At 44.8% G+C, this 57,671-nt stretch carries 50 protein-coding genes, 1 tRNA gene, 2 rRNA genes and 1 other RNA gene (1 of these 54 running past the window's edge); 8 read left to right on the top strand and 46 right to left on the bottom strand.

The window, feature by feature from the left end:
- The 6 genes from Q8N16_03320 to Q8N16_03295 form a co-directional block, all read left to right on the top strand.
- Nucleotides 1–83, top strand: the final stretch of a protein-coding gene (locus Q8N16_03320; protein ID MDP3093769.1) for a tRNA guanosine(34) transglycosylase Tgt. Its footprint begins 1,051 nt before the window's first position; 83 of the gene's 1,134 nt are visible here — the last part of the coding sequence; the start codon falls outside the window, past its left edge; the stop codon is at nt 81–83.
- A gap of 62 nt (nt 84–145) precedes the next feature.
- On the top strand, nt 146–982 hold the full coding sequence (locus Q8N16_03315; protein ID MDP3093768.1) for a hypothetical protein: 837 nt from the start codon (nt 146–148) through the stop codon (nt 980–982).
- Nucleotides 979–1,347 (top strand): diacylglycerol kinase family protein, encoded by a 369-nt coding sequence (locus tag Q8N16_03310; protein MDP3093767.1) that lies wholly within the window; start codon nt 979–981, stop codon nt 1,345–1,347. Before Q8N16_03315 ends, Q8N16_03310 begins: the two co-directional genes overlap by 4 nt.
- Before the next feature lie 4 nt (nt 1,348–1,351).
- Nucleotides 1,352–2,515 (top strand): replication-associated recombination protein A, encoded by a 1,164-nt coding sequence (locus Q8N16_03305; protein ID MDP3093766.1) that lies wholly within the window; start codon nt 1,352–1,354, stop codon nt 2,513–2,515.
- Nucleotides 2,516–2,585: 70 nt separating this feature from the next.
- Nucleotides 2,586–3,191 (top strand): DNA-3-methyladenine glycosylase, encoded by a 606-nt coding sequence (locus Q8N16_03300; protein MDP3093765.1) that lies wholly within the window; start codon nt 2,586–2,588, stop codon nt 3,189–3,191.
- Between the two features lie 52 nt (nt 3,192–3,243).
- Nucleotides 3,244–3,717, top strand: a complete 474-nt coding sequence (locus tag Q8N16_03295; protein ID MDP3093764.1) for a YbaK/EbsC family protein — start codon at nt 3,244–3,246, stop codon at nt 3,715–3,717.
- Between the two features lie 175 nt (nt 3,718–3,892).
- Here the strand turns inward: Q8N16_03295 and Q8N16_03290 are convergent, their stop codons facing one another.
- The 11 genes from Q8N16_03290 to Q8N16_03240 all read right to left on the bottom strand — a co-directional run bounded on the left by Q8N16_03290 (nt 3,893) and on the right by Q8N16_03240 (nt 11,989).
- Nucleotides 3,893–4,615: a DNA alkylation repair protein gene (locus tag Q8N16_03290; protein MDP3093763.1), complete on the bottom strand. Its 723-nt coding sequence runs from the start codon at nt 4,613–4,615 to the stop codon at nt 3,893–3,895.
- Nucleotides 4,602–5,048 (bottom strand): NUDIX domain-containing protein, encoded by a 447-nt coding sequence (locus Q8N16_03285; protein MDP3093762.1) that lies wholly within the window; start codon nt 5,046–5,048, stop codon nt 4,602–4,604. Before Q8N16_03285 ends, Q8N16_03290 begins: the two co-directional genes overlap by 14 nt.
- 5 nt (nt 5,049–5,053) lie before the next feature.
- Nucleotides 5,054–5,566, bottom strand: a complete 513-nt coding sequence (locus Q8N16_03280) for a nitroreductase family protein (protein ID MDP3093761.1) — start codon at nt 5,564–5,566, stop codon at nt 5,054–5,056.
- Nucleotides 5,567–5,575: 9 nt separating this feature from the next.
- On the bottom strand, nt 5,576–5,935 hold the full coding sequence (locus tag Q8N16_03275) for an HPF/RaiA family ribosome-associated protein (GenBank protein ID MDP3093760.1): 360 nt from the start codon (nt 5,933–5,935) through the stop codon (nt 5,576–5,578).
- 54 nt (nt 5,936–5,989) lie between these two features.
- Complete coding sequence (locus Q8N16_03270) at nt 5,990–7,033, bottom strand: hypothetical protein (GenBank protein ID MDP3093759.1); 1,044 nt, start codon at nt 7,031–7,033, stop codon at nt 5,990–5,992.
- 64 nt (nt 7,034–7,097) lie between these two features.
- A complete protein-coding gene (cyaB, locus tag Q8N16_03265; GenBank protein ID MDP3093758.1) occupies nt 7,098–7,673 on the bottom strand; it encodes a class IV adenylate cyclase in 576 nt (191 codons plus the stop codon).
- A complete protein-coding gene (locus Q8N16_03260; protein MDP3093757.1) occupies nt 7,666–8,649 on the bottom strand; it encodes an ABC transporter ATP-binding protein in 984 nt (327 codons plus the stop codon). The genes cyaB and Q8N16_03260 overlap by 8 nt, the downstream gene beginning before the upstream one ends.
- A gap of 71 nt (nt 8,650–8,720) precedes the next feature.
- Nucleotides 8,721–9,536 carry an ABC-2 family transporter protein gene (locus Q8N16_03255; GenBank protein ID MDP3093756.1) on the bottom strand — a complete coding sequence of 272 codons (816 nt, stop codon included), beginning with the start codon at nt 9,534–9,536 and terminating at the stop codon, nt 8,721–8,723.
- A gap of 5 nt (nt 9,537–9,541) precedes the next feature.
- A complete protein-coding gene (locus Q8N16_03250) occupies nt 9,542–10,333 on the bottom strand; it encodes an ABC-2 family transporter protein (protein ID MDP3093755.1) in 792 nt (263 codons plus the stop codon).
- A gap of 19 nt (nt 10,334–10,352) precedes the next feature.
- Nucleotides 10,353–11,141 carry an ABC-2 family transporter protein gene (locus tag Q8N16_03245; GenBank protein ID MDP3093754.1) on the bottom strand — a complete coding sequence of 263 codons (789 nt, stop codon included), beginning with the start codon at nt 11,139–11,141 and terminating at the stop codon, nt 10,353–10,355.
- A gap of 38 nt (nt 11,142–11,179) precedes the next feature.
- Nucleotides 11,180–11,989 (bottom strand): ABC-2 family transporter protein, encoded by an 810-nt coding sequence (locus Q8N16_03240; GenBank protein ID MDP3093753.1) that lies wholly within the window; start codon nt 11,987–11,989, stop codon nt 11,180–11,182.
- Between the two features lie 143 nt (nt 11,990–12,132).
- Here Q8N16_03240 and Q8N16_03235 point away from each other — a divergent pair, with 143 nt between their 5' ends.
- Nucleotides 12,133–12,783 (top strand): NUDIX hydrolase, encoded by a 651-nt coding sequence (locus tag Q8N16_03235; GenBank protein MDP3093752.1) that lies wholly within the window; start codon nt 12,133–12,135, stop codon nt 12,781–12,783.
- Nucleotides 12,784–12,786: 3 nt separating this feature from the next.
- Here the strand turns inward: Q8N16_03235 and Q8N16_03230 are convergent, their stop codons facing one another.
- From Q8N16_03230 to murJ, 5 genes are all read right to left on the bottom strand, one after another.
- Nucleotides 12,787–13,707 carry an NUDIX domain-containing protein gene (locus Q8N16_03230; GenBank protein MDP3093751.1) on the bottom strand — a complete coding sequence of 307 codons (921 nt, stop codon included), beginning with the start codon at nt 13,705–13,707 and terminating at the stop codon, nt 12,787–12,789.
- Nucleotides 13,708–13,723: 16 nt separating this feature from the next.
- Nucleotides 13,724–13,794: transfer RNA gene (locus Q8N16_03225), tRNA-Gly, on the bottom strand.
- Between the two features lie 61 nt (nt 13,795–13,855).
- Entirely contained in the window at nt 13,856–14,254 is a 399-nt protein-coding gene (locus tag Q8N16_03220; GenBank protein ID MDP3093750.1) for a septum formation initiator family protein, read from the bottom strand.
- 298 nt (nt 14,255–14,552) lie between these two features.
- Complete coding sequence (lepA, locus tag Q8N16_03215; GenBank protein MDP3093749.1) at nt 14,553–16,346, bottom strand: translation elongation factor 4; 1,794 nt, start codon at nt 16,344–16,346, stop codon at nt 14,553–14,555.
- 27 nt (nt 16,347–16,373) lie between these two features.
- Nucleotides 16,374–17,759 carry a murein biosynthesis integral membrane protein MurJ gene (gene murJ, locus Q8N16_03210; protein ID MDP3093748.1) on the bottom strand — a complete coding sequence of 462 codons (1,386 nt, stop codon included), beginning with the start codon at nt 17,757–17,759 and terminating at the stop codon, nt 16,374–16,376.
- 63 nt (nt 17,760–17,822) lie between these two features.
- On the opposite strand from murJ, the gene rnpB reads away from it, so the two are divergent.
- An RNA gene (gene rnpB / locus Q8N16_03205) (RNase P RNA component class A) lies at nt 17,823–18,271 on the top strand.
- Between the two features lie 48 nt (nt 18,272–18,319).
- Here the strand turns inward: rnpB and Q8N16_03200 are convergent.
- The 30 genes from Q8N16_03200 to Q8N16_03055 form a co-directional block, all read right to left on the bottom strand.
- On the bottom strand, nt 18,320–19,438 hold the full coding sequence (locus Q8N16_03200) for an aminotransferase class I/II-fold pyridoxal phosphate-dependent enzyme (protein MDP3093747.1): 1,119 nt from the start codon (nt 19,436–19,438) through the stop codon (nt 18,320–18,322).
- Between the two features lie 84 nt (nt 19,439–19,522).
- Nucleotides 19,523–20,518 carry a hypothetical protein gene (locus Q8N16_03195; protein MDP3093746.1) on the bottom strand — a complete coding sequence of 332 codons (996 nt, stop codon included), beginning with the start codon at nt 20,516–20,518 and terminating at the stop codon, nt 19,523–19,525.
- Nucleotides 20,519–20,520: 2 nt separating this feature from the next.
- Nucleotides 20,521–21,591, bottom strand: a complete 1,071-nt coding sequence (locus tag Q8N16_03190) for a hypothetical protein (GenBank protein MDP3093745.1) — start codon at nt 21,589–21,591, stop codon at nt 20,521–20,523.
- A gap of 192 nt (nt 21,592–21,783) precedes the next feature.
- Complete coding sequence (locus tag Q8N16_03185; protein MDP3093744.1) at nt 21,784–22,104, bottom strand: YerC/YecD family TrpR-related protein; 321 nt, start codon at nt 22,102–22,104, stop codon at nt 21,784–21,786.
- Nucleotides 22,105–22,324: 220 nt separating this feature from the next.
- Entirely contained in the window at nt 22,325–23,002 is a 678-nt protein-coding gene (locus tag Q8N16_03180) for a class I SAM-dependent methyltransferase (GenBank protein ID MDP3093743.1), read from the bottom strand.
- A gap of 10 nt (nt 23,003–23,012) precedes the next feature.
- Nucleotides 23,013–23,459 (bottom strand): ribonuclease HI family protein, encoded by a 447-nt coding sequence (locus tag Q8N16_03175; protein MDP3093742.1) that lies wholly within the window; start codon nt 23,457–23,459, stop codon nt 23,013–23,015.
- A gap of 6 nt (nt 23,460–23,465) precedes the next feature.
- Nucleotides 23,466–24,638, bottom strand: a complete 1,173-nt coding sequence (locus Q8N16_03170; protein MDP3093741.1) for a DHH family phosphoesterase — start codon at nt 24,636–24,638, stop codon at nt 23,466–23,468.
- Between the two features lie 3 nt (nt 24,639–24,641).
- Nucleotides 24,642–25,682 (bottom strand): phosphoglycerate kinase, encoded by a 1,041-nt coding sequence (gene pgk / locus Q8N16_03165; protein ID MDP3093740.1) that lies wholly within the window; start codon nt 25,680–25,682, stop codon nt 24,642–24,644.
- An 18-nt stretch (nt 25,683–25,700) separates the two neighbouring features.
- The gene (locus Q8N16_03160) at nt 25,701–27,350 is read right to left on the bottom strand and encodes a type IV secretion system DNA-binding domain-containing protein (protein ID MDP3093739.1); all 1,650 of its coding nucleotides are present in this window, start codon (nt 27,348–27,350) and stop codon (nt 25,701–25,703) included.
- 5 nt (nt 27,351–27,355) lie between these two features.
- The gene (locus Q8N16_03155) at nt 27,356–28,696 is read right to left on the bottom strand and encodes a hypothetical protein (protein ID MDP3093738.1); all 1,341 of its coding nucleotides are present in this window, start codon (nt 28,694–28,696) and stop codon (nt 27,356–27,358) included.
- Nucleotides 28,697–28,738: 42 nt separating this feature from the next.
- The gene (locus tag Q8N16_03150; protein ID MDP3093737.1) at nt 28,739–29,818 is read right to left on the bottom strand and encodes a sigma factor-like helix-turn-helix DNA-binding protein; all 1,080 of its coding nucleotides are present in this window, start codon (nt 29,816–29,818) and stop codon (nt 28,739–28,741) included.
- 32 nt (nt 29,819–29,850) lie between these two features.
- Nucleotides 29,851–30,747, bottom strand: coding sequence for a protein translocase subunit SecF (gene secF / locus Q8N16_03145; protein MDP3093736.1), 897 nt, complete (start codon nt 30,745–30,747; stop codon nt 29,851–29,853).
- Between the two features lie 188 nt (nt 30,748–30,935).
- Nucleotides 30,936–32,387 carry a protein translocase subunit SecD gene (secD, locus tag Q8N16_03140; GenBank protein MDP3093735.1) on the bottom strand — a complete coding sequence of 484 codons (1,452 nt, stop codon included), beginning with the start codon at nt 32,385–32,387 and terminating at the stop codon, nt 30,936–30,938.
- A 114-nt stretch (nt 32,388–32,501) separates the two neighbouring features.
- Nucleotides 32,502–32,610: ribosomal RNA gene (gene rrf, locus Q8N16_03135) — 5S ribosomal RNA — on the bottom strand.
- 403 nt (nt 32,611–33,013) lie between these two features.
- Entirely contained in the window at nt 33,014–33,505 is a 492-nt protein-coding gene (locus Q8N16_03130; GenBank protein MDP3093734.1) for an LAGLIDADG family homing endonuclease, read from the bottom strand.
- Nucleotides 33,506–34,267: 762 nt separating this feature from the next.
- Complete coding sequence (locus Q8N16_03125) at nt 34,268–34,846, bottom strand: LAGLIDADG endonuclease (protein MDP3093733.1); 579 nt, start codon at nt 34,844–34,846, stop codon at nt 34,268–34,270.
- Nucleotides 34,847–34,900: 54 nt separating this feature from the next.
- Nucleotides 34,901–37,828, bottom strand: a 23S ribosomal RNA gene (locus tag Q8N16_03120).
- Nucleotides 37,829–38,232: 404 nt separating this feature from the next.
- Nucleotides 38,233–38,913: a hypothetical protein gene (locus Q8N16_03115; GenBank protein ID MDP3093732.1), complete on the bottom strand. Its 681-nt coding sequence runs from the start codon at nt 38,911–38,913 to the stop codon at nt 38,233–38,235.
- Between the two features lie 107 nt (nt 38,914–39,020).
- Complete coding sequence (locus Q8N16_03110; protein MDP3093731.1) at nt 39,021–39,683, bottom strand: hypothetical protein; 663 nt, start codon at nt 39,681–39,683, stop codon at nt 39,021–39,023.
- Nucleotides 39,684–39,780: 97 nt separating this feature from the next.
- Nucleotides 39,781–40,647, bottom strand: coding sequence for an agmatinase (speB, locus tag Q8N16_03105; GenBank protein ID MDP3093730.1), 867 nt, complete (start codon nt 40,645–40,647; stop codon nt 39,781–39,783).
- A gap of 12 nt (nt 40,648–40,659) precedes the next feature.
- Nucleotides 40,660–41,748, bottom strand: coding sequence for a deoxyhypusine synthase family protein (locus tag Q8N16_03100; GenBank protein MDP3093729.1), 1,089 nt, complete (start codon nt 41,746–41,748; stop codon nt 40,660–40,662).
- 26 nt (nt 41,749–41,774) lie between these two features.
- A complete protein-coding gene (locus tag Q8N16_03095; protein ID MDP3093728.1) occupies nt 41,775–42,215 on the bottom strand; it encodes an S-adenosylmethionine decarboxylase in 441 nt (146 codons plus the stop codon).
- Nucleotides 42,216–42,558: 343 nt separating this feature from the next.
- Nucleotides 42,559–43,593: a UDP-N-acetylmuramate dehydrogenase gene (murB, locus tag Q8N16_03090; GenBank protein ID MDP3093727.1), complete on the bottom strand. Its 1,035-nt coding sequence runs from the start codon at nt 43,591–43,593 to the stop codon at nt 42,559–42,561.
- A 172-nt stretch (nt 43,594–43,765) separates the two neighbouring features.
- Entirely contained in the window at nt 43,766–44,347 is a 582-nt protein-coding gene (locus tag Q8N16_03085; protein MDP3093726.1) for a hypothetical protein, read from the bottom strand.
- A 197-nt stretch (nt 44,348–44,544) separates the two neighbouring features.
- Nucleotides 44,545–46,221 (bottom strand): peptidoglycan-binding domain-containing protein, encoded by a 1,677-nt coding sequence (locus Q8N16_03080; GenBank protein MDP3093725.1) that lies wholly within the window; start codon nt 46,219–46,221, stop codon nt 44,545–44,547.
- Between the two features lie 53 nt (nt 46,222–46,274).
- A complete protein-coding gene (locus tag Q8N16_03075) occupies nt 46,275–46,931 on the bottom strand; it encodes a hypothetical protein (GenBank protein ID MDP3093724.1) in 657 nt (218 codons plus the stop codon).
- A gap of 121 nt (nt 46,932–47,052) precedes the next feature.
- Nucleotides 47,053–54,780, bottom strand: a complete 7,728-nt coding sequence (locus Q8N16_03070; protein MDP3093723.1) for an Ig-like domain-containing protein — start codon at nt 54,778–54,780, stop codon at nt 47,053–47,055.
- 273 nt (nt 54,781–55,053) lie between these two features.
- Complete coding sequence (locus Q8N16_03065) at nt 55,054–55,476, bottom strand: GxxExxY protein (GenBank protein ID MDP3093722.1); 423 nt, start codon at nt 55,474–55,476, stop codon at nt 55,054–55,056.
- Nucleotides 55,477–55,594: 118 nt separating this feature from the next.
- Nucleotides 55,595–56,515, bottom strand: a complete 921-nt coding sequence (locus Q8N16_03060; GenBank protein ID MDP3093721.1) for a peptidoglycan-binding domain-containing protein — start codon at nt 56,513–56,515, stop codon at nt 55,595–55,597.
- Between the two features lie 40 nt (nt 56,516–56,555).
- Nucleotides 56,556–57,671: hypothetical protein (locus Q8N16_03055; protein ID MDP3093720.1), on the bottom strand; the 1,116-nt coding region annotated here is incomplete at its 5' end.

The raw sequence follows: 57,671 nt of genomic DNA, 5'->3' as shown, positions 1-57,671 counted from the left end.
CCCTTGCCTGGCGCCTGGCCACCATCCATAACCTGAGAGTTTATTCCAGACTGATCCAATTGTTGAGAAAACGTATCGGATAAAAATAGTGTAACGAGGGAGAGAGAGATTACGCGCCATAATAAATTTCCGTAATAAGATTGCCATGGCTGAATTAATACGAAATGAACTCGTTAAAAGAATCTCGGTGGCCAAAAAATATCGGCCGGTTTATCTGAAAACCGTTGAAAGAATTGTTTCAGTTTGCGCTGCCAAATACCCCGAAAAACAAGTTGAACAAAAGGCGCGCAATCTTTTGCACCAAATTTGGAGCGTTTATTTCCCAATCCGGCCTGATTTTAAAAAATTATTGAAAAAACTTAAAGAAAACGCCAAAAATATGAGAGGCGTTGGAGGTCCGACCTCCCACGTTTTAAACTCTCAAAAAATTAAAGAAGCGGTTTCGCCCCTGTTAAAACTTCAGTCTTCCACTAAAGAAAGGATTCCCGTTTTAGATGATTTCTATAAAGAGATTTTTAAGGTCACCGGCCAGCCTAAAACAATTATTGATCTTGGCTGCGGCTTGAATCCTTTATCTTGGCCATGGATGAATCTGCCCGAAAACTGCCATTATCTTGGCTTTGATATTGATAAAGAGCAGAACGACTTTCTAAACAATGTCTTCAAACTTGCCGGCCCCAAACGATTTCGAGCAAAACTAGGCGACATATTGGTTGATAGATCGCCGCGGGCCGACGTCATTTTCCTGTTAAAACTCCTGCCCTTATTAGAACACCAACAAAAAGGTATTTCTCTTGATATTCTAAAAAGAATGCCTGCCAAGTTTTTGGTCGTTTCTTTTCCAACAAAAACTATCTCTGGCAGACAAAAAGGCATGATTGACTTTTATTCAAAACAATTCCAGGATCTAATTAGAAACGAACCCTGGGAAACCGAAAAAATCCTTTTCCCAACTGAATTGGTATTTGTCATCAAAAAATGAGCAAAAAACATTCACTCTCAAAAAGCTTTGCCTATGCTTTCGAAGGATTGGGCGCCGCCTTCAAGAACCAACCCAACTTTAGGATTCAGGCGGTTATAGCTATTCTCTCTTTGTTTCTAGCAACAGCTCTAAAACTTTCTTGGCTGGAAATGAGCATCCTCATTTTAACCGCCAGCACCGTCCTGATTCTCGAACTAATTAATACAGCCCTGGAAGCCCTAGTGGATTTAGTCAGCGAAGAAATAAAACCTAAAGCAAAAATAGCCAAGGATGTTTCAGCGGCAGCAGTTCTGTTATCCGCCATCTTGTCTGTAGTTGTGGGAATCTTTCTTTTTCTGCCAAAACTCTTTAAATTATGGTCATAAAAACATGGATAACGCCCCTTTAGCTGACAAAGTAAGGCCGAAAACCCTGAATCAAATTATTGGCCAAGAACATTTGATTGGACCGAATAAACCTTTGCGGCTGGTAATTGAAACCGGCCGGCTTTTTTCAATGATTTTCTGGGGGCCGCCGGGTTCAGGCAAAACCACCTTGGCGCGAATTATTGCCAGTCAGACTAAAGCTCATTTCGTTGGATATTCAGCCGTGGTTGCCAAGAAAAGCGATGTCTTAAGGGTCGTTGAGGAAGCCAGGGAACGGTTAAAACTAAACCAACAAACCATCCTTTTCATTGACGAAATTCACCGCTTTAACAAAGCCCAGCAAGACGCTTTCTTGCCCTATGTCGAAGACGGCACTATTATCCTCATCGGCGCCACCACGGAAAACCCGAGCTTTACCGTTATTAGTCCCCTGCTTTCAAGATGCCGGGTTTTTGTCTTGAACGAATTAAGCGAAAAAGATCTGGCAAAAATTGTTAATACCGGCGCTAAAGAATTAAAGGTTAAGCTTTCGCCCGACGCCCGCGACTTTATCGTTAGATTTGCCAACGGCGACGCCAGACAGGCATTGAATCTTTTGGAGGCTGGCGTCCGGCTTTACAAGAACCCGACCTTAGACAACCTAAAGAACGCGTTACAGAGCAAGTTTTTAAGGTATGACCGGGCTGGCGAAGAGCATTACAACACCATTTCCGCGCTCATTAAATCAATGCGCGCTTCCAACCCCGACGCCGCCTTGTATTATCTGGCACGGTTGGTGGATTCAGGTGAAGATCCGCTTTTCATTGCCCGGCGAATGGTTATTTTCTCTTCCGAAGACGTAGGCTGTGCCCAGCCAACCGCTTTAGTCGTTGCCAACGAAGTTTTCAGAGCCTGCCAAGAAATCGGCTATCCGGAATGCGCCATTAACCTGGCTCACGGAGTCGTGTATTTGTGTCAGGCGAAAAAAGACCGCAGCTCTTACAACGGCCTTTTTGCGGCTATGGAAGACGTAAAAAAATACGGCAACCTACCCATTCCTTTAAAATTAAGGAATCCGGAAACCAAGCTGATGAAAAGCTTAGGTTACGGCAAGGGCTACGAAAAATACGACCCGGGCAACCTCCTACCCGACCAGCTCAAAAACAAAAAATATTACCTTAAACCATGATCCTTGTTAACATTGCGTACGCAATGTTAACGAGGATTTAAACTGAAGATAAAGTTGAGAATAAAAAATAATGAACAAAATAAAAATTGGAAAAGTGAGCGCTTGTCTGAGAAAGGATCCGGTCATGAGGAAACTGATTGGAAAACACGTCCTTCCAGAGCTTGAACTAAAAAAGAATCTCTTTGCCGCCCTGACTTATGAAATAATCGGTCAACAATTATCGGGAAAAGTCGCTAGAGTCATCTACAAAAGATTTCTCGATCTTTTCGGAGGAAAGCTTCCAAAACCAAAGCAGGTCCTAAAAATCAGCGATAAAAAATTAAGGAGCTGCGGCTGTTCCTGGGCAAAAGTCAAATACCTCAAATCATTGGCTGAATGCATAGAAAACAACCAACTCAACCTTAAGTCCCTCCACAAACTTCCCGATGAAGAGGTCTACGAGCAGCTTTTGAAAGTTAAGGGCATTGGCCCATGGACCGCAGAAATGTTTATGATTTTTACGCTCCACCGGCCAGATGTTTTTTCTGTCGGCGATCTGGGACTGAGAACTGCTGTTTCTCGCCTTTATGGTGTACGACGGGATAATTTAAAGAAAATTGAAGAAATTTCCAAAAGATGGCAGCCTTTTCGCAGTTTCGCCTGCCGCTATCTCTGGAAAAGTCTTAATAAAGAATAGTTAAATAAATACTCGTTAACGCTGCCATAGCAGTTTTAACGAACTTTTTAAAATGATTGAAACTAGCCCGGTTTTTGAGAAAATAAAAAAACTGCTTGATGAAAATGGCATCGCTTACCAGCTTTTTGAACACGAGCCGGTTTATACTTCAGAACAAGCCGCCCAAATCAGAAATACTAAAATGTGCCAGGGCGCTAAAGCGATTATCTTCAAAGCAGATGATAAGCCCGTTTTAATTGTTGTCCCGGGCGACCGGCGCGTTGATACTAAGATCTTCAAAAAACTCTACTATATCAAAGATCTGCGGCTTTTGACCGCAGATGAAGTGAAAGAATTAACCGGCCTGGAAATCGGCGCTATTCCTCCTTTTGGCAGCGCTATAAATCTGAAAATCTATTGCGACCAAGCAGTTTTTGAAAACGAAGAGATTGTTTTCAACGCCGGCGCCCACACCAAATCAGTCAAAATGAAATCAAAAGATTTCGAAATCCTAGAAAAACCGGCCATTGGCCATTTCTGCGTTTAAATAGGAAATCCCCCAAAAAGATTTTTAACTCATTCACCAGTTTTTTAAATTTACGAAATTTACACGATCGCCTGAATTTCGTAAGACTATGTTTTTCTCCTATCTTTCCCGAATAAATTATGACGATAAACCTACGATCGTGAGTTTATCGTAAGTTTAATTTTTAGGGTCTAAATCATTTTCTACCGGTTTCAAGTTTACGCAAAGTTTCACGGACGGCGATCTTGGGCAGACCGCCCTGATTTTTCTTCAAGTAAGCGGCGACTTCCTTTTTGTGATGTTTTGTTAAACTCCGCAGCAGCCAAGAAATCGCTTTGGTGATTAAAACACGCTTTTCGCTTTTTAGCTTCTCAATATTAGCAAAGGTCATTTTGGCTAACCTCGGATCAGCTGACTCCCTTGTCGATTTTGTTAATAAGACCAAAGAGGCGCGGCGTTTATGAATATTTTTATCTTGGAAAAACTTTTCCAAAAGCGCTTTCCACTCCGGCCAGCGATTTAAAATCAATTCTGCCCCGAAATTCGCCTGGCACAAAGAATCAACCTCGCACCAACCGCAGGTAAGGTTCAACCATTTATCCAAAAGCCAAATGTCCATTTGCTTTTTGAAATCAGGTGAAAACTCTAAAAGTTTCCCAGCTGTTACTACCTCTTCAAAGGACTTGCCTGCGTACAAAGAATTGAGCAATAAAACGAACTCTCTCGTAGAAAGTCCCTTGTGGGCTTTTAGGAAATTCTTGGCGGTTTTTTCTTTGTCAGCTGTCCTTACCGAATAGCAGATTTTGTCTGTGCCGACATACCTTTTCTCAAAATCGCGATTAGCTTGAGTTGTCTTTTTAAGGTTCTTTTTCAGCTCCCGTAGAATCTCTGAATGGTATTTGTTTTTAATCTTTCCCATACAGTTGCTTTTTGACTTTCTTCACAAACTCAACGCTGCCTATGGGAAAACCTTTCCCTTTGATAACTTTATCAATTTTCATCTTTAACATCCCCTTGCCCTCTTTTATCTTAACCTTGCTCAAATCTCTATTTACCGGCGAAAGGAATATCCAACATTTAGCCTTCTGGCCGAGAGAACAAACTGTTTTCCTTTTCAAAGGTATCAACTTATAGGAAAAAATCCCAAAAAAATCAAGTTTTTTGGGGACAAATTCTAGTTCTTCCTTTAGTTCTCTCTTAAGAGCCTGTTTTGGTGTTTCCCGTTTCTCAATTCTTCCGCCCCAAAAACCGTATTTCTCACCGGTTTTAGAAACGTCTTTTCCCCTTTCTTGTACAAAGACATTCCCCTCCTTATCATAGAAAACAACAATAGCAACCTTTATTTCCGGCATTGCTTTTACCATTTATCGTAATGGATTTTTTTAATATCAACCTCGCTATCATTATGTTCTTCCGGGGATTCAACCGGATAACCCAAGGGCATCAGGCAAAGAATTCTTATATCTTTGGAGATATTAAGGATTTTCCTCACATATTCTTCAGCGCCTTGCCGGCCATCTGGGTTTTTAGGATCTCTGATCTGAACAAAACAGGTTCCCAGTCCCTGATTAACAGTCTCAAGATAAATGTTCGCGGCGGCAATACCGCAGTTTTCAATCCAGAAAGAATCTTCTTTAGAACAAAGGACAAGAACAACCGGCGCTTCCTTAGCAAAACCCGACCAAGGAGTGGCTTGAGAAAGTTTTTCCTTGGCATCTTTGTCTTTGACAACAATAAACTCCCAAGAACGGCGGTTATGGGCCGTAGGAGAAAACATGGCCGCCTTTAAAATCTCGTCCAGTTTTTCCTTTTCCACCTCTTTTGGCAAATATTCCCTGACACTCCGCCTTTTTCTAATGACTTCTAACATATAACTTGGTTATCCTATTTTCTTCTTGCGCCTTATAAATTCCATTTTCTTCTCTTTGGTCTTCCTGAGGATGAGCTCGATATCGTCTTTAACCTCCTCTATGGCCGCTCCTAAGTCATAATTAGTTGAAGTAGCCCTCAAGTTTTTGCCCGGCCAGCGGATGTTGCACTCGGCGTACCAAACCAGGCCCTGTCGGTGATGGCGGGTCACCTTGCCGATCTCAACCCAGGCATGGACCGCCTCTCCCAGTTCTTTTTTCCCGAAATGAGCCGGGACAGCCAATTTATCAAGAAAGCCCAGCCTTTGCCCAATATAGCTTTTAAGATCTTGGTTGGGCTGAATATTGGTATATTTAATGTGAATTTCCATTGTTCAATTATATCCAGTAGGCTAATTAACCTAAGTTAATTATAGCAGATATATTCATAATCTGATGAGTTTTTCCAGCCAAGGGATATTCTGATTCCGCCTCTGCCACCAGATATTTTCCCAAACATAGTGAATAGCCAAGTTTTTCCATTTGCCCCACCTGTTAAAATGCTTGAGCATCTTTTCTACTGGCACTAGTTCCTTTTCCCAGTCCTTGTTAAAAAAGATCTTATTATAAATCTTCTGCTCCCAGGGAGAAATATGCTTTAAAAAATCCCATTGGTGAAAAGCGTCAAACATAATATAGCCAGCAGAAGCCGGACCAATACCATAAAGAGAAATCAGGGCTTTTTCCTGTTCTTCCACAGAAGCGCGTCTTAGTTTAAATTCATCAAAACGAAGATTACCATTTTTACACGATCGTGTGTTTTTCGTAGCATCTTGTTCGAGAAAAGTCTGTCTGGAGAAAACGAACGCCTGCGAAACTTTGATCAAAGATTTTGCCCGATAGCCCATCTTTAAATCTCTTAATTTTTGTTCACTGGCTCCAGCCAAGACTTTTGGCTCCCAAAAACACCACAGTTTTTGCCCAGCAAACTCCAGCAAAGTCCCGTAGTTCTCAAAAAGGGCTTGCATCATAGAAACCGAACGACGGACAGTGGCGTTTTGTAAAACAATGTCAATAATCAAATACTCATATAGAGATCCGGCGTGCATGGGCCGCAAGCCCCGGAATTTTTTAATAATTGGATTTAAAAGCGGGTCTTTGCCGGCGTCTTTATAAAAACCCGATAAATCCAGGTTTAAATTATAACGCCAAATCACCTCGTTTTTAACCGAGTCAATGAATTCTGGTGATAGTTTCTTTTGAGAATAAATAGCAACTTTAACTTTTGGGTTCTTTGCCGTGCCGGCATTCTCAAAGACCACGCCCAATCTCTCCCCCCGAAAAAGCATTGTCTGCCACCTTTTACCGCCGTGCTCGGCCCATTTCATGTCGTTTGATGGAAAATGCGCCGGCTTGAAAAAAGTTGAATCAAAATGAAAAGGCCTCGTCGGAACGATGTCGTGAACTGCTCTATGAATAAGTTTTGTCATAAAGAATCAACTACTTCCACCTCTTTTTCCTTAACTAAAAAACAAAGGGTGGCTTGTTTCATTTTTATACTTCTTTATATTTAGCTTCTTCAGGAAAAAGCAGAAGATAAGGATAACCCATATAATTAATCATAATTTTGCCACAACCCACCTCTTTCAGAAAACAGATCATCCTTTCCGTAGTTTTTCCAGGGTCAGCGTTCTCGTCTCCGCCTTTATATTCAATTTCCACAAAATTACCTAAATTTTTTACCGAATCTAGAGCAATCTCAAAATCTTTATAAAGCCAAATCTTCCTCGTCTTATCAACAGTAATAAGCGACCTAAAATTAAGCGCTTCGAGGGCCTTTTTAAGCTGACTCAAGTCCTTGATCTCGGTTTCGTACTCGTCGCAATAAAAGGATTTTTCTCCTTCGTAATGCCAATTTTTGTATGTGAAAGAATAACTACCATTGCTTTCTCTTAATCGCAACCATTCGGCTATCGGCCTAACGACGGTAAAATCTCTATGGGCTGGAGTAAAATATTCGTCAACTTGGCGCGTTTCAAACTTAAAAACAGCGTTTTCTTTCAAAAACGCCAGTAAGGATTCGCTCTTTTCGATATTCACTTGAATTTCAATTTCAATACTTTTAGGCATAATCCTTGCCCGTAAAAAGCTCTCTGATAATGTCTTCAATGGCCGGCTCTTCAATTGATAAATCTGCTACCGGCAATTGCTCTAAAGCCCGGGCAGTCATGCCGGCCACCTGATCTCTTTTGGCGCTCAAAACCAGCTTTGGATAATTGAATTCCTTGACCGGAAAAACCTTGGCCACAACCTTAGGATCGACTTCTTCGTTTAAAATCAGAGAAATGAGTTTGTGGTCGGCGTATTTCTGGACAATATCTGAAAGCTGGCCGTCAAAGCAGAGCCGGCCCTGGTCAATAATCATCACCCTTTTGCAAAGCCGTTCAATGTCGCCCATATAGTGCGAAGTCAGGATAATGGTTGCTTGGTGTCTTTTATTGTATTCGCTGACAAAATCCAGAATCTTCTTTTGGGAAACCACGTCTAGGCCGATGGTCGGCTCGTCTAAAAACAAAACTTTGGGCGAGTGCAAAAGGGCGGCGATCAATTCGCATTTCATTCTTTGCCCCAGAGACAATTTCCTGACCTGGACCCTTAAAATATCTTCTATCCCGAGTAGTTGGACCAGTTCGTCCAAAGTTTTTTTGTACTGTTTATCGGGAACCTCGTAAATCTCTTTGTTTAAGTTGAATGTTTCAATGGCCGGCAAATCCCACCACAACTGGTTTTTCTGGCCCATAACCAGGGAAATCTGCTTTAAAAAACTGTGTTTCCTGTCCCAGGGGTTAAATCCTAAAACCCGAACCTCGCCCGAATTCGGATATAGAAGTCCGGAAAGGCATTTTAAGGTCGTGGTCTTGCCGGCGCCGTTTGGCCCGATAAAACCCACCAACTCCCCCTCTTCAATCTCAAAAGAAACGTCGTCAACCGCTTTAACGTCATAATACTTTCTCTTGACCAGGGATTTTAAAGAACCTAAAAAACCCGGTTCTTTCTGGTGGACCTTATAGAATTTTTTCAAGTTTTTTGCCGAAATAACTGCCATAAATTTGGTTGAATTAATAATTAATTATATCACGAGCGAATCGAGAGATATATGAACGAAGCGATTATATCTTATGAGCTGGCTGATTGATAGTGTTTCAAGGCCTGTTCCCAAATACAGCGGGAAATAAGATAAAGCGCCAAAGCGATCAATGCCGCAAAAAACAAGTACAGCCAATTCAGTTTCCCTAATAGAAAAGCTGTCGGCACATAGCCGAAGAACAGAATCGGGACAAAGAAAGTCAAAAAAGCTCTCAGCCCTAAAGGATAAATTTCTGCTGGATAGTGGCCGAAATCAGAAATTTCAAAGATCCAATCAAGAAAAGATCTGGCATTTGTGACAAAAAAGGCCAAAGAGGCGAAGATGAGATGGAGAAAATAGCAAATCAGATAGCCCAAGATTAAAAGGAAAATGAAGCCGACTATCCTGGAAGGATCGACTCTTTCTGCGACTTTAACTAAAGAGTAAATAAAGACTAAAAGGGAACTGACAAAACTGCCAATGAGGGTAAAGTCGAGTGTCTTGAAAGAAGCCAAAAAACGGGAGTTGAGCGGCTTTAGCAGGGACTGGTCAAATCTACCGGTCCTGACATCGTTTATAAAAATCCTCAGATTGCCGATAAAGCTCGACCAGTAAATAATAAACATGACTTCGCTGGTTCCGGTCAAGAAAACCACTTCCCATAAACTCCAGCCGCCCAGCTGCTTGACCTTGGAAAAAATAATGCCGAGGAAGACTAAAATTGTTAGCATCCAGACAATCGGAGCCAAGCCAAGCAACAGCCCGTTGATCCTGAATATCAAAATCTCTCCGAAACTAAGTTTGATTAGTGAACAGTAGATTTTTAAATAACGGGCGATTCCGTTTTTTATCTTAATTAAAATCATATGTTTTACTGCCCGGTTGCTTCATAGCGTTTAAGCCCTTTGTTCCAGAGATAATTCAAAACCACCAGAAGGAAGCCTATCCACAAAAGAGAAACAAAAACGCCTGTTGCTATTTGAGAAGGACCCAATGAACCCTGATAAATCTTTATGGGAAAATAAAGCGTATATTGAAACGGCAGAAAATAGCTGATATTTCTTACAGCGGCGGGAAACATCTCCAGGGGAACCAGGGATCCGGCCAGAAACCCGACTAAAAGATCGACAAAAGTAGAAAACAAACGAACATCCGTCACCCAAAAGGCCAAGAGAGCCAGCAAAAGATTAAAAACGAAGTTAAGGAAGAGGGCCAATGGCAAAAAGGCGAAAAAGACGATTAATTTTCCGGCCGAAGGGAAGGTGAAAAGAGTTGGCACCAAAACAAGAAAGGCTAAGATGAGGGAAGACCTAACCAAAAATTCGAAGAATCTATCAGCCAAAAACAGAGAAAACCAGTAGCGAAGATAACTTACCGGTCTAGTAAGATACATTGAGAGACTGCCTTCCTTTATTTCATCGCCAATCAGCCTTGAGGTGTTCCAGCGATTGGTGGCATGCAGAACCCTAACCATTACCAAATACGTTAACATTGAAGAAAAAGTGTAGCCGGCAAAGTTATCGGTCTGTTTGAAAACTGCCTTAAAGATGAAGATCATAATCACTAAAGTAAAAGCTCCCATGATCAGATGGGCAAAAAGTTCAGCCCTGTACTCTAGACTTTTTTCCAAGTTTGTCTTAAAAATCAGCCAATATTTCCTCATGAACTAATTATAGGATAAATTAGGAACTAGCGCTTGAATAATGTTTTAAAGCGAACTGCCAAAACAACTCCGAAAGCAGAGAGGTGGCAACCACCATCAAAGCGGCTATCCCAAAAGAAATCTGCCCAGCTCTCCCTAAAAATATCTCCGTTGCGAAAGTGGCGATTAACCCCAAGGGAATAGCGTAAGCGAAAAATGATTTTAACCGGCCCTTGAAAACGTCAACCGGATATCTTCCGGCGGAAAGAAGACGATCGAAAATGTCGTTAAAATTGAAAACGTTAATCAGCCAAAAATTCGTGGTAATGACCGCAAAAAAGATATTATAAAAGGTAATGAGGCCGGCGAGAAAGAAGGCCAAAAATCCGCCCCACTCGTAAATTGTGGGCTGAATTCCAGCGCCGCGCAAAAGCGAGGCAAGGACAAAAACCATAATAACAATCCTGAAAATATTCTGGAACTCTACGTAGCGGAAAGATGCCATAAAGCGAGGGTTGACGGGCTTTAAGAGGATAAAATCAAATTCGCCGTGGCGGATAAAATGAGAAAACCGCTGCAGATTTCCCATAAAAAACATTTCCATAATGTCGTGGAAAAGCATTCCCACCACCGCCAAAATCATGACTTCTTGCTTTTGCCAGCCGGCCAAAGAATCTACCTGGCCGAAGATTAAGATAACCGAACCCAGCATCACCCCCAACCAGAAAATATGAATTATCGACAGGATAAAAACATTGAAGCGGAACTCCAATTCTCTGACTAAGCAATTGCGGAAAAAATGGAAATATAGTTTTAAGTAGCGTAGCACGTCGTTAGTTATAGGTTATGGGTTATAAGTTATAGGTTTCACTGTCCAAAGGCAGTATATGCTTTTCTGCCCCGCTCCCACATTATTTTGTAAAGCAAATTGAAAAACAAAATCCAAAACAAAGAAACCGCAATCCCAAAGGCAATTTCTTCTAAAGAAAGTTTGCCGAAGAAAATTTCCAGGGGAAAAGAAAACAAATAGCGGAAAGGCAAGATTCTGATAATCGTCTGAAAAGCCCCCGGGAAAAAGCTAATCGGCAGATACCAGCCGCCGAGAAAGTTCCGCCCGGCCCAAAAAAGAGTGTCTACTGTCCAAACTTCGGTAAACCAGAAAGCTAAAAGCCCTAGGCACAAGCTAAATCCAAAAATCAAAAAAATGGCCAGAAAGATTGCCAGCACCGCCCAAAGCAACCTGTCCCAGACAAACTCAAATGCGACAAGCCCTTGTTGCTGCAAGATAACGGCTAAAACCAAAGTCAGGGTCAAGCCCATAATAACGGCAAAAGAATGCCAGCCGGCTTCTTCGGAAAATTTTCTCCAATAAAAAGAAAAGGGCTTGGTTAGACTGGAAGCGACGATATCCCCGCTTTTAATCTCGTCGGCAGTGCTGTAAAATGGCAGCCAGTTGACCACCCAGTGCAGGAAAAATCCGGCTAAATAATAACCGATGAGCTCGGATTGATTGTAGCCGCCGAGGGATTGGTTGGAACCGACCGACAGCCAAACAGAAATGATGACTGTCAAAAAAATGAGGTTGGAAAAGATCCAAACCAAAATCGACCCCCGGTAATAAATGGTGGCCGAGAACTGATTCTTAAAAAAAGCAAGATATTTTTTAATGCGTAGCATGGATAAATATAATTGCCGAAGCCGGCTTCACTTGACCTAAATCCCCACCGGTTTAGGATAAGGGCATAATATCATATTTTACCACTAAATCTACTTTAATGAAGCCAGAAATACATCCAATTCAAGCCCGCATTCTACGAACAATGTTATTTAGAGAAAAGTCGCGTTTTGCCGATTTAAACACCTTAAAGCTCCCGACAGACCACTTCAACTTCCATTTAAAACAACTGATTGGCGCCGGGCTTATACAAAAGGATAAAAAGGGTTTTTATTCGCTAGCCATCAAGGGCAAAGAGTTTGCCAATCGCCTGGACACCGACAAAATCGTTCTGGAAAGACAGGCAAAAGTAGCAGTCGTGGTCTGCGCTGTCCGCCAGCATGGTGAAACAAGGCAATACTTAGTTCAGCAACGACTAAAACAGCCCTCTTATGGTTTTTATGGTTTTGTCACCGGTAAAATCAAATGGGGCGAAACCGTCAGTGAAACAGCAGCTAGGGAGTTTCTTGAAGAAACAGGCTTAAAAGCCAAGTTATCTTTGGCTGGCATAGAACATAAAATGGATTATTCCCAACGAGGAGAAATTTTGGAGGACAAGTTCTTCTTCATTTTTCGAGCCGAAAACCCGAAAGGCCCACTCACAAAGAACTTTGAGGGCGGCCGCAATGTCTGGCTGACTAAAAAAGAAATTCTCAAGTTGCCCGATATTTTTGACGACGTCTTGAAAATTATAGGAATGGTTAATCAAAAAAACCTGGCCTTTCTTGAGGCCAAGTACAAAGTCAAAAGATATTAATTATCAGAAGATTTTTAGTTCCTTTCGCCACCTATACCAGAAAACCTCCAATCCTGGCGATTTTACCCATTCCCTCTCAGGAATCTGACCGGCGAGATAACGTCGGGTCTTCTCGGCTAAGTTTTCTATTTGCTTCGAAGAATACCAGCCGATATTTTTAGTCTCATATACACTCCGTTTGATCTGACCTTCTGCCTCTACATTGTACACTTTCCAATAATGCCAGGCTCCGCCTTTTCTTCGGCAAGGGTTCTGTTTTCTTCCTTCAAAAATCAATTTCAGTTTTTTAGCCCTTAAGCCGACTTCCTCTTGAAGTTCTCTTTTAGCTGCTTCTTCAAAACTGATACTGCCGTCTACGTGGCCGGCTGGCGGAGCAAAACCGAAAGGCGGTTTTTTCCTCTCAATCAAAAGCAATTTGCCATTGCGCCAGATATGCATGCCGACGCTGGTATGATCGCATTTTTTAACCCAAGCCCATTGTTTCAGAGTTTCAAGCTCTTCTATTAATACCTCCGGAGGGACAATTTTAAAATTTTTGGAAAACCTTAACATCGCCCTTAATCCCGCGTCTTTGGGCTCAGCGATAAAAAAAGTAGGTTTTCCCATAATTTGGGCGGCTCCGATTTCCGCCGACAAAGAAAGACCAACATACCCTTCTTTGTCAAAAATAACTAAAATGTCCGCTTGCCGAAGTTTCTCATAGAACCAACCAGTCACTTTGATTATCTTTTTAAACTCATTTCTCTTTAAACCTTTCTCTTTTAAATCGTTTTTAATCTTCTCTATTTCCAAAGAAGAAAAATCGCCCAAGAAGAATCGCGGCAAAAAACATTGGCAACCAAAAAGTTTCAGCTCATTTGCTACTCGTTTCATCTCGTCAAGAAACTTAAAACTGCCGCAGAAAAGAATTTTAGCCGGCTTCATAGGTGATATTTTCATAAGCGGGTGAGGAGAATCGAACTCCCGTGTCTAGCTTGGGAAGCTAGCGTACTGCCACTGTACTACACCCGCACTTTGCCATCTTACTCTTTATTAAACCTCACTCTAGTGCTACGTAGCAGTAGAGTGAGGACTATAAGCCTAATTTATCTAAGATTTTTTGCCACCAAAACCCTGATTGCTCCCGGGCTGCCGGCTCCGGGCTGGCCGAAGGCGAAACGACCACAATCACCACTTTTTCTCCAGGTTTTTTTAGCTGGAAGTTCTCTCTGGCTTTTTTCTCCAGAAAACTTTCTTGGGAAGAAGAATCCGTGCCGGCTTTCAGCTCCAGATTCCTTTTCTCCAAGACGGCGATCTCTTTTTCCAGAGCGTCGGTTCTTAAAAACAGTTCTTTGCGCCTCTGGGCCATTTGCCAGCCGGAAGATGCCAAAAATATCCCGATCAGCAGAAAAATAACTATAAAAAACCACAAATTGATCCGGCTTTGCGGCAGATCCTTTTTGCTTTTCTTTGTCTTTGTTTTTGCTATCATGCCCCGTTGGAAATTCAAATATTTTCCATGATTTATTAATGACTAATCAAAAATGTGCTATAATAAAATTGAAGTAAAATTCAAAATTTCGAATTGGAAAATACTTATCTATCACCAGACAACAATCGGCAAATTGATTAACATAACTCGTATTGCCCTGTGGAAACCCTTGCGATTTCCTATGGGGTCATAGAATAATGCCCAAATTCCGATCAAAATCATTCTTAAATATCCTCTGGAAGATTGTCATTATTGTCGTCGCCCTGAGCACGATTATCTTACTGGTTGCGCCTTTAATCTAGCTGCGCAGCATCTCCAGGAAAACCTTTTGGGGAATATGAAGCTGGCCTTTTTCTTTCAGCTCGGCTTTGCCTTTTTTCTGCTGCTCCAAAAGCTTTCTTTTCCGAGTATAATCGCCGCCGTACAAAGGAGCAATGACGTCCCTGCCCTTGGCAGAAATGGTTTCCCGGGCAATCACCTTGGATCCAATGGCTGCTTGCAAAGCGACCGAAAACAGCTGGCGCGGCAGGGTTTGCTTCAGTTTCTGAACGACTTTTTTGCCTTCCTCGAACGCTTTTTCTTCCGGCACTATCTTAGAAAAGGCTTCATATTTTCTGCCGGAAATCAAGATGTCAAGCTTCACCAATTGGGCCGGCCGGTATCCCAGCGGCTGATAATCGATCGAAGCGTATCCGGAAGTGACGTTCTTGATGTTTTCATAAAGGTTAGTGATAATTTCCCGCAAAGGCGCTTCATAAGAAATGAGGATTTTTTCGTGGCTCAAATGACCGGTATTAATATGCTTGCCGGAAAGTTTTGACAGGACTCCGAAAACAGGGCCAATATAACTAAGGGGCGTGGCCACTCGCAAAACCATCCACGGCTCTTTGGCTTCTTTGATCTGGAATTGTTCCGGCCAGTCAGCGGCAGTGTAAATTTCCCTTTCTTCATTTCTACTGTCAATAATTTTATACACTACCGACGGCGAAGAGATTACCAAGCCCAGCCCGAATTCGCGCCCCAAACGTTCGGTGGTAATCTCGGTATGCAATAACCCCAGAAATCCGCATCTGAATCCCCGACCGAGCATTTCCTTGGCTTCCGGCTCAAAAAACAATGAGGCATCGCTAAGCTTTAATTTATTCAAAGCGTCTTTTAATAAATCAAAATCGTCAGCGTTCTCCGGGTAAAAAGAAGCGAAAACCATTGATTTGGGCTCCTGGTATCCGGGCAGAGGTTTTATTGAAGTTTGCGGTTTATAGTTTATAGTTTGTAGCAAGGAAATTGTGTCGCCTACATGAACTTTGCCCGGCTCCTTGATGCCGGTTGCCAAATACCCGATTTCGCCGGCTGAAAGCTCTGCTAAAGGCGACAGTTCCGGCTTGAAAAAACCAACTTCCAGAACATCGCCTGTTTCCTTGTTGAAAAATAAGGTGATTTTTTCGCCTTTTTTAATGTTGCCGTCAACCACCCTGACAAAAGCCATTACTCCTTTATGAACATCAAATTTTGAATCAAATATTAAAGCTCTGAATGGCTTTGAAGGATCTCCTGCTGGCACGGGAATTTTCTCCACTACCCTATTCAATAATTCTGCCACTCCTTGACCGGTTTTGGCGGAAATTAAAAGAATCTCTTCCGGATCAATATCAATAATCTTCATAATTTCTTCCTTTGCTTCTTCAATCATCGCCTGCGGCGAATCAATTTTATTGATTACCGGGATAATGACCAAATTCTGTTTCTTTGCTTGCTCTAAATTGGCAATCGTCTGCGCCTGGACGCCTTTGGTAGCGTCGACCAACAAGATTGCCCCCTCGACCGCAGCTAAAGAACGGGAGACCTCGTAACTGAAATCCACGTGTCCGGGAGTGTCTATCAAATTTAGCGTATAGCGTTTAGCGCCTAGCGTATAGTTCATCCGCACTGGCTGCATCTTGATGGTAATCCCCCTTTCTCTTTCTATATCCATCATGTCCAAATACTGCGGCCGCATTTTGTCTTGGGCGACGGTCTTGGTCAATTCCAAAAAACGATCTGCTAGAGTCGATTTGCCGGCGTCGATATGGGCAATGACGCAAAAATTCCTCATTAAACAATTTTGGTCGATCATGATGGTTTAAAAGCTCTGCTTAAGTTTTCTTTTAAGAAATGCTGTCAGCAAAACGAACTGCAAAATGGAAGAAATAGAAAACGCCAGGGGCAGGCCGAGCAAGGAAAAATTGGCTATCTTTCCTCCGGTCAGGGACTTCTCCAAAAAGCTAACCATCCAGTTATTTCCCGTCAAAAACTTCACCAGAAAGCAAGAAAGGGCGATATTAATGAACATGGCGGCGAGAGAAATCATGGCCGGCTTTTTTGCCTCCTTCAGTGAAAAAAATGCCCTCAAAAGCAGGGGGTTTTCTGCTTGGGCAAAAATGGAAAAAGCAAAAATGCCGACGGCGGAAGCGGTGAGGATTTGCGCCTCTGGAGAGAAACGGCCGCCACCCAGCAAAATTTTGACGGCCAAGTCGCGAAAAATAAAAAGCAGGAGGCTCCCCGCCAGAGAAAGCCACAAAACCTGCCGGAACCCGGAATGGAAGTCTTTGGAAAAGTTTTCGGAATCCCTTTCGCTGGCAGCTTTGGCCAAGGAAGGAAAAACGACCGTCGCAAAAGAAACCCCGACTAAACCGGCCAAAAAACCCTGTAAGTTATTGGCAAAATAGAAAACCGAGATTGCCCCGGCCCCGATAATCGAAGCAATGGCTGTCATCACCAAGACACTCGCCTGGGAACTCAAAACGGAAACTGTGCGCAAAACCATCAATTGGAAAACTTTGGCCAATGATTCGTCCTTAAAATCAAGGAGAGGGCGCCAAGAAAATCCGCAGGAAACTGCAAAAATAAGCTGGATCAAAAAATAACAGATAGCTCCTATAATCACGCCCGCCCCCACTCCAAAAATCCCAAAGCTCGGCGCCAAAAACAGGATCCCGAAAATAATTCCCAAATTATAAAACAGGGGTGCTAGGCCAAAAACAAGGAATTTGTGAAAATACTGAAGAACACCCGAAAACACGCTCGCCAATCCCATTAAAATCGGGTTTAAAAGCAAAAGCCTGGACAGAGCAATCGCAATTCCCTTTTCCTGCGTTGAAAATCCCGGCAGAATTAAATCTGATAATGCCGGAGCCAGCAAGAACAGAATCGCTGCCAGTACAACTAAGAGTAAGGCAAAGGCGTTAAAAATATAGTTTGTCGCTTTCCAGGCCTGGTCTTTGTCTTGAAAAAAGTATTCGGCAAAAACCGGCAAAAAAGCTACCGCTAGCCCGCCGGCAATCAAAAAATTATAGACTAAGTCAGGAATTCTGAAAGAAGCGGTATAAATGTCTAAAATACGGCTGGCGCCAAAAATGTGAGCTAAAAGCCGGTCGCGCCAAAGTCCAAAAACCGCGCTCAAAAAGGTGGAACCGGCCAGTATCAACGCCGGACCGGTCAGTTTTTTATCTAGAAATCTTGAAAACATAGGTTTAATTCTTAATCTTACCTTAATTGACAAGAAACTTAAAGGTGTTAAAATCAAGCTATTCCAGCAAGTCGGGCGACCGCTCTTCATATTTTTGTGGGGGGAGGAAAGTCCGAACACCCCCGAGCACATAATTTATGTGCTCGGAGCAGGGTAGCGGGTAACGCCCGCACGCGGTAACGCGAGAGTTGCGAGCAGAGACGCCCTAGACCCGAAAGGGTCGGGCGCCCGGCGACAAAAACTTTTGTCGCATAGGGCGAGTCCCGCCAGTAATGGCGGGAGTGAAACGGCTAAACACTTACCTGGGTGCAAGAACAAAGCCCCGCCCCCTAAGCAATTGATTCTATCAGGAAAAAACCTGAAAGAACCCTAATAAGTATATTTTCTTGGGTTCTAGAATTGATCTGCATAGGGGGCGGGGTAAAAAGTAGTTCGCTAGATCCCGCAAGTAATTGCGGGACCAGATAAATGATCGCCTAAAACAGAATTCGGCTTACGGGCTTGCTGGAATTCAAAAAGTCCCGCCTAAAGCGGGATTTTCTGATTAAAGTAAATAGAGCTCAAAGAGATTTTAAATACTGCTGCAATCCAGCTAACCCTTTTCTAAACAATCTTGTTTTACAACCAAAACCTAGTCTAAGATTTTTTGGCATTCCATAAACTGTTCCTGGCACTAACATAGTATTTTTCTTCTCAATCAGTTTTTTGCAAAAATTCAAAGAATTTATTTTTAATTTCAACTTCGGGAAAACCGTTACCCCGCCAGCTGGCATGATTAATGATATTTTATCTATATTCTTACGGACAAACTTATCAAGTAACTGGTAATTTATCTCCGCCGTTGTTAACCGCGATTTAAGGATCTCTTTCCTATTTCTCAAAATTAATGTTGCTAAATACTCGCTCGGCGCAGAATTGCTCATTGTCGTATACCCTCGCAAGGGTATACATTTTTCTAATATCTCCCTATTTTGGGAGGCTAGCCAGCCGATTCTCAGACCGCCGGCGCCGAAAGATTTTGAAACATCGCCAATACTGATTGCCTTATCATAAAGATCGACTGCTGGCGAAATTCCATTGCTTTTATCCAAATAAAGCCAGCGGCAGACCTCGTCAGAAACCAAATAAAGGCCGCATTTACGACAAATTTTAATCAAAGTCAGATAATCGCTTTTAGTAAAAACAAAACCAGTCGGCACTTGAGGTTGGTTAATAATAATAGCTTTCGTGTCTTTCGTAATTAATCTTGATAACTGGTTAAAATCAGGGGAGAAATATTTTTTTTCATCCAATTTCCACCATTTTATTTTTACTCCGCAAGTTTTGGCTATTTGGAACAATGCTTGGTAATTCGGGAAAAAAGAAATCATTTCGTCGCCAGTATTACTCAATACGTTCATAATTAGGAAAATTGCTTCTATAGCGCCGTTGGTCACCAAAATATTATCGGCCTTTATATTCTGGTAAGTTTTGGCGATCTCTTGCCGCAAAATGTCCTCGCCCCAAGTTTTGGTATAACCCAAGCTTAATTTCTCAAATTCCTTTTTCGCTCCTTTCCCAGCAATAAGAAACAACTCCTTTAAAGTTAAGGGGTAAATTGAGCAATCGGAAATGTTTATTTTTGTTGAAAACTCAAATTTGGTATTCCACTCTCTTAATTTTGACGGTTGGATTTTCATAAGTTGGAATGATTAATTGAGAGGGCGGAGAAAAGCAAGCTTTTCTCCGCCCATTCCCAATACCTTGCACCTAGCATTTTTAGTTTACTTCCAGCAGTTGGGATCCGGGGCAAACCGCGAACCGCTGGCAAGATAGGCCATGGCCCGACAACCGCCAAGGCACTGACTCCAAACAGAACAGGTTCGGCACCCGCCTTCCATTTGCTCCTGTGCTATATTACGAAGAGCAAGGACAGGATTTCGGAGACTGTGACCGATTTGTGCCCACGACGGTTTGAAGTTATCGTCAATCACCGTCAACTCGCTCAGACAAACAGTCTGCCGCAATCCACCACGGCCATTCGGTCTAATAAACAGACCGCGGTAAAAGTAGTTGCAGGCGCCGTCTTGGCTGCCGCAAGTGAAAAACGGCGACACCAGGTTATCAGGCGAAACATCGGCCTGAGCAGCAACGATTTCACAGATACGACGGAGTTGCTCTTTTGGCGGCAGACTTTGGCGATACATCTTAGCTACGGCCAAATTCCGCGGCTTAGAAAACTGGGTTTCCTGCATTTCTAGATGACCTTCGATGCCCAGTTCTTGGCAGAGCCGAAGGAAATCTTCAACATAGCTGATGTTCTGACGGTTAACCTGAAATTCCAAACCGATCAACGCGCCAGTTGCCAAAGCAGTCTTTATGCCAGCGAGCATCGCTGTTGCCTCATCATACGCCGTTCCTTGATTGACCATTGCCTGCACTCCAACTTCATCAAGGCTCGGGCCAAACCACTCGCCATACATTCTCACCTTAAGTTCGGCGATAACGCGAGCGGTTTCTGGGGTCATTCCGATGAGGTTACCAAAGATTCGTAGGCCATCCCCTTGCCTGATAATTCTCGCCCAATCAAGAAAGGGCAGTAGATCAGGCCATTGAGTTGTAGTTGTTTCCTGCCCAGTCAAGGTGAGACGGGAAAGCGGACGGCTTTCATCATTGTTGTATTTAAGCACGGCCCGAACCACTTCTCGCGCCTGGTCATGAGTAATACCCCCTACCGGATCCACGAGAACTACCACATCAATCCTATTTGTCCTTTTCATCTTCAGTTATCTCCTTTCGCCGACTCTACGAGTCGACGGATATCATTGTCCCACGGATACTGTGGGCACATCGGATAGGAACGAAGCGCTGTGCCGTAGAAAGCTTCTCTGAAAGCGGCGCAACCGGCAAGGCAACGCGAAAAATCGGCACAGGTCGCGCAATGGCCCGATTGAATCTGCGACTGTTCGCAACTTTGCCGGCGGGCAATAACGACCGGGTTATCCAAAATCTCATCCAATGGATCCCGGAAAAGGTTGAATTGCCGACCAGTTTCGTCGCGAAGAGGCAGACCAGACGAACAGAGTTGCATGTCGCCATTAACAGCAATATACAACGCGGCTTGCTTGAAAGCGATACATCCCACCGACTCTCCGGTCTTGCTCTTTCCCGTAAGGTGAGGCATTACCGGCGAAGCAACCGGTAGTCCGTAGCGACGATCAATCTCCTGAATGGCAGCGACGAAACTCTGCAACTGCTCTTCGGTTGGCAACAATCTTAGATACTCTCGTAAACCTGCTTTTTGCCCAGGAAACGTCGGCCATTCGCAGTCTACGAAGAAATATCCGGTTTGCAAGCCGTACTCGTAGATGGCTGGCGCCCAGACGATGTTGCACCGGTTGAGGAGATTCTCAACACCGAAGAATGGTTTGCGCCACCCGGCGCTAATCATCCACTCCCGGCCACGCTTAAACAGTTCCACACCTGCGTCGTTGGTGCCAAGCGTATATGCTTGAACCTTTCGCTGTTCAGGATCCGTCAAGTCCGGAACCGCTGACTTGCCGACGACGAAAAGCTTCTCGTCGTATTGCCGACGCATTTCCATCAAGGTCCAAGCGAGTCGCGGCTGCCGACCCATTTGACTAAGGTTAGTGTAAATCCATGTTTCCAACCCAGTCCGAAGAGAGAGTTCTACTACTTCCAGGAAATTCGGATGGCAAGAAGGTTCTCCACCCAAGAGTTCCATGCCCGTTCCGCCCTGCCCGGTGAATATTTCCAGCATCCGCTGATAGTTATCCAGCGGCATGTGAAGAACGCCGTCAACAGGATTGTTGAGATCGCCCCGCTGCCTCATGTAACAATTTGGACAGTTAAATGGGCAGGAGCGGGTGAGCTCTACAATACAAATCTTCCAGTTTGTGTTCATTTTTCTTCCTCCTTGAAGAAAATTTTGGTGCTAGGTTTACAAGGTGCTGGTTTGAGCTTTCGCGAAAGCGAAAAGCCCCTTCCCTAACGGGAAGGGGCTGGGTTTATATATAAATAAACATCAACGCAACCCTTTCCCGTTAGGAAAAGCTGCGTGATGATGAGAATTCAATCTTTTAAGCATTAATTTGTATCCGCCCGTTCCCTTATTGAGCCACTTGGAAACCCGCGCCACGGTTGTTGAGCTCAAACCAGTCTTTTCCACGATTTCAGAATAAGATGCTTTTTTCGCCAGCATCTGGGCTGCCTGCCATCTTTTGCCAAACTCAATGATTTCTTGCTCGGTTAAAAGATCGCGAAAAAACCGCTTGGCTTCGGCCACGCTTTTAAGTCGCAGAATCGCTTCAAATAAATCTTTGGTTTTAGGATTATCCCAGTTCATATTCTTTATCCACGCACCAGAAGGCAAACAGTGCCCTCGGTGCGGGATTCCGCCCCACACGCAAGCGTGCGGGGCACCACTTTATCAAATTAAAGCACTTTATCTAACTAAAGTAACAGTAGCAAAAGCAAAAACCCTTGTCAAGGGCTTAAAAGAATTCTTAAAACCAGAGAGGTGGGCTTGCTGGAAATTAAAAAATCCGCTTCAAAGAGTGGTTTTTTTAATTCTTCTGGCAAAGATAAATAATACTTTGCCCTAAACTTAAAAATAGTTTTGGGAGAAGGAAGCATCTGAATCTACCATCATTAGATAAATTCAGAACATCAGATTTTTTCAAGATAATTTTGAAAGAATGCTTTTCTAGAATTCTTTTTAAGGTTTTAAAAGTGAAATACCTTATATGTCCAGAACTTTCTGCTTCGTTAGGTGATGTTTCGATAAAAGGATTAATGCTTAATAAAAGCAATATTCTTCTGCCAAAAGAAGCGACATTCGGTGTTGAAATTAGGAAATAACCATTCGGCCTTAATAATCTTCTAATCTCTTCGAGAAAAAAATCAGTATCATAAATATGTTCAATGATATCGCCGGCATTGATTAAATCGAAAGAATTACCAGAAAAAGGAATTTCTGATTTGCCATCAAAATAGAATTTTTTGACCTTAATACCTTTTTTAAACGATTCTTCAACGGCATAATTACTAGCGTCTAGGCCGTAAAAATTATTGTTTTTGTTTTCAATTAAAGACAAAAGGTACCCTTCGTGACAGCCGATATCTAAAACGTCCTTATCTTTCAAATCAAGCTGGTTAATAATCCCTGACATAATTTTTATCCTGGGATTGTTTTGAAAAACATTAGCGCCAGCACGATACATATTCTCGTAAATGTTTTCCATGATGTCATTATTATATTAGCCTCCGGACCCTATCTTCTTGATCTAAGGCCTCATTGGCCAGAAAATCTGCTTCCTGGTTTTCTTCGCGGGGAATCAATACAAATTCCACTTTCTTGTAATCAATTTTCAGATTCCAGACCAAAATAAATAGTTTCTGGATATTCTCGTCGAGAATCTTGTACTCGCCCATCAATTGGCTGACCAAAAGCTCAGAATCAGACCTTATCTCAACTTCTATTTTGGCAGCTGTCTTTCTACCCCAGAGAGCCTTGATTTTTTTTAAGGCGAAAATCACGGCCCGGTATTCGGCCTGATTATTGGTCATTTCCCCTAAAAACTCGCCGTATTTTCTTATCGGCTCTCCTTTTTCCGAGCAAATGACTACTCCCAAAGCCGAAGGCCCAGGGTTTCCTCTTGAACCCCCATCAGTATAAACTACGATGCGGCGCTGATTCATAATGATTTAAACTGATTTATGCAGATTTTTATTAAAATGCTTTGCCAAGCACTCTTTTAGCTTTTCCTTGTTTTTATTTTCAAAATAGAAGCCTCCGGCCGCCGGATGGCCGCCGTACCTTCTCAATAATTGACGGCAGCTAGCCAGGGCTCCGACGCCGTCTTCTTCAAAAGGCATCCTAAACCCTCCCCAGTTCTCTCCTTTTTCCTTGGTGAAGATGAAAGTCGGCTTCTTGAAAAAATCGCAAATCCGGGAAGCGACAGCCGAGAGAATCGGAAATTGCCGATCGTTCAGGTCCTCAAAAATGACGGCTGAATCTTTTTCCATAAAAGAAACTTTTTTCTTGAGTTCTTCTGTCAATTCTCCGATCTTCGCTTGTCTTTCGACGCCTTTGCGCAAAAACTCCTCAAAGCGCAACCTTGCCTCTTCTGGAGTCTGGGAATTCAAAAAAAGATAAGTTTCGCTAAAAACGCCTTCTTTGCTGGTGATATTGATGATTGAAATGACCTTCCAGACGATTTCTCTCGTTGAAATGCAATTCTTGGTCAGGCTGGAACTGAAAAAAAGTCTGACTGCCGGCCGCCAGGAACTTTCCAAAAGAGGCAAGCCCTGCTCTAGAATCTTTTGGTTTTCACCGGTCTCCTGGACAAGTTCGGCCAGGGTCGCCAGAGCCGCCAGCGCCAGCATATCTTCTTTGAGAGTTTTGGAAAGTTTCCTTCCCAAGATAGCCTCGGCTAATTTAAAAACGATGCCAGCGGCCGCCAAATGATAGAAAGGCGAATTTTTGCTCCCCTGTTTTGGATTGACGACGATCCTGACTTTCGGAATCCTTCCCTGAATATTATGATGGTCGGCAATAGCCACTTCAAAACCAAGCTTTTTTGCCAACTCCACCTCGCGGAAATTGGCGATGCCGCAATCGAGAGAGAGAAATAAGGCCGGAGCCTTGCCTTTCAGAAAGTCAAGCGCCTTCTTGTTAATGCCGTGCTCTTCCCTTTTCCTGTCGGAAAAGTAAATAATCGGGCTGTCTCCGCCAAGGCTACAGATGGCTTCTTTTAAGATGATAACAGAACAGGCGCCGTCCATGTCGGAATCGCCATACAAAATGATCCTTTCTTTTTCGGCTATGGCTTTTGAAATCCGGTTGGCAAGTTTTTTAAGATTCTTGATTTCTGCCATGTGTCATTTCAAAACTTCTACGGCCGGAAGCTTTTCTCCCGACAAGAATATCAGAAGGGCGTCTCCGCCTGTTGATAAATGGCTGAATTTCTTAGAAAGATTTGTCTTTCTTAAAAACCAGGTTGTTTCTCCGCCGCCGGCAACCGAAAAGGCTCCGCTTTCAACAATGACTTTGGCGACTTCTCGAGAGCCAACAGAAAACTTATCTTCCTCGATTTTCCCCAAGGGGCCGGACCAGAAAACCGTCTTGGCCAGAGAAATCTTTTCCTTAAAAAGCTCAATGGTCTTTGGGCCAATGTCGAATCCCTCAGAAGAATCGACCGGCGAGATAAGCTTTTTTGGTTCCCCTAACTTAAAACCCATTTTCTTTAACTCGTCGTCAACCAGGTTTCCTAAAAGAATAAAATCGGCTTTGGCAGAAATGCTGTCCAGGAATCTTATTTTTGACTCAATCCCCTTGGGTTTACCGCCGAGGATTACTACCAAAGGCCTGTCGGCGTTTTCCCTAATCTTGGCCAGAACCTCAATTTCTTTTTCTAAAAGAAGGCCTGAACCGCAGGGCAGATATCTAGCTACTTTAAAAGAAGCGTGATCTCGATGCGAAGTTCCGAAAGCGTCATTGAGAAAGATTTCCCCGAACTTTGAGAGTTTTTCAGCAAACTTTAAATCCCCCGCTTCTTCCTCAGAATGAAACCTGAGATTTTCGAGCAAAAGAACTTCTTTCGGCCGCATCCTTTCCGTTCTGCTCTCGACTTCCGGCCCCAGGCAATCGTCGGTTTTGGCGATCGGAAAATCCAGACACTCAGACAACCGGTCTCTGACTTTAGTCAATCTTAATCTTTCTACAAATTTTCCGCCGGGATCGTCCAGATGGCTCATCAAAATTGCTTTCGCCTCCTGGCCAATAAGATATTGGATGGTCGGCAGAGCTGCCTCAATCCGAAAATCATCTAAAATATCCCCTTTCTGATTAAGGGGAACGTTGAAATCACACCTTACTAAAACCTTTTTCCCTTTGAGATTAAAGTCGCGAACGCTCTTCATTTTGCCTTGAAATCGATTTTAAGCCTGGTCTTTGGGCTTTAAAGCTTCTTTGATCATCTCTTTGACCCTATCGATTTCCGGAGCCTTTCTGATTCTGTCTCTTTTAGAAGAAAAAGAAACCGGTTCCTTAGCCATCGCTTCCTCCAAAGAAAGAGGGCTTTGGGGCTGGGGCTGGGGCGGCGGCGGAGGCAAGGGCTGCGACTGCTCTGGCGCGGGTTTTTCTTCAACCGGTTTTTCCCTTTCTCTTTGGATGTTTTTTAAACAGGCTTTGCAATAGACCGGCCTTTTGCCGTCCGGCTTGAAAACTACTTTTGTCCATTTTTTGCAACTGGCGCACTGGGCATCGTAGAGAAGAGGCTCTCTGGGAGGCATGGCCGCTATCTTTTCTTCCGTCATCCCGGTCCAGCGGCTGATTTTATCTTCAACAATCTTTCTCTGGGTGCCGTACCTTTCCCGGGAAACTTTAATAATCTTTTCCCGGCTGGATTTTTCAAGTCCGATGACCGGCGGCAGGGTCTCGGCCGAAAATCCCCGGCCGGCCAGGCCGTCAATCATTAATTTCAAATAAACATTGTACTTGCCTAAATTGACCAAATCCGTGGCCATGAACTCCGGAGTGAACTCCTTTTCCAGGAATTCGGCGTCTTCGGCCCCGATTCGAAAGCAAACGATGGTGCCGACGTTGCCGAAAACCGCATCCCTGACTTCTTCTGTCATCTGGGTAATATACTGATGGCCCAAAATTAAATCCAATCTGTATTTCCTGGCCTCAGACAGAATCGTGGCAAAGGATTCGGTGGCAAAGTTCTGGAACTCGTCAACGTACAGAAAAAAATCCGCCCTTTCTTCCTCCGGAATGTCGACCCGAGACATGGCCGCCAACTGTAATTTTGTAACCAAAAGAGCCCCTAAAAGAGTTGAATTGTCCTCCCCTGTTCTTCCCTTTGACAAATTCATGATCAGGATTTTCCGGTTGTCCATAATTTCGCGCATATCGATCTTCGAGGAGACCTGGCCGATGATGTTGCGGATTATGGGGGCGGAAATGAACTGGCCGACCTTATTCTGAATGGCGGCCGTCGCTTCAACCTCGTATCTCTGGGTATATCTTGCATATTCCTGAAGCCAGAAAGCTTTGACCACAGGATCGGTTATTTTTTCGACCACCTTTTGGCGGTATTCGGGATCGGCCATCATCCGGTTGATGCCCAGCAGGGTCGAGCCAGGATACTCCAGAAGCGCCAGGATCGAGTTGTTTAAAATATACTCCATTCTGGCTGACCAGACGTCCGGCCAGATTTTCTTGAATACTCCCATCAGGCCGGAAGCCACCAGGTGGCGGTGGCTCAAGTCTACTTTTTCCATAACGTTAAAGGCGATCGGAAAATCAAAATCAGCCGGGTTAAAGTAAATGACGTCGTTTATCCGGCTGGCGGGAATGAAATCCAGCAGACTTTCGGCCGTCTCCCCGTGAGGATCGATGAAGCAGACTCCTCTGCCGGCCTGAATATCCTGAATTGCCATATTGGACATCATATTGGTCTTGCCCATGCCGGTTTTGCCGATCAGGTACATGTGTTTCCGGCGATCATCTAGTTTGATGCCAAAACGCCTTCTCTCTCTGCGAAAAGTGGTTTCGGCGAAAAAGTTTATTTCCGAATTAGGCATGTAGGTTATTCTACCGGCAATCCTGAGGGCGGCTCTCCCTTTTTGGCCTCAACTCTCGCCATCGTCGGAGCCTGGGCAACAATCCTTCCCGGGAAATGATACATAGAAGCTATTTCCTCTGCCGTCAAAATGAATCTTCTCCCTACTTGATCGGGATCTCTGATGGTCGGGTGGGGCCAACCGACCCAGATCCGGTGGACATAGCTGCGGAAAAGCCTCCGCTTCCTCAAATAGACTCTTTGCTTTTTTAGCCAGAACCAGTCGTACCAATGCTGGGTCACCTTGGTAACCGTTTTTGAATCCGGGACAAGACCATTCATATTCTCGGTGACAAAGTTCGTAAAGTAGCTCATCGCCAAACGATTGTTGGGTCTGAACATGACGTCTCTTTTTGCCAGATAAATGTATCTCATATTGCAAAGAAACCCGAGTTTGCCGATTTTCCTTTCAATCGCGCCGATGATCTCTTTTTCCCCGGGAGTCACTTTCATCTCCATCGGAATAAATGATTCTTTCTCTTCTTTGGGGGACTCGGGAACCTTGCCGGTCAGCAAAATCTCTGCCGCCTCTAAAAGCATCGGTTTTGATTTGCCCGAATCAACCTTTCTCCAGGCAAGTTTGTCGCGCAGCTTTTTGGCTGAATCGTGCCAAGCAACATATTCATCTAAAGCCGGCAGACAGCGAATCTGAACCCATATTTGTTCTCCGGGCTTTAAGAGAGCCATGGCCTCTAAAAGAGAGGCAATTGGGTCTATCCTTTTTTCCTCTTCCTCTCTGCCAGTTTCAAATTCTATATATGTTCTTATGGGATAAGCCCAGTGCTTCAAATTTTTATACTCTGTGCCCCACATATCCCATTCGGCGTTGGGGATATCTTGAGGCACGTTTTTGGTATAATCTTCAACTTCAAAAATCTCAGCCTGGGGATACTGAGAATAAATGTGGGCTTCAAAAATGAGCCTGACTCTCTTTAGAGTCCTGACGTAAAAGTGAGGAGTGCCGTCAATGGCGGCGATTTCCAAAGTAAAACCGGTCGGGTCTTCGCCGTTCCACCACTTTTCATACCAGTTTGGAAACTTGTACATTTGCCAAAAGCCGGTAATGACGGTTTCCATGGCTTTGACCGGCTCCAAAACCTCTTCCGGGATCCTTATCTCCAGAAGAATTCTTTTGTTTTCCTTTTCCTCATAAATATCCTTGCGCCAGTGGTACCACAAGAATTTAGCCACTTCAAGCATCCAAAGGCATTCAACAATCAAAAAGAGCCACCACCAGTCAATAAGAGTAGGCCAGAATTGAGACTTAATTAAAGATAAGATCGAGGCTAGTGAAAGTTCAGAAACCATCTAGCTAGGCTAATGATGAATTACTTGGATTCTCGGGAAGTTTTAAGCTTCGCGCGGTGAATATCTGCCGTCTTCTGATTTCAAAAAACACTTTTTATTCCCTAAATTCAAAACGACCGTGCTTTCCTTAACCAAACGCTGGGAAAGGACTTCTTTCAATATCTCCCTTTCCGATAGAGGCTGCTTTGATTCCTTTAAAACTTTAGAGATTATTTCTTTAACCGTTCCCGGGGCATAACCCCATTCTCTCAAAGCATAGATGCCCCTTCCGATCAGGATAAACTGGGGGTCTTTGATCAGCTGGTTGTGGACGGTCTGGAAATTAGTCTTTTTCTGGGCTTGGGCAGAAGCTCCGATAATTGAAAATTCCTCTTTATGTCCTTCTTTCTTGAAGGAAAACTCATCGATCAGGCTGGCAACCTCGGTAAAATGCAGGGGCTTTTTCGCTTTCTTGAAAACCAGGAAAGCCAAATCTCTAACCCCCCTGGGATTAACTTCTGGCCATGATTTTAAACCGTATTTGCCGTCGTTAGTCTCCAAAATTTCTTTAGAGGTTTCAAGGACCGATTTTAAAAACCGCTGATTGGAATTTCCGGCCGCTCTAGACATTAAAAACAGCTCTTTTACCCCTAAGGGTTTTTTGAACCTTGTCAGTTCCTTATTGAGAGCCTTGATAAGTTTTTCGGCTGCAGACGAGATTTTGGAATCAAGCGCCCAGAAAGAATGGAGTTCTTTTGTCTCGCCAACGCGGCAGAAACTGCCTTCAAGAACCAGCAAAAAATTGATCCAGTTAGAAGAGTTTTGCTGGTGATTAAAAATTGGTTCGGACAGAAGAATCTTTTCTTTCTTCAATCCCCCGTTTTTTTGCAAATAGCTCTTGAACGCCAAAAGAGCCCTGTTGATTTCAGAAGCAAAACTCTCTTTTCTCGCTTTAACCAAGGTGGTTTCGATAATCTGGCGAACCCTTTCCCTGGTTAACCCCAAGTCCTTGCCGATAGCCTCAAGAGTCTCCCCGTTTCCGCTCTCAAGCCCAAATCTCCGAATAATAATATCCTTTTGCCTCGGGCTCAACCCCTGGAAAAGAGCCTGGAAAACCTTTTGATAATTTAAGATTGCGGACATATTGCTATTTATACCATTATAAAAGGGCTCTGTCAATGATAACGTTTCCCCATCTCCTGCCAGCTTACCAATAAAGGGCTGGCTAAAAACAAAGACGAGCAGGTGCCGACTATAATTCCAATAATTAAGGTTAGAGAAAAATACTTTAAAGTTTCTCCGCCAAAAAAGAATATCGCCAAGAGAACCAAAAGAGTGCAAGAACCCGTGCTAATTGATCGAACTAAAACCTGGTTCAAACTCTGATTAACGCAGGCATTAAAATCTCCTCCTTTAGTTCTTAAAAGATTCTCCCTAACCCTGTCAAAAACGACTACTTTATCGTTAATTGTATAACCCAAAAGGGTCAGCAAGGCGATAACAATTGGGATGCTGAATTGAACATTATAAAATTTTCCCAGAGAGGCGAAAACGCCAATCGGTATCAAAACATCAAAGAAAAGAGTAATTATTGAGATTATTCCATATTGCCAGCTGGATAAGGGCCGGGAGATTTTTCTAAAAGCAACGGCAATATAAATGAGCAGGGCTGCCAGAGAAACAATTATTAAGATTATTGTTTTCTGCCGTAATTCTTTGCCGATAACCGGCCCGATGCTTTCAAAACGTTTTTCCTCTATTTTTGAGATTTCCTGCAGCCTCGAAATAATCTGTTGATGAATATTTTCATCAACTTCTTTCATTCTCATAATTACCCCCTTGGCTCCGGTAGGTTGAATGACCATCTCTCCTAAATTGTTAATGTCTTTTAATTTTTCTTGAATCGCCGAATTTTCCGGTCTATTTTCAAAATTAACCTCCAAAATGCTTCCGCCCAAAAAATCAATACTAAATTTCAGGCCAAAGATCAAAAGAGAAATTAAGCTTGCCAGAATCAAAACTCCAGAAAAAATATAATAAACTTTTGTGTATTTCAGAAATGGGATATTCATAAGCCTACGAAATTACGAATTTTTACGAATATACGAATAAGTTTTAAGCGAGGCAATAAGTTTTAAAGACAACTCTCGGAGGCGGCTTGGCATGGTTCCCGTTAAACGGGACAAGCCGCCGAGAGCGTAGGCTGGCTTTTCTCGCTGGGAAAAGAACAGCCGGTGTCTTGAAACTTCATTGCCGAGCGCTATCTCCATAACCAACTTAATTTTTCGAATTTTGTGCCGGCAAAACATCTCAAGAGATTGTTGGTGATGAAAATTGCCGAAAACATGCCAATTAAATTACCGATAATCAAGGTCAAGGCGAATCCTTTAATAAAACTGGTTCCCAAGCCAAATAAAATTAAAGCCACTAAGATAATGGTGAAGTTTCCATCGCGGACTGACGGCCAGGCTCGTCTAAAACCATCTTCGAGTGAAATCAGAAAACCTTTCCCCTGTTTCAACTCTTCCCTTATTCTGGAAAAGATTAAAATATTAGCGTCAACTGCCATGCCAATAGAAAGGATAAAACCGGCAATGCCAGCCAAAGTCAGGGTAACGGGTATTAATTTAAATAAAGAAAGGTTCAAGGCAATATAAATTATCAAGGCCAATGATGCCAAAGCGCCGGGCAAACGGTAAAAAATAACCATAAATATAATCACCAGAATAAATCCGATTATGCCTGCCTTCAATGATTTATTTAAAGAATCTTGTCCTAGGCTCGGACCAATCGTCTCTTGAGAAACCAGGTTGATTGGCACTGGCAAAGCGCCCGATGTCAATCTTTTGACTATTTCCTTGGCCTTGTTAATATCGGTATCGCCCGTTATCACTGCCTTACCGCCAGTGATTTTATCTTGGACAACGGGAGCATATAGGTCATTCTGGGTAATTTTGTTGTCGCCGTCACTATCTATAATTGACAAACCATCGAGATAAATAGCCAAGCGCTTCCCAATGTTCCTGGCAGTAATCTCCTCAAAGATTTTCGCTCCCTCGTCATCAAACTGAAGGTTGATTATGGGTTTATTGGTCGTCTGGTCAAAATTAAGCTCGGCCTTTTTAAGGTAACGGCCGGTTAGCTGAGTTGGAATAAAAAGCTCTTCAAAAGCAACTTGCCAATCAGGGATTTTCTGAGCCTCTTCGAATGACTTTCCCTCAAGCTCTTTTTGCTTTTCAATAATTCTGTCTACCTCTTCCTGCGGCCTCTGCTCCCGAAACTCAAGAAAAGGGGTCTGGCCAATCATATTGATTGCCTCCTTAACATCTTTTATTCCGGCTAATTCAACAATCAATCTCTGGCTTTGCTCTTCAATCTGAACAACGGGCTCGCTAACCCCAAAAAGATTCACCCGCCTTTCGATGACGTCACGAAGACCGTTGAGAGCGTTTTTGCGGTCTTCGGCGGCGATGCCGCCCAAATCGGCTTGGTAAAGGAGATGGGTACCGCCCTGCAGGTCGAGTCCCAACCTAAAAGGAATCTCTTTGATCAAAGGAAGCGTAAATCTGAATTTTTCCGGGAGAACCTCCTTGATTTTAGCGTTTAAAAAATCAACTCCCGAATTTAAAGGCTTGGGATAGGTTAAGGCTCCTGCAATCAAAGCCAGTAAAAATATTACAGCTAAAACTAAAAAAGACTTTCTTTTGGTCATTGTTTGAGTATAAAACGATTTTGGCTTTTCGTCAATTTAGACCTCTTTAATACCGACGGAAAAACCTCAAAACACGCCCTTGGGCGTGTTTATTGGTTTTTAGTTACAGCCAGAGTAAGAGAGCTACCTACTTTCGCCCCGAAGGACTATCATCGGCCTTGGGAGATTTCACTTCTGAGTTCGAAATGGGATCAGGTGGAGCACTCCCAGCAAAGCTCCCTTGCTCTAGCTGTAAGTTACGAAATTAAGGAGGGTAAGAAAATAAATATGGTTTCGATTTATTAGTACTGCTCGGCTGAAGCCATTACTGGCCTTACACCTGCAGCCTATCAATCCCGTGATCTGCGGGAAATCTAAATGAGCCTTAATCTTGGGGTTGGCTTCGTGCTTAGATGCTTTCAGCACTTATCCGTGCCCGACATAGCTACCCAGCGATGCTCTTGGCAGAACAGCTGGTACACCAGAGGTCAGTTCTTCGAGGTCCTCTCGTCAAGTTGTCTCATATTTCTATGAGCTTAGACTATATCTTCATCCCGCTGTAAGCGGGAGCCGGCGTATTATGACGGTTTCAAATTCCGCCATCCTTCCTGGTTAAAACCAAGAAAAGTCGTTACGGGGACAAACTATTAGAATCCTAGGATTTTTCTTAATTCTGATTTTGATTTAGAAAACTTTTTCCATCCAGACTGATAAGTTAATTTTCTTGACTCATAAATCATATCGGCGATTTTCAATCTTTTCTTTTTGCTCAATTCAACAAAGTTCTTATCATTAATTAGTCTTAAGATCTTCAAAAGAATTTTAGTCTGCGCCTTTTTAAACCTTAAAAAAGGTTGAAGGCTTTCTAAAATTCCTTTAGTTCTTTGATAACCGTTGATTCTTAACTCTGTTATACCATCATTCCTTCTTGAAATATAACCAATTCCAAGCCTATTTCTAATCCAAAACAAGGGTTTCTCATGGCGACTATCCTGATAAAAACAGATAGTGAACATTAAACGCCAGCCGCGCGGATTTTTCCGCCTGTTTTTCAGCTGAACCATAATGCTTCCATCGCCATCAAGAAAACCAGCAATGTAAGCCAAATCAACTTCTAAAACTTTAGTTTGTCTTCCCACGGTATTCCCTTACTTAAAATTATGCGGTCCTCAAGTAATTATACCATTTTGCCGGACCTAGGGCAAAAATTATCTTCATCTATTTCTAGATGCTTGAGAAACTCTTCATAATTTAAATGAAGGCTCCACCGTTATTAGCCAGATTGTCATCAAGGATTACTCCTTGAAGCAGCAATCTTTTTACTGTCGAAGACTCCCCTCAAGGCTCGACGCCTGCGGTAGATAGGGACCAACCTGTCTCGCGCATATTATTCATCTGTTACCAGATGTATGGACTATATCACCATCCCGTCCGCCAACCGGCGGATTAGGGAGACCGACGTATTATGGAAACTCTAAAGCTTCCATCCAGCCATTTCTGGCTAAGTCTCTACAGGGCGAAGCGCATAATTCTTATGCGCTCGCTTCCCTCGGTATTATCCATAAAAATACAGGTTATAATTTTTTTTTATGGACTCCACCGATATAAGTCGGTTTTGGACATCTGTCAATTACTTGACAGAGCCGCCCTACTATTGTCTAGTAGTACGGTTTGAACCCAGCTCACGTACCATTTTAATGGACGAACAGTCCAACCCTTGGGAGCTGCTTCACCCCCAGGATATGATGAGCCGACATCGCTGTCGTTATTTGTCTTCCGTTGCCGGAAGGATCGGACTATATCTTCACCCGTCCGCCAAGTGGCGGATTAGGGGTTGGCGTGTTAGCTTCCTGATTTTTCAGAAAACTCCGACCACAATTGGTCAAGTCTCTACGGGGTCATTACACCAGTTTGTATTCCATTGATTTTGGAATAAACTGTTTCACCAGATCACAGAATCTTTTTGCGTCGCTACTAATTATCCTGATTCTGAAATACTTTTTGTCTTTATTAAGACGAGAATGAATATTGAATTGATTAAGCAATATATTCTGTAATTTTATCTGGTCTTTAAGAGAAAATTGCTGTGTGTTTAGATACACAGAGCTTCTGCTTTTGGAGCCGTCATCCATGAACCAAACTGCTAAAGTTAATCTATCTATTACTAAATTGTCTGGAATTTCTTTCTTACCATTTATGTAAAAACGGTAAAATAGTTCTGTTATCTCTGAAAGGCATTGGGTATAAAATCTGTAAGCCACTCTTTGATCATTGCCTTTCCTTTCTTTGGGATTGCTTTTTACAATTGATCGCAGAATGTTGTATTTCCAGTCAACGTAATCTTTTTGGCTAATAGAATGATTTGTTTCCAAAAACGCATTTTTTCTCCCTGGAATAATTCTTAAATAGCCGTCGCCTAAAACAGCGCCGATTATTAAGGATTTTTGTTCCTGTGTAAGACTTCCCACGGTATTGTCCATATAGTTATTTTACCATATATGGAGTTCACCGTTATAAGCCAATTTTTTTCGGAATATTTTGTGGGTAAAATATTCCAGGTATGCCATTACTGGCATAGCACCCCGATTTGTTAAGGTGCCGAACAGGGCCGTAGATGTGGACTCGCGGGCCCTACTAGCCTGTTATCCCCGAGGTAACTTTTGTCCGATGATCTTTCGCGGTTCTACTAACTACATCCATCAGAATTTTGTAAAACAAAAATCTGACGGATACACGATCGGTTCACTAAGTTCTGGTTTCCCAACTGCGCGGCATGTCCGCCTTGCAGTAAAGCCGGCTTATGGCTTTGCCCTATCGCTCCGATTTCCATCCGGAGCTAGCCGACCTTTAAACGCCTCAATTACCTTTTATGAGGCAAGTGCCCCACTTAAACTACCCGGGTGGCACGGTCTTCCCGCTTAGCGGGAGTTAGAATTAAGAGTTTAAAAGACGGGTGTTTCATTGTCGGCTCCATCCCGCCCAAAAGCGGAACTTCAAAGCCTACCCGCTACGCTACGCATCAAAACCCAAAACTCAATACCACCTTATAGTAAAGCTCTCGGGGTCTTTCCGTCTAGCCGCAGGTAATGGGCATCTTCACCCATACTGCATTTTCACCGGGCTGCTCCTGGAGACAGTTTCTTAGTCGTGAAACCTTTCATGCGGGTCAGAACTTACCTGACAAGGGGTTACGCTACTTTAACACGGTCAGAGTTACCGCGGACGTTCACTGGCGCTTCAGGTAATGAGCCTGAATATATAAATATACCCAGACCCTCACCATTGACGTTCCAGCACTGGTCAGGCCTCAGTTCCTATACATCCTCTTACGAGTTAGCAGGAACCTGTGTTTTTGATAAACAGTCGCCAAGAAATCTTTAGCTGCGTCCCCCACCACTTTGGCCTCAATTTTTCACGATTAACCAGAATTTTTGGTTTTTCGTAGAATTAAAGACAAAGTGGTGGGGGAAGGTCATATTGCGAACTTACGACCGCTTTTTTGCCGAGTTCCTTCAGGAGCTTTCACCCGTTCACCTTAGTGTACTTACACCTGCCTACCTGTGTCGGTTTACGATACGGGTCCCCATACCAATTAACTTCCAAAAACTTTTTCTGGGAAGCTTGCTCGTCCAGATTTGCCCTGGCGAACCAGAGAATTTTGTTTGCCCTTGATAAATCTTAAGACAAACAACGAGAATCCAATAACTCGTCCGGATTACTAAGCTTCGTCGGTCTCTGGAATTGATACAGAGAGGGCCGGAATATTAACCGGCTGTCCATTTCCCACCACCATTCGGCGGCAGGATTAGGCCCGCCTAACCCCTGGCTGACGATCATTGCCAAGGAAATCTTAGGCTTTCGGTGTCAAGGAGTTTCACCTTGATTGCGGTTACTCATGCCAACATTCTCACTTCCCATCGCTCCATCCCGCTTTACAGCTGGACTTCACAGCAATGGGAACGCTTCCCTACCACGAGCACATAAAAAATTATGTGCTCGTCCTTATCTTCGGTATTGAGCTTTAGCCCCGTTGATCTTTGGTGCAAAATCCCTTAGTCAGTAAGCTGTTACGCACTTTTTAAAGGGTAGCTGCTTCTAAGCTCACCTCCTGACTATCGACGGAACTTCACTTCCTTCCTAGCACTTAGCTCAAATTTAGGGACCTTAGATGAAGGTCTGGGCTGTTTCCCTTTTGAGCCTGGACCTTAGCGCCCAGGTTCTTACTCCCCTAAATATCTTGGTATTCGGAGTTTGATTAAAATGCCTGGAAAAAATCCACGGTATTTCATTCAGTGCTCTACCCCCAAGATATTATTTTACGGAGGCTAGTCCTAAAGCTATTTCGGGAAGAACCAGCTATTACCAAGCTCGTTTAGGTTTTCTCTTCTTGCCACAACTCATCCCAGAGTATTGCACGGCTCACGGGTTCGGGCCTCCTCCCGCTTTTCAGCGGGATTCACCCTGGTCATGGCAAGCTCGCTTGGCTTCGGGTCTCACTCTCGAGCTTTTTATGTCGCGTATTTCACGCTCGCTTTCACTATGCCTCCCCCCGTTAAACGGGGTTAGACAAAAGCACGAGAGAGAACTCGTTGGCTCGTTCTCCAAAAAGTACGCCGTCACCATCCTTCGCTCATTACTTCGTAATGAGCTACGGAATGGCAAGCCCCTTTCAATAGGGTTTACCGATCCGAAGCTTTTTGCGAAGCAAAAAGCGAAGGACGGCTCCGACTCTTTGTAGGTTTGATGGTTTCAGGTTCTATTTCACCGGGCTTACCGCCCTACTTTTCACCTTTCCCTCACGGTACTAGTTCACTATCGGTAAGGCTGAGTATTTAGCCTTGGGTCTGTAGTCGACCCTACTTCCTACGGGATTTCCGTGTCCCATAGTACTTAAGAATGTGTCTTGCGACACCTCCCGCTGAAAGCGGGAAAGAGACTAGGAGATTAATTGTTTTCGCCTACGGGACTATTACCCTCTTTAGTATCCCTTTCCAGGGGATTTCGGCTAACAATCAATTTTCTTACTCCTTCCAGTAAATTTTTTCTGAAACTTTCCAGAAAAAATTTCTGGGCGTCACCCTCTTTTAACTGCCCCTCGACTCGGTGCTAAGCACCTCGCTCGGGGTAAACCCTCTATTTTTAAATAGGTTTACCCTGAGAGAGACGCACAGCGTCGAATCGAAGGGCTCTAGGCTACTTCCCTTTTCACTCGCCGCTACTAAGGGAATAAACTATTGTTCTATTTTCCTCCGGGTACTAGAATGTTTTGCTTCCCCGGGTACGCGCCCTCAACCGTTTCAGGTTAAGGGCAATCCCGTTTTAGGCGGGATTGGGTTTCCCCATTCGGACATCCCCGGATCAAAGGTTGCTTGACACCTCCCCGAGGCTTATCGCAGTCACACCACGTCCTTCATCGCCCCAGCCTTCCAAGGCATCCACCATCAACCGTAATAACCACAATTATTTCTTACCCTCCTTAATTCCATAAACTTATGGCTTTTAAGGAGATTTTTAGCTAGATTAAATTGTCAACGTTCTTACCCATTTGTCCTATCTGCCGGGCAAAAAACAAAAAACCGCTTTTCGAAGCGGTTCGCTGGGTAAAGTAAAATCCCAGAAATTATCCGCTTCTTTCAATAAGTTTGGTTTTGATTGCTTTCATATTAGGTAGATCCATTTTAAGCAACCCAAAAATATTTGTCAAGCCCCCACACCAATCCATCGATAAGCAACATAAACATATTGGCCAAAGCCGTTAGGCGGCTTCGCCTTATGATTATTATAGATTCGAAAACTTATCGCGGGATTGGTGTGGGGGCCAAGCCCCGAAGCTGACCTGCGGTTTTTTGTTCTAAATAACCCTTGATTAATCGCTTTTAATCTTTCTGACCAGATCCTCTAAAAGCTCTCTGGCAACGTCCTTGCCGCCCAGGCCAAAAGCCAGTCCGCCGGCAATCACTAAAATGGCAACAACGCCTGTGAACAGGGTCTGGACCAAAAATGAGGCGATGCCAAACTGAATCAGAATGGCAAACAGAGCGAAAACATAGATCAGCCATTTGACGGCTAAACCGACTATCTGAGTTGTTTTCACTTTTGCCCTGGCGACCGAAGCAACGACGATTTTTTCCAGGATGTCGGCGACAATGACCGTCACCACCATAATCAGGGCGACGACAATGACGTTGGGCAGCCAGCCGATCACCTTATTCAGAAGACCGGCAAATCCGATCAGGCCGAAAATCTCCACCGAGGCCGATAAAAAGGTAATGACCATGACCCAGCGGCAAATCTGGCCGACAAATCCCGCGACGTCTGCTTTGATGCCGGCTTTTTCCAGAGCTTCGTCCCACTGGCCCTTGGCAAACAGCTCGTTTAGCTTGATCAAATTGAGCAGCTTGGTCACGAGCAGGCCGACCCAGGAAGAAATGAACCAGCCGATAACGAAAACAACGATGGCGCCAATAAGGTCGGGAATAAAATATAGAAAGCTGACCCAAAGATCCTGAAGAGCTTGGAAAGTCGCTAAATACCAATCTTGAAGCATATTTTTGAATAGATTTTAAGGGGATTATCGACCTTTGAAGCAATTGGTTTATTATACATCTTTGCGGTCAAAATTAAAAGAGCTGCGGGGTCTTCTCCGCAGCTCTTTTATAATTCGAGTAATTTTACTCTTTTAAGACGAGACAATCTCTCAATCATCTCGTCTCTGATTTGCCGACCAAGATCGTCGGCGAATTCGTCCACCCAAGAAAGATAAATCTTCAGGGCAGCCGATAGAGTTTTTGCCGGAATTGTTTTAATTCCTGGTTCCGGCAAAAAGACCAGGACGAAAGAGCGATTTTCTTTTTCTCCATCCTCAAGAGGAGGCAGAATATATTTAAAATCTACTCTTTGATAACCGACCTTGCGGAAAATTTCTAGCCGGTCGGCAGCTGGCACCCCATAATTTGAGGTGTCCATCTCGGCTAACACGCCGAGGAAATTTGGGTTTCGACGCCGAAGTTCAACGCCGGCGGCTTCAATAAGCCGCTTAAACAAACCTTTACCCCTCCACTGTCTATTAATGACAGTGAAGAGGCTGATGGCGATTCCTGTTGAGACAAGAGGCGAGATATCATTCACCCTCGCTGCAACCGGCTCTCCTTTATTAAAAAGGCAAAAAACTAGCCAGTTACCGTCTCTAACCTCTTCCACAAATGTGGGATAGGAATCGAGTTCGTTTTCTTGAATCCCCCTTTGAAGGAGCTCATAAACGGACTGTAGGGTCCGTTCACGAGCTTTTGGGCTCAATAAACGGATTCCCGTTTTCATTTCGACCTCCTTTTTGTCGATAAATTATATTAACACAAAACTCAAAAAAAAGCAATGGCCCTGCCTTGCTTCTAATAGTTTAAAAATAAAGTTATTTTTACAGTAAAGAATAGCCGATAATTTTATAGGCGAGCTTGGCGGCAAGGAAGTCCGGGAAAACAATCCCAGGCAAGGGCGACAATTCCACCACATCTGCGCCAACAATCCTCTTGGTTTTGGCAACTTCTCTTATTAAATCCAAAACCTCATACCAGCCAAGTCCGCCTGGTTCGGGAGTTCCGGTAGCGGGCATAATCGAAGGGTCCAAACCATCAACGTCAAAAGTCAGATAAACGTTTTTTGAAAGCGTGGAAATGATTTTTTGAACCGGAATCTGCGGCGCATAAAAAATGCTCTTGATCTTTTCTTTTTTTATATACTCTGCCTCTGTTTCGTCTTGGCTGCGGATACCCACGGCCGTTATTGACAAGCCCATTTCCCTGACACGACGCATAGCGCAGGCATGGTGATATTTAGTTCCCTCAAACTCGTTTCTCAAGTCGGCGTGAGCATCAATCTGCAAAACCGACAAATCCTTGTATTTTTCCCTGAAAGCGGCGACTGCGCCAATGCTAATCGTATGCTCTCCGCCGAGCATCAAAATGAATTTTTTATCTGCTAAAAGCCGGGAAACGACTTTTTTTATATCCCGAACCGCCTCTTGGGGAGAATTTTTGGAGCAGACGAGTTCTGGCAGGGTAAAAATCCCGATCTGGCTCACGTCTCTCTTCAATTCAATGTCATAAAGCTCCATATGCCTGGAGGCGTCGATAACCGCTTTCGGTCCCTCCTTGGTTCCTCCTATATAATAGGTAGTGGCCTCGTAGGGAACGGGAAAAACAACTACCTTGGCTTTTTCGTAGCTTTGATTTTCCAACCCTCCAAAGTTATAAGGCTCAGGGGTCGGATAAAGAGGAAGTTTCATTTTATGCCTTTCTTACGATTTAAAAACAGAAGAAAAATCTTTTCCTTTTCTCTTTTTCTTTACTTTTTCAAAAAGGGCGTGAGAAACCAAGGGTAAAGCAATAGTGGCGTCGCAATAGCACTGAACCTTGGGAGCTCCAACTTTCTCCTTTCCCCAAGATGTTGCCTCTTCAAAGGTGCATCCTGAAAGCCCGCCCCACTGCGGAGCGTCGGTGGTAATCTGCAAAGCGTACTTGTGGGGATAATAGGTTTCCACCAATTCTTGTTTTTTCCCTTTTCTTTCGGCCCGGAAAACCTCGCACTTCCTGCCCGGAATAGCCCTTTCAGGATAGAGAAGATCGGCCGTCACAGCCAAAAGCTGAATAAAGTCTTTGGGCACGCCGCCGCCAATATAGATGACTCCTGAATCCTTAATCTCTTGGCCGAGACCCATAAATTCAATATAGTCTTTCATGTTGTCGATGATCAGATTGAAGCCCTTGGACTTGGCAATAAGGCCAGCGTCGCCGTAGGGACTGTCAACAATAGCCGGGCAAAAAACCGGCACTCCATATTTTGCGGCATTTGCAACAATACTCTTAATGTTCTTTTTCCAGAGCCACTTGCCAAAAAGATAAAAAATCTCCCTGGAAGAATAGGGATAATCTGGTTTAAGGTTTTTGACATAGAAATCGGCAATCATCTCCGTCATTTCCATATAATCGGTTTCCAGGCCGAAAACGTCGTAATAACGGTTAATGTCAGTTTTTAATAATTTGACGTCGTCAACCAAGTGGCTGCCCTTCCAATAAGAGTAACCCATGGCCTCGACAATGTCTTCTGAAAGGTTGGCGCCGGTGCCAACCAAAACATCGATAAACCTGTTTTCAATCAGCCAATTAATTATCTGCCACTGGCCGGTCGTGCTCAAGGAAGCGGCATATCCCATTATAATCGTCAGGTCTTTGTCTTTTATCATCTTTTCCCAAACCTGAGCGACTTCCCCGAGTTTTCTTCCCTGAAAACCGGTGTCTGCCATGGCATCCAAAAGCTCAGAAACAGTTTTCTTGCCCACCTCGATAGTTTTAAGCTTTTCCTTTAAATAAGGATTGGATTTCGACATGAGAGTAAATTTTTATTAAATCCCCCCTACGCCTCTCTGACAGCGTTAACCGTCTGCAGTTTCCGAGAACGACTTGAGGCAAAAGATATCCTCGCCGAAGAGATTTTCGGCCGGCTAGGATAATTGACCTGGAAAAAGAAAAGATTTTTCTGGCTGACTTTCAGTTCTTTTAAGAGGTAGGTTTTCACTTCTTCCGGATTAAAGGGCTTGCAGGAAAAAATGTCAACGCAAACCTCTCTGGGATTAGAAAAGGTGTGAATCGAGATGTGAGAAAAATCAATAATGCAGAATCCCGAAATCCCGGGGTTGTCGTCCACGCCCTGGACTACCAGGGGCCCGCCGATAATTCTCATTTTACAAACCTTAGATACGTCTTTAAGCAAAGAGTTCACCAATTTCTTGTTGCTCAGTTTTTTAGAGCTGATGCCCCAAGCGTCAAAAATGTAATGGAATCTTTGCGTAATCATCTTTTTAAACTTTAATGGCAAGCCTCATCCCCCGAGCCCCTGAAATTCAGATTAAGATTCCAGCGGGCTCAGGAGAAACGGGGCAAGAAGTTATTTCTTCTTCTTCTTTGCTTTTTTCTTTGCCATTTTTTTGTTTCAATCCTCGCTGTTAAAAACTATTTTATTATTGTTGAGAGGATTGAAAAGTTTTTCTGCAAATAGCCGACAACTATTTGTTTTTCAAAAATTTCCCTAAGATTTTTTGGGAAAATTTCCCAGAAAAATTTTAGATTAATTCATTATTTCATTTCAAGAATCAATGTCAAGATGTGGAAAACTCAAAAATAAAAACTCGTAAAGTTTTTTAGATTTCTGACGGCAAAATCAGTATTTCTTCCTTAAGATTCAGCTTAAATTTCTTTTTTACCTTTTCTTTTATTGTTTTAATCAATTTTCTGGCGTCTTTTGCCTTTCCGCCGCCCAGATTAATAATGAAGTTTGCGTGTTTTTTTGAAACCTGAACCCTCCCGATTGTCTTTCCTTTTAGGCCTGCCTGGTCTATGAACCAGCCGGCTCCGGTCGTCGGCGAGCCGGTTTTTTCTGAAACTTTTCTTGGAAAATTTTTAAAAATGCTTCCGGGGCAATTTGTCTGCGGCTGAACCTTTAATTTTCTTTTCAGCCATTCTTTGTAGACATGCCTGGCCCTGCCGATATCTCCGCGGGAAAGGAAGAGGGTCACTCTTAAAATAATTTGTTTTTCTTTCTGGACATTGCTGAGATCGTAAGCAAAACCCAGGTCCTTGCTTTTTATCTTTCTTATACGATTGTTTTTGTCGATAACCGTTACGTCTTTGACATAGTCGCCGAAAAGTTTTGTCCCGCCGTGAATATTGTAAACTACCGCTCCGCCGACAGACCCGGGAATGCCGGCAAACCATTGAAGGCCGGTCAGTTTTTTCTCTAAAGTTTTCTGGATCAAATACTGGACGGGAATTCCCGAGGAAACTTCAAGCTCAATATCAAAAGGTTCCTGCGGGTAATCCAGATCGGAAAATTTTAAATACTTGCCGGGATGAGCCGGTAGATAATGGGCGTTTCCCGATTCCTTTTTTCCAAAAGATCTTTTTAGTCTTTTTGAGATTTTCATTTCCGAAACCATATTCCTGATGACCAAGCCCCGGAAACCTTTGTCGTCAAAAAGAGTATTCGATCCCCTTCCTAAAATGAAAAAAGGGACTTCAAGCTTGCGGGAAATCCTGATGGCGTTGACAAAATCTTTTTCTGTTTTTGCTTCGTAAAAAAAATCGGCCGGACCGCCGATCCGGAAGGTTGTGTAATCCTTCAACAAAACGTTTTCTCTGAGGCCGGGCAAAAACTTCCTCAAAATCCCTGGTTTCATGCTTGAAATGGGCCAGAAGAGGTGAAACTCCAATTCTTTGTAATTAGTGAGTGCCGTCTCCCGGCCCAGTTATATTCTAACATTATTATAATCATTCACAAACAAGCATATCGCGCCCTATCATTGCTATAGCTTTAATTAGAAGTTGTTTTTTTGGAATAAAATTAGAATCTTAATCTAATTTAAAATATTCTCTTAATTCCTTGTCTCCTCCAATTTCAGAAGCAATAATCAGCCTTACGTCTTTCTTATCCAGGCCAAAGAAATCCCGCAATAATTCTATCTCTGCGACACAATCAAATGGATGAGCCCAAACGCTTTTTTGCAATTGATAAAATCCCAGCTCTTTTAATTTTCCCCGAAAGGCCTCGCGATGCATTTTTTTTAACTCAGAAATGTCAAAAATGACTATTCGCCATTTCCTATCCCAAATCACCGGCTTTTTTATTTTCAAATCATTAATCTGAAAAAAACCTGCCTTCTTTCTTCCCTTATCAGTCAATTTAATATATATTTGAGGCCCCCTCTCTTCGATTTTTATCAAACCTTGATTTTTTAATCTATAAAAAGTGTCGTAAACCTTTTTCCGCGGATACTTTTTCCACTTTTGATAACTTTTTAAAAGATTCCTAACAAAAAAGGGAGAACTGGCAGCAATATAAACGGCTCCGGCCATCATTAACCAATAAAGAACATCTTTGGTGATTTCTGTTTTCGGTTTTTTAAAATAGTAACTATATTTTCCAATTCCCATTATTAAATAATAACTCCCAACCGTTGCTATAGCAATAGTAAGAAGGGGGTTTGTATTAATATTAAGGGATTCTAAAATTAAAATAATCTGCGGGATAAGGAATAAAAAGCAAAAATCCCTGCTCGAGGAGGGATTTATGCCGAATCAGAGCTTATCACTAATTACGACTTAGAGTATAGCAAATAGGCTTAATCTTGTCAATACCTCTCTTTATTTGCCGCCGCCCTGGTTAAGGGGCCGAAATATCCTGTCTGGATTATTCCTTTTGAGGCCTGGTATCTCTTGACCGCCAAAGTCGTCAAGGAAAGATAATTGCCGCTGGCCAAGCCTTCTGGATAAATCGTTTCTCCTTTTGACTTTAAAAATTGCTGCAGGCACTTAACGTCATCAGAATTAGTCATTCCGTAATAGAGGTCTTTTGAAAATTCCTGGCAAGAAGCCTTTGGAAGCTTGCCCAAAGCTATCAGCTGGATCTGAAGGTTTTTGATTTGCTGCTTTAGCTCTTCTATCTTTGCCAAAAGCCTGTTAATCTCTTCCTGGTTTTCCGGAGATGACTGCTCGAGGTTGGCAGAAGCGGTCCAGGAAAACTGGATCGAGGGCTCGGTCTCCGAAAAACCGGTCGTTTTCCCCAATAGCAGAGGAATTACCACCAGCGAAGAAAACTTTTTGTCAAAATCCTCAATTTCAATCTTGCCTTGATGAAGATTGTTAAGATTCAGAAAATCAATAGTATACGCGCCTTTCTTATCTTCAATCAGATAAGGAATCTTGAACGAAGAGTTCGCCTGGAAAGAACCTGCAAACTCAAAAGAGAGATCCCCTTTGATGCCGAAAAACTTGTACCAGTTAGCTGCCCAGCCTTTGGTGGTGTTGACTACCGACAGACTAGTTTTCGGAACCGGCGGCAGAAAGTTAGCCTGAGGCACGACTTTAAAGTTGCGCAGGCTTTGATTCAAATAGCAATAGTTGGAACCGAAATTGCAGCTATTGATGAAAACGGCAACCGCCCAGTTAGTGAAGATCTGAGAAAAGTCATCAACGGCCCCGAGTTTTTTCAGAGCTTCGTTAAGGCTTTCGATGCCGGTTTTTGAGGATAAGGCCGATTCTTTTAAAACGGCGATCCCGTAATGATCAACTAAGTACTGGATGAAAAGGTTGGCAATGCCGTAATCCTGGGGTTGATTCCTCCATTCGGTCAGAGAATCATAGGGTTTGTCTAAAAAATTCCTTACTCTTCTTTCCAAGTTTGACCCATCATAAACATTATCGTACCCCAGGAGAGTTGAGGTGTATTCTGATTTAGCCTCGTTGAGCCAGACGTCTTCGGTTACCCCTCTCAATCTTTCTTTCTGGTTGAAATTAATCAGGTGCTGGAATTCATGGGCAAGAAAAGATTTAAGCAAAGGACTGGTGGCGGAATTGGCGTTGATATATATCATTTCCCTCTCGTTTGACTTTAAGCTTTGGGCTTTCGGATATTCATCTCCCGAATTAAAATAGCCTCCGGAAGTTTCTTTCATCGGATGGAATAGAATCGTAATCCTGGTGTCCCTGTCTATGCCCGGAGTCCATTCCTGGCCAAAGTTTTGGGTCAGAAGCGGATAAATCTTGCCGTCGAACTCCTCGCCGAGATTATTTATGGAATTTGTCACCTGATTCTGCTGATCCTGGGATAAGCCAGACCACCAACTGTCGTCAAAATAAAAATAGGTGAAGGTAGTCGTTTTCCTCAAAGTCGCGCTCAGCTGCTGTCTCTGGCTAGAATCGTAAACCGGCTCAACGTTAAAAGTTTGGGTTTCACCAACGAAAAAAGCCAAGCCTTTTAGAGGAAGGAAAACAATTGATAGAATCGCAATGAAGAGAATCTTTTTCATTGTCATTTATTCTATCAAAAAAAAGCTAAACCTCAAAGACATCGCATGTCCAATTACCTATACCCGCCTAGCCATTCAATAAAATCTTTTTTAAATTTCCCCTCATTAGTATCGAATAATTCATAAAACAAATTTTTGTTGACGGTTTCCGGAAAATTGTCTTTGCCAATTAAATCTTGAAAGCTTGACCAGCGATAATTTTCAAGAAAATCGATAACTTTCTTTAAACTGACAATCCCCTTCTCGCGCCATTTGGGTTCAATCAAAGAAACGGGATTGGCCATGATATAAAAAGGAAGGTGGAGAAAATGCTCGTCTTTTTCTATCAAAATTATTTTTGATCTGCCCTGAAATAAAACTCCTTTCCTCTTCTTAATTTCGTTAATATATTTTGTGTAACCGCCGAATATCTTCTTGGAAAAAACGCTTGCTCCGCCGTCAATTTTCTCTCGAACAAAAACGTGGGCATGGTTCGGCATTAAACACCAGCATAATAAGCCAATAATCTCCTCCCGAGCATAATTAAACATATTGGACATCGCATGTCCAATATGTTTTGCCCGAGAACGACGCAACGGATAAGGCAAAGCGAGTTTGGTGTCATTAAAATCGTGAAGGTTGTAGGCGAAACGAAAATAATCTTTCTCCGAATAGAAAATATCTCTTTCTTCGACTCCCCGATTTAAAATGTGGTAAAAATCGCCGCTCATTGTCTTATTATATCAGTTGGACATGCGATGTCCAACTATCTTCAGAAACCAAAAGGCACTCTTAAACTTAAAAGAGCGCCTCGTGGTTATATCAGTTGGACATGCGATGTCCAACTATTAATTACAATCCTAGATCGCTGTTGACAGCTGCTTTGGTTTTTGGCCCGAATCTGCCGTTAACCGGAGTAATGCCTTTGGCTTGCTGGTAGGCCTTGACTGCTTGAACCGTCATTGAAAGGTAATGACCGGTGGCATACCCCGGTGACAAATACCCCTTGCCGATCAAGAATTTCTGCAATCTTACAACATCACTATTTCCGGTCAGACCGTAAACAAGATCTTTGCCAAAAGCGGTTGCCGCTGTTTGCTGGAGTTTAACCAGTTCCGCCAAAAGAACGCTGATATTGTGCTGGATTGCCTGAATAGCGGCTTGAATTTCTAGCACGGTTGGTTGGGCAGAAAGTGTCGGAATCGGCATTAATTCTGGCGTCGGCCCCGAACTGGGAGTGGGCAAGGGAGTCGCAGATGGGCTCGGAGATGGGCTCGGTGAAGGACTCGGAGACGGAGTCGGCCAGAAAGAAATGGCTCCGCCGCCCCCGCCGCCGACATAGGCCAAGACTCCGGCAGAAGCAGTTGACGGGTTGGATTCAAGAACGCCGCCGGTATCCGCGGCCGTAATCTTATAGTAATAGGTCGTGCCCGAGCTGACCGAGCTGTCTGCATAGCTGGTCGTGCCGGCCGGAACATCGGCCGTGTTGATTTGAGCGTAGTCTCCGGAAGCGGAGGTTGACCGATAAACCTCATAGCCCAGTAGGTCGGTCAGGGTTGATCCGTCCCTATTAGTTGTCGGCGCGGTCCAGGAAACGGTGATCGTGCCGGAAGTGGCTGTCCCCGCCGCACTGGTGGGTGAGGCGGGCGGCAAACCGTCCGGATTTTGGTTGGTCGGCGAATAAACTGTCATATGGTCGGAAACGCCGGCGTAAACCACCGAACTGACGTTAGAAAGAGTGTTGGTCGGAATGACGGGCTGGTCACTGCTGTCGAGATAAGCGATGTTAGTCAGCACCGGTTCCCAGTTGGAAGCCGAATTGTCGAAGTACGACATGGTGACGTTTTCGACTTCGGCAAAAGTGTCAATGCCCTCGGCCGCTAACTCGGCTTTAGTGTATTTCTTTTCAATGGTGACATTGCTGGAAAAACTGGTCTTGGGCATCATCGAAGAACCGGAAGGCTCATAGGCTGAAATCTGGACCGCTTCCCCGCCAATGGTTTTGGCCGTCGGCGAAGAAGTCACATTAGCCACTTCGTAATCCTCCATCTGATAGGTCGCCTGCGAAGAAGCAATGGCGTTCTGCGGCGCGATCAGCGCCAAGCCGGCCGAGGAATGTTCGAAAGTGGCGCCAGCCGAAGGATTCAAATCGGAATTATTGACGGTGGCCAATCCGGTTTTTTGGGTCGTCAAAGTAACATTAATACTAGGCACGCTCGCGGCCACCGAAACGACAATGTCCTGGTTGGAAGCGTTCTGATACTCTTTTTCCTGATAGCCGTCCGAAGCGGCCGAAATCTTCCAATCGCCGGCCGTCACCGGCAAGCTGTAATTTCCTTGGGCATCGGTTTCCGTCGAAGTAAAGCCGCCGCCCAGTTCTTTGCCAAAGACTTTGGCCCCCTCAACCCCGCTGCTGCCGACTTTTATCTGGCCGGAAATCGTCAGGCTGGCCTTGTTGGCGTCTAAGTTCTGGGTCGTGGTGCCGGCAACCGCCACCGATAAGCCGGTATCAACGTAACCGCTCTTGTCAATCTGGAAAAGATAAGGCGTGCCGGCGCCGGAAGCGGGCAAATTAACCGAGTAATTGCCCGAAGCGTCGGTTTTGACGGCCAGGGCAACGTCGTTAGAGCCGGCCTTTTTTATGTTAATAACGGTATCGGTCAAAAGATTATTAGAAGCGTCTTTAGCCGTGCCGGAAACCGTAAAGAGAGTCGGCACGGTGACGTTAATGGTTTCGTTGCCATCCACCACCACCATATACATGTCATTGGCGCTGTCGGAATTAATGTCTGAACCGGTCACCGTCGTGCTGCCGCCGCCGAGCATGGTCAAGGTTTGATCCGCCACGCCGGGAATGGCCAGTTCCAAAGCATATTCATAGCCGGTGCCGGCCGGAACGGTCAAAGCTAATGAAGAAACATTTTCGCGGCTCGTCTCGTTGCTGACATCTTTACTGCCGAGTTTGTCCATCTGAACATAAACTTCGTTCAAGGTCACCGGAGCTCCCAAGGAATCCACAAAATTAACGGTCACAGTCCTAGTATCAGCTACGGGCAGATCAGCTGCTCCAGTAAGATTAATGTCTGCTGAAACTACCACGGTCTGAGGCGGAATCTTGCCGATATCAGGCGACCAGGCTGTTACCGTATAAGTGCCGTCGGGCACCAGAATGGTGTATTGGCCGTTTTGGTCGGTCATGGCGCCGTTGTGATAACCGGTCCGGTCAAAGTCCACGTGGACATTGGCCAATAAAATGTCTCCCGGAGTATTATAGGCCCCGCTGCTGTTAACGTCTTTATAGACCCGGTCTTTGACGGTTCTAAAAGTAGTGCCAATGGCCGGAGCAAAATCAACATTGGCCTGAGAAGCAGTCGCGATGGTCACAGTCTGTTCGGTCAGGTTGCCGTACTGGGGCAGGAAAGCGCCCACCACCCAGGTCCCGGCCTGAACGTAGAGAATGTATTTGCCCATAGAGTCGGTCTTGCCGCCGACATTGCCGGGCGCGTCGGTTCTCCGGGCATTGATTGAAGCGTCTTTAATGACGTTGGTGCCGTCGGTCACCTTGCCCGAAATCGTATACATTGATTCGGGATTCTGAATCTTGATGATGAGGTCGGTCGTGGCCGTACCATTGGCATAAATCGTGGTCACTGAACTGACCGTCTTAACTTCCACTGGTATTTCCTGGCTGGGCGGCATGCCCGGAACAAAAGCGCCGACCTGATAACTGCCATCCATTACTTTGAGGGTGAAAGAGCCATCGGCGCCCGATTGAGCATGGGATCCCATCCCGCCCATCGGAGAAAAGGCAAAAACATTGGCGTTCTGAATGCCGGTCGTGCCGGCGGGGTTATAAACATGGCCGTTAATGGTTTTATTGGCAGTACTAATGCCGATGGTCAGCTTGCCGTCATTGGCTATATCTCCAGTAGCTAATCCGAGCGGATCTTTCCAAGTCCAGCCGGGACCAGTACCGGAAACATTGACTTCAATGGGCCGGGGCGGCATCCAGCTGGGCATGGGCGGCGGGCCGGATTGCTGCGGGCCGCGCGGCATGGCCGGGCCCATGCCGATCATCCAAGTGCCGGTGGAAGGCAGATACAAGGTTTGAGTTGAAGGCGAAGCGTTGGTCAAAGTACCGTTTAGGGTAACCGTCTTGACGGAAAAGTTGCCCGGACCGCCGGCAAAAATATCCACGCTCTCGTTACTGAAGGTGCCTGTAATATAAACTGTCAAATTAGGCTTATTGGTGCTGGACTGCGCCTGAAAAACCAGATTCTTGGTATTGCTGCCCGCCGCCACATTGGTTGACTGCGGCATAGGCTGTAAGTCGATGTAATAATCTACTCCGGAAATCGGCGTGGCCATCGTTTCTGAACCCAGCATGTAATTTCCCGTGGGCAGACTGGAGAAGGTGTAAGTTCCGGTAGCCGAATTGGAGAAATTCACCAGCGTTTTTAAGGGACCGGTGGCCGGCGACATCAGATAAACCGGCAGATTAGACAGAGTCACGGCCACGGGAGCGCCCAACGAGTCTTTAAAGGTGATGCTGCCTGTCAATGTGGCTGACCCGGCCGACTTGATAAAGAAAGGCATTGACTTGAGGCTTTCCAGGGTCCGAGTGCCGGACTTGGTGTAAATGTCCACCTGATAGCCGGCGCCCATGGTGATGCCGTTGGTCAGATCGCCGTCTGAAGATTTGCTGGTGTTTTTAATTCGGTCAATCTCCAAATGCAGAAAATCATTCGCTTGAGTGGCCACGCCGCCCAGAGTAATGGTTACCGTCCTGGCCACGGCATCGGCGGAAACCGAAGCAATGGTCACCGTGCCCGTACCCGGACCGTTAATGTCTTTGTGAGCCCATTTCTTGTTGGGGTCGGCGTCAATGGCATTGGCAACGTCAAAACCGACCGGGAAAGTCAGAACAATCGTGCCCGAAGCCGGAATGGCTTGAGATAAGGGCAAATCAATCATGTACATTGATTCCTGGCCGGCGAGCATATTCATGGGAAAGACATTGACCGGCTTGAATCCCATCATCGAGGGGTTCTTGCCGCCAAAAGCCGTCACCTGCATAGCGCCGCCTGAAAGAGCTGAAGTCGGCGGCGGGCCAGACATTCCTCCGCCGCCCGGCCCGATATTGCCGAAGGTATTTTTGGCGTCCATAATCGGACCGCCAGCAGTGTTAGCGCCAAAATCATTGACATTACCGCCAACAGGTTTTTCCGTGTTCTGGATAATATTGCCGGAAACATCTTTGACGTTCTTCACCCAGATATTAAACCCGCCCTTGATTGCTAAAGACGAATCAAGCATTTTCAATCCTTCGATGATGACGGTGCTGTAGGCAGGGTCGTATTTAAAGGTTAAAGGCCCGCCCGTACCGGCTGTCGTTGCCGTAGCCAAAGTGTTGTTGGTTAAAAAGTATTTGGCCATATTAGTGCCATCAAAGGGCGGCGGCGAATTATTGGTGTAGAGAACATAATTCCCCGGATTCAAAACCGAGGCCGCCCAGTTATTGGTATCGGTGGCTTTAGCGGCATTCATTGGTTCGGAAAAGGTAATGGCCAGCTTATAGTCGTCGCCGTTGGCCATCATTACTGTCGGGCCGGCGCTGTCTACCGTGGAATTAGTGGTAAAAGAAACCGTGTAGGCCGCAGCCAAAGCCGTGCCGTTCATGGCTTTCACGCCCGTGCCGACGGTCAAAGTGTAAGTCGTCACCGTGTACAAAACCGTGGTCGGCGCGATCTTCACCGAACGGGAAAGGCCGTCATAACTGGTGGTGGTCGAAACCGAGGTCGTGCCGTTCTGCAAAGTAATGTTGGACGAGGTAATCGTGGAAGCGTCCATATCCTTGGAAAAACTCAATTCAATCACTCCGACATTGGTCGGCACGCCGGTGACGCAAAGATTGACCGAGCAGGAACTAGCCGCAGTATAACTCTGCAAAGTATTACTCAAGACCGTGGGTGCGCCAATATCTGTGCCAGCTCCGGTGAAAAAGTCGGCCTGGTACATCACGTTGTTTGACTGGTCCGGCATGGCCATGGTCACGCCCGTAGCCGACTTAGCTCCCCCCAGAACGCGGACGGCATAATTGCTGTGGCTGGCCACTAAACCGGAGCCGCCGACCGTAATCGTGGCCAGTTGCCTGGTCGTGGTGTCAAGAACGATTGAGGCCACGGTTACGTATTGGCCGCTGCCAGTGTTATTGAAATTGGTGTCGTAGAGTTTGACGTAGGTGCCGGTTGAGTTGGTGGCGTTAATGCCGACTGAATCCATGGGCTGGGAAAAGTTAATCACAATTTTGGCATTGGTCGGCACGTTCTTGGCGCCGTTGTTTGGGCCGGAGCCGGTGACATAAGGCGGGGTAAACTGGCCGCCGCCGCCGCCGGTTTGCATAAAGGTATTAAAGCCGGTCGTCATCTGAGTCGAATCATAACTGGTAAAGTCGCCGCTGGTGGTAAAAGAAATCGAGTGTCCCCCGCCGGACTTGTTGCCCTGCAAAACATTGCCGGCCGCATCTTTGACGCTACCGGATAAATCAATGACGTACTGGGTATTGGCGGAAAGAGCCGCGGCCGAATAAACCAGGGCTTTGCGGTCCGGACCAAATTCGCTAGTCGAAATGACGCGGTCGGTTCGATCGGTCAAGGTCACGCTCGAGTTTTGCGCCTGGTAAGCCACGCTGACGCCAGGAAGGGCCGTGCCCAGGCCGGCTGAAGTGACGGGATAAATTTTAATGTTGCCGGCAATAATCGTGGTCGCGTCCATATCCTTGGAAAAACCAATCATAATTGGCGCTTCAATCTGACCAGTTGCCGGAATATTAATCTTTGAAGGCGCGCCCATCATTCCTTCCATGGGCGCGGAAAACGTCACTCTGGGCGAAGTCGTATCTCCGCCCGCCCCACCCCCGCCGGCCGTCAGGTTAATGGTGTTGTCGCCATAGACAGCTGTGCCCGAAGCTTTGGAAAGCGCGCCGTCGATCCAACCCATGCTGTATCCCGGGGCGTTGGCTTCTAGTCTGAACATGCCGGCCGGAATATTGATAAAAGTGAAAGTTCCCGCCACTCCGTCGGTCGCGCTCGTGGTGTTGAAATTCAGACCGGCGCCTCTCAAAGTAACATTGGCGTTATCAATGCCGGTGGCACCGGACATCACTTTTCCTTTGATGGTATTAGTCATGCCCGAGGAGCTGGTACTAGTTACAGTCCAAGCGCCCGCTTTAGCCGTGGCGTCAGCGTCACCACAAAGACCAAAACCCATATTCCACATGCAGCGGAAATTGCTGTCGGCGTCGGTGGCTTTAAGATAATATTTGAAAGCTACGCCCCCCGTGCCCGATCCGGTGGCGGCCGAAGGAATAATGAATTTAAAATCTTGCGTCATATACTGGCCGACTAAGGTAGTCCAGGTGGTGTGCGGCGGCAGGCTGTAGATTAAATTGGCGGTAAGACCCTGGGCCGGCGTTTCCGGATCGGCCATCTGAGCCATGATCATGAAATCCTGGCCGGAAATAACCTGGCCCACCGGCATATGATTGATGTTGGGCGGCTGGTTCTGGTATCCCCCGCCACCCCCGCCGGGAACTTCAGCCGTCGTGCCGGAATGTTGCGGATTAACTCCAGCGCCGGTTTGGGTAACAAAATCAAAATTATTATTGTTAGTGTCGTAAGAATTACCCCAGGTAACTTCTGATCCCGCTGCCGCTAAGGTCGTGGCGGTGGAAGTTGGTGAAGCTTTTCTTTCCAGGCTCGTGTTGGCAACAGGACAAGTGGCAAAAGCCGTTCCTTCTTTAATCGTGGCCGTACCGCAGCCAACCATGTCTTCGGCGCGGAAACCAGGACCAGCAACCCGGTAAAGAATAACGGTATTATTGACATCAAGGCCGTTGCCCGAAGGCGTGTAGGCATTGTCAACATTGGCCGTACCCGTCGGCGCGATTAACCTAAATTTCCCCGCTGCCAGAGTAGTGGCGCCGGCAAAAGTAACCAAATCCGTTGGCGTGCCGTCTTGAGCTAAAGCCGTGACTTTCCAGCCGGAAATGTCAATCGTAGAATTAGTTTTGTTATAAATTTCAATGAATTCTTCGGTTTCGGTGGCGCCGGAAAGCTTGACTTCGGAAATGACCACCTGGCCGGGCTGGGCCACGATGCCGATATTACCGTTGTCGGCATTGGCTTCGGCGGCCCCGTTCTTAGGAGAGTTGGCTTCCGCGCCGCTCGCCACTTTGACGAAATCCCCGGCCCCCGGAGAAATCTTGGCGCCGGTTGATATCACCGTGGCCACGGTTTTGCTGTCAACCGTCGCCTTAGTGACAGTAGTGATGGCGGAATTATCGCCGGTGGCGCCGGTCGTCAAGGTGAAAGAACCAACCACGATGGTTGACTCATCCATCAATTGGTCAAATCTAACCTGAAAAGTGGTTGGGTTGACGTATTCCACCATCATCACTCGGGGAGCGGCCGCCATAGCTGTTGGCAGATTGGGAAAGCCGGCCGTCCAAAGGATTGTTGTTAAAATAGTTAAAAAAGAAATTGACTTCTTCGCGAGACTAAGCATTTTTGACTGGTTCATGTTTTTTAATATTTTTAATTATTGTTTATATTACTTAAAAATAAACAGAGTTTGTTTTTCGCTACGCTCAAAATTAAAAGCCGCAAAATCTAAGTGCGGCTAAGTTTATTATCTTTTATTAAATTTAAAAAGCGATCAGAAATCACAACAAAAGCCATTTTTTTCTGACTAGACATTATTTCATTTTAGAATTAGCGAGAAACCGCGTCAAGCGCACAAACAGATTACCGCTGATTAATGGCTGATTTCCGCTGATAGCTCCGCCACAGATTTTCATTGATTCTTAACCGATGTCCGCTGATAACTAGGTGTCCAGACACGACGGCGAATTTCTATTTTTGGGGCGCCAAAGTTTATGAGAAATCCAAGCCTGTAGCTAGTCCCTTTAAGATAATAAGTAAGCTGGGTTTCATGGCTTTTGGGCATTACCGGAACAGCTTTTATCTCTATCAGAATTTCATCGTTAATTACAAAATCCGGCCTGTAAATACCGATTTTCTTATCGTCGTAAATAATTGGTAAAGCTTTTTCCTGTTCGTATCTGATTTTCGCTCTCTCAAATTCTAAACAAAGCGCCTTCTGATAAACTTTTTCTTTATGGCCAAATCCAAGAGTATTATAAACTTCAAAGGCGCAGCCGCGGATTTTGTAAGACAACTCTTCGTAAACAAAATCTGATACCTTCTTTTTAATCATTAGTTTATTCTATCCCATCAGCGATAATCAGCAATCATCAGCGAAAATCAGCGGACAACCAAAAGGCGCCCCGGATAGAGGCGCCGATTGGTTGTCCCACAAGGATGGACAAAGAAAATTACAATCCTAGATCGCTGTTTACAGTAGCTCTCGTTGCTGGCCCGAATCTCCCATTGCGAATAGTGCCAATGCCCTTGGCGGTCTGATACGCTTTAACCGCGTCAACTGTTTTCAAATAGTAGTTGCCGGTAGCCGGTCCTGTCATATAGCCCTTAGAAATCATGAACTCCTGCATTCTCTTAACCTCGGCATTGTTCCACAATCCGTAAAACAGATCGTAAGTGAAAGCTTTTGCCTGGGGCGCAGGTTGCAGTTTTGCCAACTCTGCCAGAAGAACAGTGATATTGTGCTGAATCGCTTGAATTGCAGCCAAGATCTCTGCTCTGGTCGGAGTCGCTGAAAGCTGGGGAATTGGAACCAGATTTAAAGGCTCTGGAGACGGACTCGGACTTGGGCTGGGCGAAGGACTTGCAGTTGGCGAAGGACTGGGACTGGGTGACGGACTGGGCGAAGGGCTCGGAGACGGAATCGGAGTCGGAGAAACCGACGGGCTCGGGCTTGGGCTGGGAGTCGGTGAAGGAGTTGCCAAAGGGGCTGCTCCGCCGCCGCCAACCGCGCCCGAAGTCGGCACCGTGCAAACCGTGGTCGATACTGTCACTACTGTAGAAGAAGTGATAGTAATGTTTGACCAGGGCGGGTCGCAGGTGCTTGAAGCGCCGCCAGAAGTTGTCATCACGTATCTCGACGGAGATTTTAAGGTGATGCTTTCTCCTGCAGTCATTGTCAAGGTAACAGTCGTCGTGCCGACTTCAACCGAAGTCGCGGTAGAACCGGCTGCTACGTTCAGGGTTTCGCCGCTGCCTACACCGGAAAGGTAAAAGTAAGAGATTTCCGGAAAAGTCACATCCGCTCCCAAAACCAAACCAGGAACTAGGATCAATCCTAACAGAAATATGGCTGGTGATAGTTTTTTAACCATGAGAATTACGGAATTAAGTCAATTTAGGTTTTAACTATGACTAGTTCCTAATCGCTACTATATTGTACGTGCCGGCTGCAGGCGTACATGCCACCGCGGTCAATGTCGCAAAGTCCAACTGTAAAGTATCTAATAGTGAAACACGATAGCTAACCATTGGACAAAGTGCAGTCGGTGCGGGTCCATTAACAATTATCTTGTCAGTTACTGCTAATCCTGTAACTGCAAATGTTTGGGAGCTCGTACCAATAGCAGCTGCTGTCGCTACTGGTGTTAAACTCGGTGCATAAGCAACAATCTTTATAAGCGTTGTTCCACCGCCGATAGCAACAGAAGTTGCAGTTGCTACACCAATATCTGGAGTAGTTAATGTAATTCCTGCTAAGGTTAAAGCTGCACTTGTTCTATTGAGCGCTACTGATGTTGTCCCTATAAAAGTTGCAGATGAGTTTGCTGCACTATCGCCTGTGTTTGTGCCTGAAAGGTTGGAGCCCGTCACGGCGCCTGTGGCTGCGATTGTGCTAGCGGCTGTGACTGCGCCCGCGCTACTCACCGCAAACTTGCTTACGCCAGCTAGTTGCAGGTCAATGAAGTTGCCGACGAAACCAGTCGGGTTAGCGCCGATGTAAGTGCCGCTGGCCGAGCCGCCAACTATAGGTGTTGCATCTAACAAAACCAATGAAAGGACGGTTGAAGCCGCAGGCGCGCCGGAAATAGTAACCGCATTAGCGTTGGTCAAGCTGAAGGTGTTTTTCGCAGTCCAAATGTTGGTACCGCCCAATTCAGCAATAAAGGTCTGAAAAGTCGGCGCTACGCCTGCTCCACCTGAAGTTAAAACCTGTCCAGTAGTTCCAGTAGCAACTGTTGCTGGTGCGCCGGCTGCGCTCCAAGTGATAAGGTTTCCGGCGGTTCCGTCAGCAAGTTTAGAAACCGCAATATTATCAACCAAATCTGTCACATCAGCATCAACCGCCAGCACGCCGGTATCTGCTCTCAATACTCCGGTTAATCCAACGGGAACAGTTACTGTTCCGGTAAAAGTCGGTGAAGCTAAAGGAGATTTAAGATCCAGGGCAGCTTGCAAACCAGTGGTTTTAGCAATGGTCAGGTCAGCGTCAGCGATGGTCAACTTGCTGTAAGGAATGCCTGCAGCAGC

Source organism: bacterium (genome assembly GCA_030693425.1).
GTDB lineage: Bacteria > Patescibacteriota > Minisyncoccia > Minisyncoccales > GWA2-46-15 > GWA2-46-15.
This window is presented reverse-complemented; position numbering and strand designations above follow the sequence as displayed.

Bases quoted from the DNA above. Each gene is read 5' to 3' on its own strand.
- Q8N16_03315 (MDP3093768.1), top strand. From the start codon at position 146: ATGGCTGAATTAATACGAAATGAACTCGTTAAAAGAATCTCGGTGGCC.
- Q8N16_03305 (MDP3093766.1), top strand. From the start codon at position 1,352: ATGGATAACGCCCCTTTAGCTGACAAAGTAAGGCCGAAAACCCTGAAT.
- Q8N16_03280 (MDP3093761.1), bottom strand. From the start codon at position 5,566: ATGTTAGAAGTCATTAGAAAAAGGCGGAGTGTCAGGGAATATTTGCCA.
- Q8N16_03060 (MDP3093721.1), bottom strand. From the start codon at position 56,515: ATGGTTAAAAAACTATCACCAGCCATATTTCTGTTAGGATTGATCCTA.
- Q8N16_03275 (MDP3093760.1), bottom strand. From the start codon at position 5,935: ATGGAAATTCACATTAAATATACCAATATTCAGCCCAACCAAGATCTT.
- Q8N16_03240 (MDP3093753.1), bottom strand. From the start codon at position 11,989: ATGCTACGCATTAAAAAATATCTTGCTTTTTTTAAGAATCAGTTCTCG.
- Q8N16_03150 (MDP3093737.1), bottom strand. From the start codon at position 29,818: ATGTCCGCAATCTTAAATTATCAAAAGGTTTTCCAGGCTCTTTTCCAG.
- secD (MDP3093735.1), bottom strand. From the start codon at position 32,387: ATGACCAAAAGAAAGTCTTTTTTAGTTTTAGCTGTAATATTTTTACTG.
- Q8N16_03300 (MDP3093765.1), top strand. From the start codon at position 2,586: ATGAACAAAATAAAAATTGGAAAAGTGAGCGCTTGTCTGAGAAAGGAT.
- Q8N16_03200 (MDP3093747.1), bottom strand. From the start codon at position 19,438: ATGAAAATCCAACCGTCAAAATTAAGAGAGTGGAATACCAAATTTGAG.
- lepA (MDP3093749.1), bottom strand. From the start codon at position 16,346: ATGAGGAATTTTTGCGTCATTGCCCATATCGACGCCGGCAAATCGACT.
- Q8N16_03270 (MDP3093759.1), bottom strand. From the start codon at position 7,033: ATGACAAAACTTATTCATAGAGCAGTTCACGACATCGTTCCGACGAGG.
- Q8N16_03290 (MDP3093763.1), bottom strand. From the start codon at position 4,615: ATGGGAAAGATTAAAAACAAATACCATTCAGAGATTCTACGGGAGCTG.
- Q8N16_03115 (MDP3093732.1), bottom strand. From the start codon at position 38,913: ATGCTTCAAGATTGGTATTTAGCGACTTTCCAAGCTCTTCAGGATCTT.
- secF (MDP3093736.1), bottom strand. From the start codon at position 30,747: ATGAATATCCCATTTCTGAAATACACAAAAGTTTATTATATTTTTTCT.
- Q8N16_03175 (MDP3093742.1), bottom strand. From the start codon at position 23,459: ATGAATCAGCGCCGCATCGTAGTTTATACTGATGGGGGTTCAAGAGGA.
- Q8N16_03220 (MDP3093750.1), bottom strand. From the start codon at position 14,254: ATGATAGCAAAAACAAAGACAAAGAAAAGCAAAAAGGATCTGCCGCAA.
- Q8N16_03310 (MDP3093767.1), top strand. From the start codon at position 979: ATGAGCAAAAAACATTCACTCTCAAAAAGCTTTGCCTATGCTTTCGAA.
- Q8N16_03125 (MDP3093733.1), bottom strand. From the start codon at position 34,846: ATGGACAATACCGTGGGAAGTCTTACACAGGAACAAAAATCCTTAATA.
- Q8N16_03085 (MDP3093726.1), bottom strand. From the start codon at position 44,347: ATGGGAATTGGAAAATATAGTTACTATTTTAAAAAACCGAAAACAGAA.
- Q8N16_03195 (MDP3093746.1), bottom strand. From the start codon at position 20,518: ATGAAAAGGACAAATAGGATTGATGTGGTAGTTCTCGTGGATCCGGTA.
- Q8N16_03190 (MDP3093745.1), bottom strand. From the start codon at position 21,591: ATGAGGCAGCGGGGCGATCTCAACAATCCTGTTGACGGCGTTCTTCAC.
- speB (MDP3093730.1), bottom strand. From the start codon at position 40,647: ATGAAACTTCCTCTTTATCCGACCCCTGAGCCTTATAACTTTGGAGGG.
- Q8N16_03250 (MDP3093755.1), bottom strand. From the start codon at position 10,333: ATGAGGAAATATTGGCTGATTTTTAAGACAAACTTGGAAAAAAGTCTA.
- Q8N16_03110 (MDP3093731.1), bottom strand. From the start codon at position 39,683: ATGAAAACGGGAATCCGTTTATTGAGCCCAAAAGCTCGTGAACGGACC.
- Q8N16_03285 (MDP3093762.1), bottom strand. From the start codon at position 5,048: ATGCCGGAAATAAAGGTTGCTATTGTTGTTTTCTATGATAAGGAGGGG.
- pgk (MDP3093740.1), bottom strand. From the start codon at position 25,682: ATGAAGAGCGTTCGCGACTTTAATCTCAAAGGGAAAAAGGTTTTAGTA.
- Q8N16_03065 (MDP3093722.1), bottom strand. From the start codon at position 55,476: ATGATTAAAAAGAAGGTATCAGATTTTGTTTACGAAGAGTTGTCTTAC.
- Q8N16_03095 (MDP3093728.1), bottom strand. From the start codon at position 42,215: ATGATTACGCAAAGATTCCATTACATTTTTGACGCTTGGGGCATCAGC.
- Q8N16_03155 (MDP3093738.1), bottom strand. From the start codon at position 28,696: ATGGTTTCTGAACTTTCACTAGCCTCGATCTTATCTTTAATTAAGTCT.
- Q8N16_03295 (MDP3093764.1), top strand. From the start codon at position 3,244: ATGATTGAAACTAGCCCGGTTTTTGAGAAAATAAAAAAACTGCTTGAT.
- Q8N16_03075 (MDP3093724.1), bottom strand. From the start codon at position 46,931: ATGAGCGGCGATTTTTACCACATTTTAAATCGGGGAGTCGAAGAAAGA.
- Q8N16_03100 (MDP3093729.1), bottom strand. From the start codon at position 41,748: ATGTCGAAATCCAATCCTTATTTAAAGGAAAAGCTTAAAACTATCGAG.
- cyaB (MDP3093758.1), bottom strand. From the start codon at position 7,673: ATGCCTAAAAGTATTGAAATTGAAATTCAAGTGAATATCGAAAAGAGC.
- Q8N16_03230 (MDP3093751.1), bottom strand. From the start codon at position 13,707: ATGAAGCCGGCTAAAATTCTTTTCTGCGGCAGTTTTAAGTTTCTTGAC.
- Q8N16_03160 (MDP3093739.1), bottom strand. From the start codon at position 27,350: ATGCCTAATTCGGAAATAAACTTTTTCGCCGAAACCACTTTTCGCAGA.
- Q8N16_03180 (MDP3093743.1), bottom strand. From the start codon at position 23,002: ATGGAAAACATTTACGAGAATATGTATCGTGCTGGCGCTAATGTTTTT.
- murB (MDP3093727.1), bottom strand. From the start codon at position 43,593: ATGAAACCAGGGATTTTGAGGAAGTTTTTGCCCGGCCTCAGAGAAAAC.
- Q8N16_03185 (MDP3093744.1), bottom strand. From the start codon at position 22,104: ATGAACTGGGATAATCCTAAAACCAAAGATTTATTTGAAGCGATTCTG.
- Q8N16_03260 (MDP3093757.1), bottom strand. From the start codon at position 8,649: ATGGCAGTTATTTCGGCAAAAAACTTGAAAAAATTCTATAAGGTCCAC.
- Q8N16_03070 (MDP3093723.1), bottom strand. From the start codon at position 54,780: ATGAACCAGTCAAAAATGCTTAGTCTCGCGAAGAAGTCAATTTCTTTT.
- Q8N16_03255 (MDP3093756.1), bottom strand. From the start codon at position 9,536: ATGATTTTAATTAAGATAAAAAACGGAATCGCCCGTTATTTAAAAATC.
- Q8N16_03235 (MDP3093752.1), top strand. From the start codon at position 12,133: ATGTTATTTAGAGAAAAGTCGCGTTTTGCCGATTTAAACACCTTAAAG.
- Q8N16_03080 (MDP3093725.1), bottom strand. From the start codon at position 46,221: ATGAAAAAGATTCTCTTCATTGCGATTCTATCAATTGTTTTCCTTCCT.
- Q8N16_03170 (MDP3093741.1), bottom strand. From the start codon at position 24,638: ATGGCAGAAATCAAGAATCTTAAAAAACTTGCCAACCGGATTTCAAAA.
- murJ (MDP3093748.1), bottom strand. From the start codon at position 17,759: ATGTTTTCAAGATTTCTAGATAAAAAACTGACCGGTCCGGCGTTGATA.